The sequence below is a fragment of the Massilia sp. LXY-5 genome (genome assembly GCF_059801075.1).
The window spans coordinates 1,075,157-1,129,854 of the sequence record NZ_JBNNEH010000003.1 but is presented as its reverse complement, the minus strand read 5'-3'; the positions used below and the strand labels follow the sequence as shown (position 1 = coordinate 1,129,854).

General features: G+C 66.2%; 55 protein-coding genes and 2 tRNA genes (2 of these 57 running past the window's edge). 24 read left to right on the top strand and 33 right to left on the bottom strand.

Annotated features, from left to right (window positions below):
* The 3 genes in view from ACI48I_RS14075 to tsaB are tightly spaced (each overlapping or abutting the next) and all read right to left on the bottom strand, a layout consistent with a single transcriptional unit that may run on beyond the window.
* Window positions 1-50 carry the start of a uracil-DNA glycosylase gene (locus tag ACI48I_RS14075; protein WP_498574520.1) on the bottom strand. Its footprint begins 889 nt before the window's first position, so only the first 50 of its 939 coding nucleotides appear in the window; its start codon is at window positions 48-50; its stop codon lies off the left edge, out of view.
* On the bottom strand, window positions 47-517 hold the full coding sequence (gene rimI, locus ACI48I_RS14070; protein ID WP_498574519.1) for a ribosomal protein S18-alanine N-acetyltransferase: 471 nt from the start codon (window positions 515-517) through the stop codon (window positions 47-49). The genes ACI48I_RS14075 and rimI overlap by 4 nt, the downstream gene beginning before the upstream one ends.
* Window positions 514-1,254, bottom strand: coding sequence for a tRNA (adenosine(37)-N6)-threonylcarbamoyltransferase complex dimerization subunit type 1 TsaB (gene tsaB, locus ACI48I_RS14065; RefSeq protein ID WP_498574518.1), 741 nt, complete (start codon window positions 1,252-1,254; stop codon window positions 514-516). Before tsaB ends, rimI begins: the two co-directional genes overlap by 4 nt.
* A 79-nt stretch (window positions 1,255-1,333) precedes the next feature.
* Between tsaB and ACI48I_RS14060 the strand changes: the two genes are divergently transcribed.
* Window positions 1,334-1,765: a thioredoxin family protein gene (locus ACI48I_RS14060; RefSeq protein WP_193686332.1), complete on the top strand. Its 432-nt coding sequence runs from the start codon at window positions 1,334-1,336 to the stop codon at window positions 1,763-1,765.
* A gap of 44 nt (window positions 1,766-1,809) precedes the next feature.
* On the opposite strand, the gene ACI48I_RS14055 is transcribed toward ACI48I_RS14060, so the two are convergent.
* From ACI48I_RS14055 to ACI48I_RS14040, 4 genes are all read right to left on the bottom strand, one after another.
* Window positions 1,810-4,137: a xanthine dehydrogenase family protein molybdopterin-binding subunit gene (locus tag ACI48I_RS14055; RefSeq protein ID WP_498574517.1), complete on the bottom strand. Its 2,328-nt coding sequence runs from the start codon at window positions 4,135-4,137 to the stop codon at window positions 1,810-1,812.
* Entirely contained in the window at window positions 4,097-7,270 is a 3,174-nt protein-coding gene (locus tag ACI48I_RS14050) for an EAL domain-containing protein (protein ID WP_498574516.1), read from the bottom strand. The genes ACI48I_RS14055 and ACI48I_RS14050 overlap by 41 nt, the downstream gene beginning before the upstream one ends.
* A 124-nt stretch (window positions 7,271-7,394) precedes the next feature.
* A complete protein-coding gene (locus ACI48I_RS14045) occupies window positions 7,395-7,604 on the bottom strand; it encodes a DUF1289 domain-containing protein (protein WP_193686335.1) in 210 nt (69 codons plus the stop codon).
* The gene (locus tag ACI48I_RS14040; RefSeq protein ID WP_193686336.1) at window positions 7,585-8,154 is read right to left on the bottom strand and encodes a DUF1415 domain-containing protein; all 570 of its coding nucleotides are present in this window, start codon (window positions 8,152-8,154) and stop codon (window positions 7,585-7,587) included. The genes ACI48I_RS14045 and ACI48I_RS14040 overlap by 20 nt, the downstream gene beginning before the upstream one ends.
* 442 nt (window positions 8,155-8,596) lie before the next feature.
* Between ACI48I_RS14040 and ACI48I_RS14035 the strand changes: the two genes are divergently transcribed.
* The 5 genes from ACI48I_RS14035 to ACI48I_RS14015 all read left to right on the top strand — a co-directional run bounded on the left by ACI48I_RS14035 (window position 8,597) and on the right by ACI48I_RS14015 (window position 15,357).
* Window positions 8,597-9,913, top strand: a complete 1,317-nt coding sequence (locus ACI48I_RS14035) for a transglycosylase SLT domain-containing protein (protein ID WP_407943869.1) — start codon at window positions 8,597-8,599, stop codon at window positions 9,911-9,913.
* 436 nt (window positions 9,914-10,349) lie between these two features.
* Window positions 10,350-11,810, top strand: coding sequence for a DEAD/DEAH box helicase (locus ACI48I_RS14030; RefSeq protein WP_498574515.1), 1,461 nt, complete (start codon window positions 10,350-10,352; stop codon window positions 11,808-11,810).
* 164 nt (window positions 11,811-11,974) lie between these two features.
* Window positions 11,975-12,970, top strand: a complete 996-nt coding sequence (gene senB, locus ACI48I_RS14025; RefSeq protein ID WP_498574514.1) for a selenoneine biosynthesis selenosugar synthase SenB — start codon at window positions 11,975-11,977, stop codon at window positions 12,968-12,970.
* Window positions 12,971-12,985: 15 nt separating this feature from the next.
* On the top strand, window positions 12,986-14,041 hold the full coding sequence (gene selD, locus ACI48I_RS14020) for a selenide, water dikinase SelD (RefSeq protein ID WP_193686340.1): 1,056 nt from the start codon (window positions 12,986-12,988) through the stop codon (window positions 14,039-14,041).
* Between the two features lie 164 nt (window positions 14,042-14,205).
* On the top strand, window positions 14,206-15,357 hold the full coding sequence (locus ACI48I_RS14015; RefSeq protein ID WP_498574513.1) for a GGDEF domain-containing protein: 1,152 nt from the start codon (window positions 14,206-14,208) through the stop codon (window positions 15,355-15,357).
* 7 nt (window positions 15,358-15,364) lie between these two features.
* Here the strand turns inward: ACI48I_RS14015 and ACI48I_RS14010 are convergent, their stop codons facing one another.
* The 4 genes from ACI48I_RS14010 to egtD form a co-directional block, all read right to left on the bottom strand.
* Window positions 15,365-15,538 (bottom strand): hypothetical protein, encoded by a 174-nt coding sequence (locus ACI48I_RS14010; RefSeq protein ID WP_498574512.1) that lies wholly within the window; start codon window positions 15,536-15,538, stop codon window positions 15,365-15,367.
* Window positions 15,539-15,651: 113 nt separating this feature from the next.
* Window positions 15,652-16,605: a YihY/virulence factor BrkB family protein gene (locus ACI48I_RS14005; protein WP_193686343.1), complete on the bottom strand. Its 954-nt coding sequence runs from the start codon at window positions 16,603-16,605 to the stop codon at window positions 15,652-15,654.
* Window positions 16,602-17,807: an ergothioneine biosynthesis protein EgtB gene (gene egtB / locus ACI48I_RS14000; RefSeq protein ID WP_498574511.1), complete on the bottom strand. Its 1,206-nt coding sequence runs from the start codon at window positions 17,805-17,807 to the stop codon at window positions 16,602-16,604. The genes ACI48I_RS14005 and egtB overlap by 4 nt, the downstream gene beginning before the upstream one ends.
* An 8-nt stretch (window positions 17,808-17,815) precedes the next feature.
* A complete protein-coding gene (egtD, locus tag ACI48I_RS13995; protein WP_498574510.1) occupies window positions 17,816-18,784 on the bottom strand; it encodes an L-histidine N(alpha)-methyltransferase in 969 nt (322 codons plus the stop codon).
* Between the two features lie 159 nt (window positions 18,785-18,943).
* Between egtD and ACI48I_RS13990 the strand changes: the two genes are divergently transcribed.
* The 6 genes from ACI48I_RS13990 to ACI48I_RS13965 all read left to right on the top strand — a co-directional run bounded on the left by ACI48I_RS13990 (window position 18,944) and on the right by ACI48I_RS13965 (window position 23,435).
* Entirely contained in the window at window positions 18,944-19,816 is an 873-nt protein-coding gene (locus ACI48I_RS13990) for a putative selenate ABC transporter substrate-binding protein (protein ID WP_498574509.1), read from the top strand.
* A gap of 46 nt (window positions 19,817-19,862) precedes the next feature.
* Window positions 19,863-20,675, top strand: coding sequence for a phosphonate ABC transporter ATP-binding protein (locus ACI48I_RS13985; RefSeq protein ID WP_498574534.1), 813 nt, complete (start codon window positions 19,863-19,865; stop codon window positions 20,673-20,675).
* A 3-nt stretch (window positions 20,676-20,678) separates the two neighbouring features.
* Window positions 20,679-21,506 carry a PhnE/PtxC family ABC transporter permease gene (locus tag ACI48I_RS13980; RefSeq protein WP_498574508.1) on the top strand — a complete coding sequence of 276 codons (828 nt, stop codon included), beginning with the start codon at window positions 20,679-20,681 and terminating at the stop codon, window positions 21,504-21,506.
* Window positions 21,503-22,288 (top strand): phosphonate ABC transporter, permease protein PhnE, encoded by a 786-nt coding sequence (gene phnE / locus ACI48I_RS13975; protein ID WP_498574507.1) that lies wholly within the window; start codon window positions 21,503-21,505, stop codon window positions 22,286-22,288. The genes ACI48I_RS13980 and phnE overlap by 4 nt, the downstream gene beginning before the upstream one ends.
* 4 nt (window positions 22,289-22,292) lie before the next feature.
* Window positions 22,293-22,949: an ABC transporter ATP-binding protein gene (locus tag ACI48I_RS13970; RefSeq protein ID WP_193686349.1), complete on the top strand. Its 657-nt coding sequence runs from the start codon at window positions 22,293-22,295 to the stop codon at window positions 22,947-22,949.
* A 198-nt stretch (window positions 22,950-23,147) separates the two neighbouring features.
* Window positions 23,148-23,435, top strand: a complete 288-nt coding sequence (locus ACI48I_RS13965) for a hypothetical protein (protein ID WP_056339789.1) — start codon at window positions 23,148-23,150, stop codon at window positions 23,433-23,435.
* Between the two features lie 54 nt (window positions 23,436-23,489).
* Here the strand turns inward: ACI48I_RS13965 and ACI48I_RS13960 are convergent, their stop codons facing one another.
* From ACI48I_RS13960 to ACI48I_RS13945, 4 genes are all read right to left on the bottom strand, one after another.
* Window positions 23,490-24,164 (bottom strand): hypothetical protein, encoded by a 675-nt coding sequence (locus tag ACI48I_RS13960; protein WP_498574506.1) that lies wholly within the window; start codon window positions 24,162-24,164, stop codon window positions 23,490-23,492.
* Window positions 24,165-24,204: 40 nt separating this feature from the next.
* The gene (locus tag ACI48I_RS13955) at window positions 24,205-25,194 is read right to left on the bottom strand and encodes a Ppx/GppA phosphatase family protein (RefSeq protein ID WP_498574505.1); all 990 of its coding nucleotides are present in this window, start codon (window positions 25,192-25,194) and stop codon (window positions 24,205-24,207) included.
* Between the two features lie 76 nt (window positions 25,195-25,270).
* Window positions 25,271-26,461, bottom strand: a complete 1,191-nt coding sequence (locus ACI48I_RS13950) for a GGDEF domain-containing protein (RefSeq protein ID WP_498574504.1) — start codon at window positions 26,459-26,461, stop codon at window positions 25,271-25,273.
* A complete protein-coding gene (locus ACI48I_RS13945; protein WP_193686351.1) occupies window positions 26,455-26,730 on the bottom strand; it encodes a hypothetical protein in 276 nt (91 codons plus the stop codon). Before ACI48I_RS13945 ends, ACI48I_RS13950 begins: the two co-directional genes overlap by 7 nt.
* Before the next feature lie 170 nt (window positions 26,731-26,900).
* On the opposite strand from ACI48I_RS13945, the gene ACI48I_RS13940 reads away from it, so the two are divergent.
* The 3 genes from ACI48I_RS13940 (at window position 26,901) to ACI48I_RS13930 (ending at window position 30,888) form a co-directional block, all read left to right on the top strand.
* The gene (locus tag ACI48I_RS13940) at window positions 26,901-27,626 is read left to right on the top strand and encodes a fused MFS/spermidine synthase (protein WP_498574503.1); all 726 of its coding nucleotides are present in this window, start codon (window positions 26,901-26,903) and stop codon (window positions 27,624-27,626) included.
* A gap of 119 nt (window positions 27,627-27,745) precedes the next feature.
* Window positions 27,746-30,595 (top strand): bifunctional diguanylate cyclase/phosphodiesterase, encoded by a 2,850-nt coding sequence (locus tag ACI48I_RS13935; RefSeq protein ID WP_498574502.1) that lies wholly within the window; start codon window positions 27,746-27,748, stop codon window positions 30,593-30,595.
* 80 nt (window positions 30,596-30,675) lie between these two features.
* Window positions 30,676-30,888 (top strand): hypothetical protein, encoded by a 213-nt coding sequence (locus ACI48I_RS13930; RefSeq protein ID WP_193686354.1) that lies wholly within the window; start codon window positions 30,676-30,678, stop codon window positions 30,886-30,888.
* A gap of 115 nt (window positions 30,889-31,003) precedes the next feature.
* Here the strand turns inward: ACI48I_RS13930 and ACI48I_RS13925 are convergent, their stop codons facing one another.
* On the bottom strand, window positions 31,004-31,375 hold the full coding sequence (locus ACI48I_RS13925) for a hypothetical protein (protein ID WP_193686355.1): 372 nt from the start codon (window positions 31,373-31,375) through the stop codon (window positions 31,004-31,006).
* Window positions 31,376-31,448: 73 nt separating this feature from the next.
* On the bottom strand, window positions 31,449-31,586 hold the full coding sequence (locus tag ACI48I_RS13920; RefSeq protein ID WP_193686356.1) for a hypothetical protein: 138 nt from the start codon (window positions 31,584-31,586) through the stop codon (window positions 31,449-31,451).
* Between the two features lie 193 nt (window positions 31,587-31,779).
* Between ACI48I_RS13920 and ACI48I_RS13915 the strand changes: the two genes are divergently transcribed.
* A complete protein-coding gene (locus ACI48I_RS13915; RefSeq protein ID WP_193686357.1) occupies window positions 31,780-31,947 on the top strand; it encodes a hypothetical protein in 168 nt (55 codons plus the stop codon).
* A gap of 66 nt (window positions 31,948-32,013) precedes the next feature.
* Here ACI48I_RS13915 and ACI48I_RS13910 read toward each other — a convergent pair whose 3' ends face one another.
* Both ACI48I_RS13910 and ACI48I_RS13905 read right to left on the bottom strand, forming a co-directional pair.
* On the bottom strand, window positions 32,014-32,184 hold the full coding sequence (locus tag ACI48I_RS13910; RefSeq protein ID WP_193689167.1) for a hypothetical protein: 171 nt from the start codon (window positions 32,182-32,184) through the stop codon (window positions 32,014-32,016).
* 102 nt (window positions 32,185-32,286) lie between these two features.
* The gene (locus ACI48I_RS13905) at window positions 32,287-32,466 is read right to left on the bottom strand and encodes a hypothetical protein (protein ID WP_193686358.1); all 180 of its coding nucleotides are present in this window, start codon (window positions 32,464-32,466) and stop codon (window positions 32,287-32,289) included.
* Between the two features lie 189 nt (window positions 32,467-32,655).
* On the opposite strand from ACI48I_RS13905, the gene ACI48I_RS13900 reads away from it, so the two are divergent.
* On the top strand, window positions 32,656-33,525 hold the full coding sequence (locus ACI48I_RS13900; protein ID WP_498574501.1) for an alpha/beta hydrolase family protein: 870 nt from the start codon (window positions 32,656-32,658) through the stop codon (window positions 33,523-33,525).
* Here the strand turns inward: ACI48I_RS13900 and ACI48I_RS13895 are convergent.
* Window positions 33,494-33,793, bottom strand: coding sequence for a 2Fe-2S iron-sulfur cluster-binding protein (locus ACI48I_RS13895; protein WP_193686360.1), 300 nt, complete (start codon window positions 33,791-33,793; stop codon window positions 33,494-33,496). The two genes, ACI48I_RS13900 and ACI48I_RS13895, sit on opposite strands and share 32 nt — an antisense overlap.
* Window positions 33,794-33,917: 124 nt before the next feature.
* Here ACI48I_RS13895 and ACI48I_RS13890 point away from each other — a divergent pair, with 124 nt between their 5' ends.
* Window positions 33,918-34,916, top strand: coding sequence for a L,D-transpeptidase family protein (locus ACI48I_RS13890; RefSeq protein WP_193686361.1), 999 nt, complete (start codon window positions 33,918-33,920; stop codon window positions 34,914-34,916).
* Between the two features lie 130 nt (window positions 34,917-35,046).
* Window positions 35,047-35,775 carry a M23 family metallopeptidase gene (locus ACI48I_RS13885; protein WP_498574500.1) on the top strand — a complete coding sequence of 243 codons (729 nt, stop codon included), beginning with the start codon at window positions 35,047-35,049 and terminating at the stop codon, window positions 35,773-35,775.
* Window positions 35,776-35,920: 145 nt separating this feature from the next.
* On the opposite strand, the gene ACI48I_RS13880 is transcribed toward ACI48I_RS13885, so the two are convergent.
* The 5 genes from ACI48I_RS13880 to ACI48I_RS13860 form a co-directional block, all read right to left on the bottom strand.
* The gene (locus ACI48I_RS13880; RefSeq protein WP_498574499.1) at window positions 35,921-37,729 is read right to left on the bottom strand and encodes a M4 family metallopeptidase; all 1,809 of its coding nucleotides are present in this window, start codon (window positions 37,727-37,729) and stop codon (window positions 35,921-35,923) included.
* 154 nt (window positions 37,730-37,883) lie between these two features.
* The gene (locus tag ACI48I_RS13875; RefSeq protein ID WP_227496516.1) at window positions 37,884-38,483 is read right to left on the bottom strand and encodes a hypothetical protein; all 600 of its coding nucleotides are present in this window, start codon (window positions 38,481-38,483) and stop codon (window positions 37,884-37,886) included.
* 10 nt (window positions 38,484-38,493) lie between these two features.
* Window positions 38,494-39,678, bottom strand: a complete 1,185-nt coding sequence (locus ACI48I_RS13870) for a zinc-dependent alcohol dehydrogenase (RefSeq protein WP_193686364.1) — start codon at window positions 39,676-39,678, stop codon at window positions 38,494-38,496.
* A 198-nt stretch (window positions 39,679-39,876) separates the two neighbouring features.
* The gene (ypfJ, locus tag ACI48I_RS13865) at window positions 39,877-40,761 is read right to left on the bottom strand and encodes a KPN_02809 family neutral zinc metallopeptidase (RefSeq protein WP_498574498.1); all 885 of its coding nucleotides are present in this window, start codon (window positions 40,759-40,761) and stop codon (window positions 39,877-39,879) included.
* Window positions 40,758-40,934: a hypothetical protein gene (locus ACI48I_RS13860; protein ID WP_193686366.1), complete on the bottom strand. Its 177-nt coding sequence runs from the start codon at window positions 40,932-40,934 to the stop codon at window positions 40,758-40,760. The genes ypfJ and ACI48I_RS13860 overlap by 4 nt, the downstream gene beginning before the upstream one ends.
* A 188-nt stretch (window positions 40,935-41,122) precedes the next feature.
* On the opposite strand from ACI48I_RS13860, the gene ACI48I_RS13855 reads away from it, so the two are divergent.
* Window positions 41,123-42,064 carry a methyltransferase gene (locus ACI48I_RS13855; protein ID WP_498574497.1) on the top strand — a complete coding sequence of 314 codons (942 nt, stop codon included), beginning with the start codon at window positions 41,123-41,125 and terminating at the stop codon, window positions 42,062-42,064.
* A gap of 199 nt (window positions 42,065-42,263) precedes the next feature.
* Here ACI48I_RS13855 and ACI48I_RS13850 read toward each other — a convergent pair.
* The 7 genes from ACI48I_RS13850 to ACI48I_RS13820 all read right to left on the bottom strand — a co-directional run bounded on the left by ACI48I_RS13850 (window position 42,264) and on the right by ACI48I_RS13820 (window position 49,537).
* Window positions 42,264-42,353, bottom strand: a tRNA-Ser gene (locus tag ACI48I_RS13850).
* Between the two features lie 180 nt (window positions 42,354-42,533).
* Window positions 42,534-42,623, bottom strand: a tRNA-Ser gene (locus ACI48I_RS13845).
* A gap of 83 nt (window positions 42,624-42,706) precedes the next feature.
* Entirely contained in the window at window positions 42,707-44,002 is a 1,296-nt protein-coding gene (gene serS, locus ACI48I_RS13840) for a serine--tRNA ligase (RefSeq protein WP_498574496.1), read from the bottom strand.
* A 98-nt stretch (window positions 44,003-44,100) separates the two neighbouring features.
* A complete protein-coding gene (locus tag ACI48I_RS13835) occupies window positions 44,101-45,405 on the bottom strand; it encodes a replication-associated recombination protein A (protein ID WP_193686369.1) in 1,305 nt (434 codons plus the stop codon).
* Between the two features lie 226 nt (window positions 45,406-45,631).
* Window positions 45,632-46,279, bottom strand: a complete 648-nt coding sequence (locus ACI48I_RS13830) for an energy transducer TonB (protein ID WP_498574495.1) — start codon at window positions 46,277-46,279, stop codon at window positions 45,632-45,634.
* A gap of 13 nt (window positions 46,280-46,292) precedes the next feature.
* Window positions 46,293-46,925, bottom strand: a complete 633-nt coding sequence (gene lolA, locus ACI48I_RS13825; protein WP_498574494.1) for an outer membrane lipoprotein chaperone LolA — start codon at window positions 46,923-46,925, stop codon at window positions 46,293-46,295.
* A gap of 107 nt (window positions 46,926-47,032) precedes the next feature.
* Window positions 47,033-49,537 carry a DNA translocase FtsK gene (locus ACI48I_RS13820; RefSeq protein WP_498574493.1) on the bottom strand — a complete coding sequence of 835 codons (2,505 nt, stop codon included), beginning with the start codon at window positions 49,535-49,537 and terminating at the stop codon, window positions 47,033-47,035.
* Window positions 49,538-49,720: 183 nt separating this feature from the next.
* Between ACI48I_RS13820 and trxB the strand changes: the two genes are divergently transcribed.
* The 4 genes from trxB to ACI48I_RS13800 all read left to right on the top strand — a co-directional run bounded on the left by trxB (window position 49,721) and on the right by ACI48I_RS13800 (window position 54,357).
* Complete coding sequence (trxB, locus tag ACI48I_RS13815) at window positions 49,721-50,683, top strand: thioredoxin-disulfide reductase (protein WP_193686372.1); 963 nt, start codon at window positions 49,721-49,723, stop codon at window positions 50,681-50,683.
* A gap of 11 nt (window positions 50,684-50,694) precedes the next feature.
* Window positions 50,695-51,363, top strand: a complete 669-nt coding sequence (locus ACI48I_RS13810) for a Smr/MutS family protein (RefSeq protein ID WP_498574492.1) — start codon at window positions 50,695-50,697, stop codon at window positions 51,361-51,363.
* A gap of 144 nt (window positions 51,364-51,507) precedes the next feature.
* Window positions 51,508-53,700: an ATP-binding protein gene (locus tag ACI48I_RS13805; RefSeq protein WP_498574491.1), complete on the top strand. Its 2,193-nt coding sequence runs from the start codon at window positions 51,508-51,510 to the stop codon at window positions 53,698-53,700.
* Window positions 53,701-53,748: 48 nt separating this feature from the next.
* Window positions 53,749-54,357 carry a trimeric intracellular cation channel family protein gene (locus tag ACI48I_RS13800; RefSeq protein ID WP_193686375.1) on the top strand — a complete coding sequence of 203 codons (609 nt, stop codon included), beginning with the start codon at window positions 53,749-53,751 and terminating at the stop codon, window positions 54,355-54,357.
* Between the two features lie 20 nt (window positions 54,358-54,377).
* On the opposite strand, the gene ACI48I_RS13795 is transcribed toward ACI48I_RS13800, so the two are convergent.
* Window positions 54,378-54,698: the 3' portion of a P-II family nitrogen regulator gene (locus tag ACI48I_RS13795; protein ID WP_498574490.1), read on the bottom strand. It continues 18 nt past the right edge of the window; 321 of the gene's 339 nt are visible here — the last part of the coding sequence; its start codon lies beyond the right edge, outside the window; the stop codon is at window positions 54,378-54,380.

The window sequence follows — 54,698 nt, the reverse complement described above, 5'->3', positions numbered from 1 at the left end:
GTGATGCCCATTTCGGCCAAAAATACTTCGTCGCGTTCGCTCGGGTTCATAGTGCATGCCTCATCACGATGGCGTCCTCGCGCTTGCCCTCATGGGCCGGATAATATCCCTTGCGCCGGCCGATCTCGGCAAAGCCGTAGCGCTTGTACACGGCCAGCGCGCGCTCGTTCGACGGGCGCACTTCGAGCAGCACGGATTCGGCGCCCATCTCTTTCGCCCGCGCGCACAGGGTATCGAGCAGGTGCCGTCCCAGTCCGGTGCCGTGGCGCTCGCCGGCCACCGCCACGTCGAGCAAATGGGCTTCGTCCAGCGCATACATCAGCAGAAAATAGCCGGCCAGCTCGCCCGCGGCATCGCGCAGCAGCCAGGCGTCGTAGCCTGCCTGAATGGAATCGCTGAAGTTGGCGCGGCTCCAGGGATGGGGGAACACGCTGCATTCGAGCGCGTGCACCTCGTCGACGTCGTCCATCGTCATCCGCACCAGGCTCAGGCGGTTCGCTACGCTCGCGTCCATCATGCCTTCGAGCCCTCGGCCTTGGCGGCATTGATCACCTGGCGCTCGGCGCTGGTGTAGGCGACCTTGTTGCGCAGGTAGAGCGGCTGGGCCTGCGCCGCCGGCACGCCCTGCCCGGCCGCCAGCGCGGCTGCGCCGATGGCCGCCAGGTCGCGCGCATGTGGATTGACGCCGGCATCGGCCGCGGCCGCGAAGCCTTTACCGGCAAACGCGTCCGGATAGGCGGAGAAGCCGTTGCCGCAGGCGGCAAGGCCCGCGGCGGGCTGTGGCGCCACCGCCTCGGGGGCGGACAGGGTCGGCGCAACGACGACTTGCCAGGCCCCGTCGAAACGGTATTGCGCCCAATAGACTTCGTTCATGCGCGCGTCCAGCACGGCCAGCACCTCGAGCGCGCCGCTCTTCGCGCGGCACGCCTCCGCCATCGCCTCGAGCGTCACCAGGGGCAGCACCGGCAGCTCGGCCCCGAAGGCCAGGCCCTGGGCCACGCCGCAGGCAGTGCGCACGCCGGTGAACGAGCCGGGCCCGGCGCCGAAGGCGATGGCATCGACGTCGCTCAGGCGAATCTGCGCCTCGGCCAGCAGTTCCTGCACCATCGGCAGCACGGATTGCGAATGGGTACGCACGCCGCCGGACTCACGCGACAGGACAGTGCGGCCGGCGGTGTTGCCGGGCGTGTCGCCGATGAGCAGCGCGCAGGAGGCGAGTTCGGATGAAGTTTCGATGGCAAGGATGATAGGCATGCGCTATTTTAACCCGTCACGCACGGCCCCGGCCATGGCCGGCGTGGCCCCGATTGCTGTCCCGAGGTAGAATCCGCTCATGCATTCCCTGACACTTGATACGAGCAACCGCGACCAGCTCGCCGCCTCCTTCGGCGGAGGCCGCTGGATCGTCGCCTGCCTGTGCGCCGCCTGGTGCGGCACCTGCGGCGGCTACCGCAGCGCCTTCGAAGCCCTCGCCGCCCGCCATCCGGACAAGACCTTCGTCTGGATCGACATCGAAGACCAGGCCGACGTGGTCGGCGACCTCGACGTCGACAATTTCCCGACCCTGCTGCTGCAAAAGGACGACACGGTCGCCTTCTTCGGCACCATGCTGCCCGACGCCGCCCTCGCCGAACGCCTGGTCCAGGCCCAGGCTGAACTCGCGCCGGAGGAACTGGCGCGCCTGGCCGCCTCCAGCCAGCAACGGCGCGACTGGCAGCGCGACTGCAATTTGCGAACGCTGCTGGGCCAGGCAGGTCAGCAGTGATCCGAGCGACCCGCAGGGTGGATTGAGCGTCGGGCCGGCCGGCCTTACCCCAGGCGCAGCGGCAGGCTGCGCAGGCGCCTGCCCGTCAGCTTGAACACGGCCGCCGCCACGGCCGGCGCCACCGGCGGCACGCCCGGCTCGCCCACGCCCTCTGGCGGCTCGGCGCTCGGCACGATCACGGTTTCCACGATGGGCGCGCGGTCCATGCGCAGTACCGGGTAGTCGCCGAAGTTCGACTGCTGCACCCGCCCATCCTTGATCGTGATCTCGCCGCCCAGCGCGGCGGACAGGCCGAACACGACCGCCGACTCCATCTGCTGGGCCACGATGTTCGGGTTCACCACGATGCCGCAATCGATCGCGCAGACGACGCGGTGCACGCGGATGTCGCTCCCCTCGACCGAGACCTCGGCCACCTGGGCCACGATGCTGCCGAAAGACTGGTGCACGGCCACGCCGTGGGCGCGGCCCGCCACCGGGGCGCCGGCCTTGCTCACGGCGGCATCGAGCACGGCCAGGTGGCGCGGGTGCTCCTTCAGCAGCGTGCGCCGGTACTGGACCGGGTCCTGGCCGGCCGCATGCGCGACCTCGTCGAGAAAAGCCTCCTTGAAGAAGGCATTGTGCGAGTGGCCGACCGAGCGCCAGTAGCCGAGCGGCACCGCGCTGTCGACGATCACGTGGGCGATGCGCTGGTTGCGGATCTCGTACTGCATGTCGTACTCGCCCTCGGCCGTCGTCTTGTCCGGGCCCATTCCGGGCAGGCCAAGGTTGCGCGGGAAGTACTGGTGGCCGATCGCGCCGCTGGCGGACTTGTTGTCCCAGGCCAGCAGGCGGCCTTGCGCGTCTAGCGATGCCTTGAAGCGCGCCAGCGCGGCCGGGCGGTAGACGTCGTGGGTGGTGTCGTCTTCGCGGGTCCAGATCAGCTGCACCGGTTTGCCCTTCGCCGCCAGCGCCACGGCCACCGCCTGCGCCACCATGTCGCCCTCCAGGCGCCGCCCGAAGCCGCCGCCGAGCAGCATCACCTCGATCGTCACGTCTTCCCGCGCGACGCCGGCCACCTTGGCCGCGACGTCGACCGCGATGCTCGGCACCTGGGTCGAGGCCCACAGGTGGACCTTGCCGTTCGCGACCTGGGCGGTGCAGTTCACCGGCTCCATGGTCGCGTGGGCGAGGAAGGGCGCGCGGTATTCGGCCGTGATCGTTTTGGCCACGCCGGCCACGTCCTGGGTGCCGCTTTCGTAATAGGTGAATCCGGATTCCTTGTCGAGGGCGGCGGCAAAGCCGGCGAAGATCGATTCCGACGACAGGCCCGCGCCTGCGCCCTCGTTCCACTGCACCGGCAGCGCGGCGGCGGCGGTCTTCGCCTGCCACCAGCTGTGGGCGATCACGGCGACGCCGGCGCCGGCGCCGGCATACGGCCCGAGCGAAGCCGAGACATCGGCGATGCCGACCACGCCCGGCATGGCCTTGACCGCAGCCGCGTCGAAGGAAACGACGGTGGCGCCGACGACGGGCGCCATCTTGACGGCTGCATACAGCATGCCAGGCGGACGGGCGTCGATGCCGAAGCGCGCGCTGCCGTCGACCTTGCCCGGGGTGTCGCGGCGCGGCACCGGTTTGCCGATCAGGCGGAACTCGCGCGGCTCCTTCAGGCGCACGTCGCCGGCGTCGATGCCGGCACCGACTTCAGCGGCGCGCGCGGCCAGGCTGGCGTAGGAAGCGCGCCGGCCGTCCTTGTGGATCACGACGCCGTTCTCGGTGCGGCAGTCGGCGGCGTTGGACTTCCAGCCCTCGCATGCCGCTTTCACGAGCATGGCGCGTGCGACCGCGCCGGCTTCGCGCATCGGCTGCCAGGCGTCCTTTACGCTGGTCGAGCCGCCGGTGAACATGATGCCGAGCTCGCGCCCGACCTTGGCCAGCATCCACTGGGCGCCATCCTTCACGTTGCCGCGATCGTCGGGGTGGAAGGGCAGGTTCTCGCGCAGGACGGCCAGGTTGCCGAAGATCTTGTCGATCGGGGCCGCGGCAATGCGCACGGAATCGAGCGCGGCGTCGAGCTCCTCGGCCACCAGCATCGGCAGGGCAGTGTGCACGCCCTGCCCCATCTCGCTGCGCGGCACCACCACCGAGACCGTGCCGTCGGGGTTGACCGCGATCCAGCCGTTGAGGGCGACGGCGCCGTTCGCGACGGGGAGCGGTGCGCTCGTGTGCAGGCGCTGGCGCGGCGGGCGCGTGCCCCAGCCCACCAGCAGCGCGCCGCCGGCCACCAGCCCGCCGAGCAGGAAGCGGCGCCGCGAGCGGCGTTTGCCGCGCGTTTGCCCGGGTACCGCGTCAGGTGCCGGTTTCGCGTCCGGCGTGTTCGTGTCTCTCATTCTTCTCGTTTCCCCATTCTTCGAGCAGCACGCCTGGCGCCACCGGCCGGCCGTACAGGTAACCCTGTGCCCGGGTGCAGCCGTGGCGCAGCAGGAATGCCGCCTGTTCTTCGTTTTCCACTCCCTCGGCGATCACCGAGAGGTGCATGCTTTTACCGAGCTGGATGATCGCGATCGCGATCGCCTCGTCGTCCGAATCGACGGCGATGTCCTTGATGAAGCTGCGGTCGATCTTCAGGACGTCCACCGGCAGCTGCTTCAGATAGGCCAGCGACGAGTAGCCGGTGCCGAAATCGTCGATCGCCAGCCCCACGCCGATCGCATGCAGCTCGTGCACGAAAGCCAGCGCGTCGCCGGTATTCATGATCACCGACTCCGTCACTTCCAGCTGCAGCCGGCGCGGCGCCAGGTTCGTCGCCGCCAGCGCGCGCGAAACCAGCGGCGCCATCGCCCCGCGCTCGACCTGGCGCACCGACAGGTTCACCGCCATCTTCGGAACCACCAGTCCCGCCTCGTCCCAGCGCACCATCTGGCGGCAGGCCTCGAACAGCACCCATTCGCCGATCTGGTTGATGAAGCCGGTGTCCTCGGCCATCGGGATGAAACGCACCGGGCTGACCTGGCCGAGTTCGGGATTATGCCAGCGCACCAGCGCTTCGACGCCGATCAGGCGCCCACTGTCTATTTCCACCTGCGGCTGATAATGGAGAAAGATCTCCTGGCGCTCGATCGCGCGCCGCAGCAGCGCTTCCATGCGCAGGCGTTCGACGCCCTCGCCGTCCATGTCCCTGGAGTAGAACTGGTAGCCGTTCCTGCCGCGCGACTTGGCCTGGTACATGGCCACGTCCGCATTCCTGACCAGCAGGTTCGCATCCTCGCCGTCCTGCGGGAACAGGCTGATGCCGATCGAGCCGGTGACGAACAGCTCGTGGCCGGCGACGTTGAACGGCTGTTCGAACAGCGCCATCATCTTGGCCGCCACCTGGCCGGCGCCGTAGCTGCCGTCCACGTTCTCGAGCAGGACGATGAATTCGTCGCCGCCCAGCCGCGCCAGGGTGTCGCCGTCGCGCAGGCGCGCGCCGAGCGCGGTCGCCACCTGCTTCAGGAGTTCGTCGCCGACGTGGTGGCCGAGCGTGTCGTTGACGTTCTTGAAGCGGTCGAGGTCGATGAACATCACTGCCAGCTGCTGGCCTTCGCGCGCCGCGCGCCCGATCGCATGCAGCAGGCGGTCCTGGAACAGCAGGCGGTTGGGCAGGCCCGTCAAGGGGTCGTGGTGCGCCAGGTAGTCGAGCTGTTCCTGCGACTCCTTCAGGCGCGTGATGTCGCTGAAGACCCCGACGTAATGGGTAACCCTGCCCTCGTCGTTGCGCACGGTCGATACCGTCAGCCACTCGAGGAAGGTCTCGCCGTCCTTGCGCGCGCTCCACAATTCGCCGCGCCAGAAGCCCGTATCGTTCAGCTGGCGCCACATGGTCCAGAACAGGTCCTGGTCGTCGCGTCCGGTATGGGTCACGCTCCACGGCCGGCCGACCACTTCCGGGGCGTCGAAACCGGTGATGTGGGTAAAGGCGGGATTCACGGTGACGATGGTGCCGTGGACGTCGACCACCATCACGCCGTCGGCGATGTGCTCGATGACGGTGGCGGACAGGCGCAACTTTTCCTCGTTCTGCTTGCGCTCGGATATGTCGGCGAAGACCCAGACATTGCCCGCTTCCGGGCGACCGGCATCGATCGCGCTGCCGCTCACCAGGCACCACAGCAGGCTGCCGTCGCGGCGCCGGAACTGGCGTTCGTGGCTGGCGTCCTCGCCGCGCGCGAGCACCGGGAAGAATGCGTTCTCGGCCCTGGCATGCTCGCCGTTCGAGACGAACAGGCTTGATGCCGGCAGTCCGACCATGCTGCCCTCGGGATAGCCGAACAGCTGCTCGGTGCGCTGGTTGACCGACACGATGTGCCGCTCACGCGTAAACAGTACGCCGAACATGACGTTGTCGAGGATCGCGCCCTGCTCGGCCAGCAGCGCCCCGATCCGCATCTCGTTGTGCTTGCGCTCGCCGATGTCGGAGATGATGCCGTCGACCCAGACGCCCTCCTCGCCGGGCAGCCGTTGCGGCTGGCCGCTTTCGAGCACCCAGCGCTCCTTGCCGTGGGCGTCGACGATCCGGTATTCGACTTCATAGCTTCTCCCGGAGGCGATCGCGTCGCGCATGACCTTGCGCTGCCGCGCGCGGTCCGCCTCGCAAATCAGGTGGTACCAGGCCTCGGTGGCGCCGCGCATGATCTGGCTCGCCGGGTAGCCGCAAATACCTTCGATCGCCTCGCTGACGAAATCGATGGCGCCGCCCGGGCGGGCGCGGAAGACGGCGCCCGGCACTTGCGTGACGATCGTGCGGAACTGCTCCTCGCGCCGTGCCACGTCGACGAACAGGTCGCGGATCGCCACCCGCATGCGCTCCATCTGGGTGCCCAGGCGTCCCAGTTCGCCGTCCACGTCGAGGTCGAGGGGGGTGTCGAAATCGCCGCGCGAGAGGCGGTCGGAAAAGCCGGCAAGGGTACGCAGCGGCGCGTGCAGGCGCCGCCGCAGGAAGGCAAGGATCAGCAGCAGCGACACCGTGACCTGGACCGCCAGCACCAGCGCATAGTTGCGCTGCTTGCGGTGCAGGTCCTCTTCGCTGCGCAGGTCGTCCATCTCGATCGTCAGCTCGCCGATGCGCTCACCCTGTACCACGATCTCGCGCCGGGCGCGCAGCACGTGGCCGCGCGCGCGCTCTGGGGCACGGGCGTCGATGAAACCGGTGCCCGGCTGGCCGCGCACCTGGATCCGCACCACCGACGGGTCGCGCATCACCGAGTCCACCAGCGAGCGCGCGGCCTCGGCATTCATGTTCCAGAGCGGCTCCTGCATGCCCAGCGCGAGGATCTCGGCATTGCGCTGCAGGGTTTCGTTGAGTTCGGCGACCGTGTTCTGGCGCTCCTGCACCACCAGCAGGAAATAGCTGGCTACCAGCGCCGGGATCATCAGGCCGCCGACGACGACCATCAGCATCGCCCCGTACACCGACTTCGTGTACAGCCGCCTGATGCGCGACGCGAATCCGCGCAGGGGTTCGCTTAACTGGGTCCGTGACATCGTCGTGGCCGCAATGGTTGGAGCCGGGCTTGCCGGCCTGGATCGGGGGAATGCTGACGCTTGGGATTATGCATGCAAATGTTGCACAGCCGCGCCCGCCGTGACGGCGGGCTTCCAGGCGGGTTCAGGTATTGCGGCGTGGGTAGCCTTCGGCCAGGATGCGCTGCCAGACGCGCTCCTTCTGTTCGGCCGGCATCGATACCCAGTGGGCCACTTCCGCCACGGTGCGCCCGCAGCCGCGGCAGACGTCGTCGAAGGTGGTCGAGCAGACGGCGACGCAGGGTGTGTCGGGACGTGGTGGAAGCACCGGCGGGTCAGCGGGCTGGTCCGACATCGAGCTTGTCCCAGCCGTCGTGGCCCAGTTTTTCCATGGTCTCGATATTCTTCTCGAAGATCTCGGCCGCGTCCGGGAAGGCCTCGACGGCGCGCTCGATGCTCTCCTCGCGCAGGATCTGCAGGATCGGGTAAGGAGCGCGGTTGGTGAAGTTCTCGATATCGTTCTTGTCGGTGTCGGCGAACTGGTAGTCCGGGTGGAAGCTCGCCACCTGCAGCTCGCCGTCGAGGTGCATGTCCTCGACCGCGGCGTCGGCGACATCGAGGAACTCGTTATAGTCGAGGAAATCGTCGAGCACGAAGGGGTGGATCAGCAGCGTCGTGTCGACCTGCTCGGCCGGGGTGTCGGACAGGTGTTGCAGCTCGTCCATCAGCTGCTCGAGCAGCGCCTCGGGCGTGCGCGCCGCGGAGACGACGTAGCGCACCTGCTCTTTTACATAGACGGATTTGGCGAATGGACACAGGTTCAGGCCGATGACGGCCTTTTCCAGCCAGCGGCGGGTGGCGGCGACGATGGCGTCATCGTCGGCGTTCAGGTTGGCGGTACTCATATATATAGGTCGGTGTTCTCGGTGAGGAAGCGCGGTACAAGTCGGATTGTACGCACAGTTTGCGTGCGCTCATAGGTCAGGCATTCCAGGCGCGTAAGTTGAAGGCGTGTCGGGCAGGAGCGGAAAAGCGGCCGTTCATTGATAACTCGACAATATTCGGAATGGCTGAGTTGTTTCTGTGCGGAATGTATTGCCGATAGGCCAATTCGATATACACCGGGGCAGTATGCGCTTTTCAGAGAAACCGCCTCCTATGAAAATGGTCGCGGTGATCAGGATACCCCTGGCGTTTGTTATCAAATTAGTTTCATGTTGACAAAAAGGATAGACAAGAAATTTTGTAACCGCCCGGGATTAGCGCTTGACTGGCTCGTCGGCTGCTCCTTACACTGCCCCCTTAACGTCAGTCCTGCCGTTCCTGGACGCAACATACTGGAAAGCTATGTACGACATGACCCGCCAACCTTCTATCGCTGCCGCGCTGGTGCTTTTGCTCTCGGCCCCATTCGCCCACGCCATCGACAATGCGCCCGTCAACGCGCTGCAAAGCGCCGTCGCGGCACGTCCGGCCGCCGTCAACGCCCCGGCCGCTTTTGCCAACACTGCATCGCTGAAAGTCGACGACTACAAGGAAACCGATGTCTGGGGCCGGATCCGCAGCGGCTACGCGATTCCCGACATCAGCAACAACCTGGTCGAGCGCCATGTGCGCTCCTACAGCGCCAAGCCCGACTACATGGCCCGCATCTCCGGCCGCGCGTCGCTCTACCTGTTCCACGTGGTGCAGGAGCTGGAAAAGCGCGGCATGCCGACCGAGCTGGCCCTGCTGCCGGTGATCGAATCTGCCTTCAATCCGCAAGCCCTGTCGACCGCCAGCGCGGCCGGCCTCTGGCAGTTCGTGCCGGGCACCGGCAAGGACTACGACCTCAAGCAGAACATGTTCAAGGACGAGCGCCGCGGCGTGCTGGCCTCGACCGATGCCGCCCTGACCTACCTGCAGCGCCTGTACACGATGTTCGGCGACTGGCAGCTGGCTCTGGCCGCCTATAACTGGGGCGAAGGCAATGTTCAGAAGGCGATCAAGAAAAACCAGGCGCTCGGCAAACCAACCGATTTCGAAAGCCTGGCCGACCTGATGCCGGCCGAGACGCGCAACTACGTGCCGAAGCTGCAGGCCGTGAAGAACATCGTCGCCAACCCGAGCCAGTACAACGTCACCCTGCCGGTGATCGACAACCAGCCTTACTTCACGACGGTCGACAAGACCAGCGACATCGACCTCGCGATCGCCGCCCAGCTGGCGGAAATGTCGGTCGACGAATTCAAGGCCCTGAACCCGCAGTTCAAGCGTCCGGTCATCACCGGCGACGACCGCACCAAGATCCTGCTGCCGCAAAAGAACGCCGAGAAATTCCACCTGAACCTGGCGCAATGGGGCCAGGCGCTGTCGACCTGGACCACGCACAAGATCACGGGCGCCAAGGAAAGCATCACCTCGCTGGCCTCGAAATTCGGCACCACGCCGGAAGTCATCCGCCAGGCAAACAACATTCCGATGCAGACCCGCCTGAAGGCCGGTTCGACCATCCTGGTGCCGAAGACCTCGGCGTCGGTGGGCAACGACATCGCCGAGAACATCGTCGACAGCGCCGTCATGGCACTCGAGGCGGACCGTGGCGAGCCGCGCAAGTCGAAGGCGACCGCCGCGTCGAACTCGCGCATTTCGCGTAATACCAACAGCCGCCGCAAGCATCGTTGATCGGCGCCGGTCCCGGGCCTGTGCGCCCGGGACCGTGTTTCCTCCCTACTCCCTCCCGCTGCCACCGCGCACTGCAAGCCACACTTTGTGCCAGATCAAATTGGCTGGTCTGTGCAAGCATTCCCAAACTACTGTATAGTGTCGTTTGTGCGCTGCAATAAAGCGACAAACTGTCGACAGACAGCGCATCCAGAAGTATCCAAGCTAGTAACAACAAGCAGCATCGCAGCAAGGCCTGCCAAGCATGGCAGCCTTCCATAAAGCCCTCCCGCCCTGTGTGTCGACCTTTGACACCGTCCCGGCGCAAAGCTTTTGTGCCGAAATTTCTTTCATTTCTGAGTCATTTCGTTCTGTTGGTTCGCGTTGCTATTTCGCATTCCTATTTCTGCGCTCGTAAAACTATTGAGCGCTGATCACTACCGAAAGTTAGAAAACAATGAGTTTTGAAGCACTAGGCCTCCACGCCACGATCGTCAAAGCAGTCAACGAAGCCGGTTACACCGTCCCGACCCCGGTCCAGGCACAAGCTGTTCCTGCCGCCATCGAAGGGCGCGACCTGCTGGTCTCGTCGCAAACCGGTTCCGGCAAGACCGCAGCCTTCATGCTGCCGGCCCTGCACAAGCTGGTCAGCGCCGAAGTCGCGCCGGCCCCGGCCCGCACCCCTGCGCAAGAAGCGCAGTCGGCCCGTTCGCGCGGCGAGCGCGTCCGTTTCACCGCAGCCAAGCCGAAGATGCTGGTGCTGACCCCGACCCGCGAACTGGCCCTGCAGGTCACCACCGCGACCGAAAAATACGGCAGCTACATGCGCCGCATCCGCGCCGTCTCGATCCTGGGCGGCATGCCTTACCCGAAGCAGATGCAACTGCTGTCGAAGAATCCTGAAATCCTGGTCGCCACCCCGGGCCGCCTGATCGACCACATGGAGTCGGGCAAGATCGACTTCTCGGAACTGCAGATCCTGGTGCTGGACGAAGCCGACCGCATGCTCGACATGGGCTTCATCGACGACATCGAAAAGATCGTCGCCGCTACCCCGGCATCGCGCCAGACCATGCTGTTCTCGGCCACGCTGGATGGCGTCGTCGGCAACATGGCACGCCGCATCACCAGGGACCCGATGGTGATCCAGATCGCCAGCGCCTCGAACCGCCACGAGAACATCTCGCAGCGCGTGCACTTCGTCGACGACCTGTCGCACAAGAACCGCCTGCTGGACCACCTGCTGCGCGACGAGTCGATGGACCAGGCCGTCGTCTTCACCGCGACCAAGCGTGACGCCGACACCATCGCCGATCGCCTGAACATCGCCGGCTTCGCAGCCGCCGCGCTGCACGGCGACATGCACCAGGGCGCCCGCAACCGCACCCTGGACAGCCTGCGCCGCGGCCAGGTGCGCGTGCTGGTGGCAACCGACGTCGCCGCGCGCGGCATCGACGTGCCGACCATCACCCACGTGGTGAACTACGACCTGCCGAAGTTCCCGGAAGACTATGTGCACCGTATCGGCCGTACCGGCCGCGCCGGCCGCAATGGCCTGGCGATCTCGCTGGTGAACCACGCCGAAAACATGAACATCAAGCGCATCGAGCGTTTCACCAAGCAGCTGATCCCGGCGACCGTGGTGGAAGGTTTCGAGCCGAAGCGTTCGGCGCCACCTGCCCGTACCGGCGCCCGTCCAGGCGGCTGGAAACCAGGCGACGGCCGTAGCGCCGCCAAGCCGGGCCAGCGCAGCTTCAGCAAGCCATCGGCAGCACCGCGCGAAGGCGGTTACAACCGCGACGCTGCACCACGCGGCCCGAGCAGCGGCGCCCCACGCCGCGAAGGCAGCGGCGGTGGCTACCGCGGCACGAACCCGCGTTCGGCCGACGGCGCCCGTCGCAGCTTCGGCGACCAGTAACCGGTCCTTGTAGGCGAATGAATGAGAACGGCTGCTTCGGCAGCCGTTTTTTTTCGCCTGGCGCTCGCGTGTCTGCTGTGGCGATGCCGCGCTTCTGCACAATCAACCGTTCCCATATGCCCGACGTATAATTCCCCTCCCCGTCCAGCTCCCCTTATCTCCCGATGGTCCGCAAGCGCATCCTCATCGTCAGCCCCGCCGCCGCCCGCGATAACAACGGCAACTGGCAAACCGCCAGCCGCTGGGCGCGTTTCTTGCGCGGCCGCCACGCGGTCGAGGTGGCGGGCGGCTGGAGCGCGGATGAACCCGCGCCCGACCTGCTGATCGCCCTGCACGCGCGCCGCTCGGCGCAGGCACTGGCCGCCTTCAAAACGGCGCACCCGGAGCGCCCCGCCCTGCTGGCCCTGACCGGCACCGACCTGTATCGCGACATCGACAGCGCGCCCGAAGCGCGCGCCTCGCTCGAGACGGCCGACGCCCTGGTCGTGCTGCAGGAAGCCGGCCTGGTGCGCCTGGCGCCGCACCTGCAGGCAAAGGCGCGGGTCATCTACCAGTCCGCGCCCGCGCTGCGTCCGGCACCGGCCGCCGGCCGCCACGTCGACATCTGCATGATCGGCCACCTGCGACCGGAAAAGGATCCACTGACCTTCATGCGCGCCGCGCAGCTGGTCACGGCGCCGCGCGTACGCCTGCTGCACATCGGCGGCGCCCTCGATCCGGCGCTGCTGGAAGCGGCGCGCGCCACCGAAGCGGCCTGCCCGCGCTACCGCTGGCTGGGGCCGATGCCGCATGCGCAAACCCGCCAGCGTTTGAAACGCTGCCGGGCGATGGTGATCGCCTCGGCCATGGAAGGCGGCGCCAACGTCATCATCGAGGCCGCCACCAGCGGCGTACCGGTGCTGGCATCCGATATCGACGGCAACCTCGGCATGCTGGGGCGGGACTACGCCGGCTACTTCCCGCTGGGGGACGCCGCCGCGCTGGCGCGCCTGGTGGACCGCTGCGTGGCGGAGCCGGCCTTCGACGCACTGCTGCGCCGCCAGTGCGCCGTGCGCGCCGCGCTGTTCGCGCCGCATGCCGAGCAAGCAGCACTCGCCGACTTGGTGGATAATCTGCTGCGCCCGGGATTCCCCTTATCCCCGCAGCCCGAACACTCATAAAGAATGGACCCGAACATGACCGCGCCTGACCACACCATCAAACTGACTTCCTTCTCGCACGGCGGCGGCTGCGGCTGCAAGATCGCGCCCGGCGTGCTCGCCGAAATCCTGAAGAAGTCGAGCGGCTTCCCGGTGCCGCCCCAGCTGATGGTCGGCATCGAGACGGCCGACGACGCCGCCGTCTACAAGCTCAACGACGAGCAGGCCCTGATCGCCACCACCGATTTCTTCATGCCGATCGTCGACGACCCGTTCGACTTCGGGCGCATTGCCGCCACCAACGCCATTTCCGACGTCTATGCGATGGGCGGCACGCCGATCATGGCCCTGGCCCTGGTGGGCATGCCGATCAACAAACTGCCGCTGGAGACGATCGGCGAGATCATCCGCGGCGGCGAATCGATCTGTGCCGAAGCCGGCATCCCGATCGCCGGCGGCCACACCATCGACTCGGTCGAGCCGATCTACGGCCTGGTGGTCATGGGCCTGGTGCACCCGGACCGCGTCAAACGCAATGCCGACGCCCGTGCCGGCGACGTGCTTATCCTCGGCAAGCCGCTGGGCGTGGGCGTGCTGTCGGCCGCATTGAAAAAGGACCAGCTGGGTGCGGACGGCTATGCCGCGATGATCGCCAACACGACCAAGCTGAACAAGCCGGGCCAGGCGCTGGCCGCGATGGACGGCGTGCATGCGCTGACCGACGTCACCGGCTTCGGCCTGCTGGGCCACCTGCTCGAACTGGCGCGCGGCGCCAAACTCTCGGCCGAACTCGACATGGCCGACATCCCGCTGCTCCCCGGCGTGCTGCAACTGGCGCAGGACGGCTTCTTCACCGGCGCTTCCGGACGTAACTGGGATGCCTACGGCAAGGACGTCGCGCTGTCGGAAAACATCACGCCGGCGCAGCAGGCCCTGCTGACCGACCCGCAGACCTCGGGCGGCCTGCTGGTCTCCTGCGACCCGGCGGCGGCCGAGTCCGTGCTGGCGCTGTTCGCGCGCGAGGGCTTCGGCGACGCAAAAGTCGTCGGCCGCATGGCCGCCGGCACGCCGGGCGTGGTCGTCAAGGCCTGATCCAGCCGCCGTTCCGGGAGTACGCGGCAGCGCAACGCGTTGCTGCGTAAACATTTATTTTGTCTCTATAAAACAATCCATTGCTTTTTTAAGAATTGTCGGTTGTATAATGCGGTTTGCCGGCGCAGACCGGTCTTGCAAGCCAACAACGAATTCCAGAGACAATGCCCACGCAACAGGCCGCTACGGCGGCGCTCGACTCGCCGCAACTCCCCGGACTGACCACCCGCCTGGCCGACGCCCTCCTCGGCGACGACAGCCGCCAGCGCCTGACACTGGCGCTGCTGGGCCTGGCCGCCCTGGTGACCGCCACCGTCGTCCTGCTGCTCCTGTATGCGGCCAGGATCGGTGCGGCGGACGTCCAGCAGGTCGGCGTGCTGACGGTCCTTTACTTCGTTTTCATCGGTGGCTTCTACGGCCTCATTCGCAGCGGCCTGAACCGCCACTGCGCCGACCCGACGCTGGCCATGCCGCAAACCCTCATCGCGCAGTCGCTGATCGGCGCCTCGTACGCGGTCACGGGACCGGTGCACGGGGCAACCCTGATCATGCTGTCGCTGGTCATGGTGTTCGGCATGTTCAGCCTGCGCCCGGCCTCGGTACGCATTGCCTGCGTCTACACGGTCACGCTGATGGGGCTGGTGATGGTCTGGTGCGTGCAGCACCAGCCGCTCCATTATCCGGCGCGCCAGGAAGTCTTCAATTTCGCGCTGACGGCGATCGTGATGCTGGCCATTTCCCAGCTCTCGGGCCAGTTGTCGGACATGCGTACCCGCCTGAAAACGCAGAAGATCGCGCTCGAGCAGGCGCTGGCGCACATCAAGGAGATGGCCGCGCGCGACGAGCTGACCGGGCTGCCGAACCGGCGCCGCATGATGACCCTGCTGCAGGAACACGCGACGCGCCACGCGCGCGGCGGGCCGCGTTTTTTCGTCTGCATCATCGATCTCGACCACTTCAAGAGCATCAACGATACCTACGGCCACGCTGCCGGCGACGCCGTGCTGCGCGCCTTTGCGACCCAGGCGCAGGTCGTGCTACGCACCACCGACATGATCGGGCGCTGGGGCGGCGAGGAATTCCTGCTGCTGCTGACGGAAACCCCGCCGGGCGACCCGACGCTGGGTGTGGCGCGCCTGCGCGAGCGCCTGGGCGAGCTTCCGGCCAGCCCGGCGCTGTACGACCTGCGCGTGCGTTTCTCGGCGGGCTTTGCGCGCTACGAGGATGGCGAACCGATCGACCAGGCCATCGAGCGGGCCGACCGCGCCCTGTATGCGGCCAAGTCAGCCGGTCGCAACCGCAGCGTCGTGCTCTAGAACCGGCCTAGTCCGGCCTGGATGGTCCCTTGTGCGGAACCGGAGGATGGACGCCACGCCGCACGACGGCGGGCTGGCGCAGTTTGTGCAGCTGGCGCGCCAGCAGGATCAATCCGGCCAGCAGCGCGACGAATGCCAGCATCGCCGGCAGTTGCAAACCCAGGACTTCGCCAGTTTCCATCACAGCTCCCGTTCTCACGTTTATTGCCCAGCGTTATGCTGGCGCAAGAGCCTACTGTGCCACTGGCTTTCCTATACGAAATTGAGATAGAACAAGAGAAGCGACCGTCTTTTTCAGGCGGTCGTCAGCGGCGCATGACCCTCGAGCTTGCCGCGGCCGACGCGCTCGTATTCGGCAATCACCTGGGCGCCGAACAAGAGCAGCGTGGCGCCGATCTCGAGGCTGAACATGACGACGATGGCCGTCGTCATCGAACCGTACACGACGTTCACCTGGGACAGGGTCGAGAAATACCAGACCAGCACGTGGCGCGCGATTTCCCACAACAGCGCCGCCGTCACCCCTCCCACCAGCGCATGCGATAGCGACAGGCGCCCGACCGGCATCACGAGATAGATCGAGGTCAGCACCAGGATTTCGCCGAGCAGGCCCAGCAGATACAGCAGCGCGCCCGAGACGCCGTTCAGCGACCAGGTGGCGCCGAACAATTCCACGCTCTCCCTCCCCATCACCTGCAGGGTGCCGGCCACCACCGTCACCAGCAGCACGCCCACGCCCAGCGCCAGCATGTAGCAATAAGGCAGCACGGCCGAGACGAGGAAATGACGGCGCCGCACCGCCACCCGGTGGATGAAGATGACGCTCATCGCGTTCTCCAGCACCGTGAACGCAAACGAGCTGAAGAACAACATGGTCACGCCCAGCACCCAGGTGATCAGGTCGCGGTTGTCGAGGAAGTTGGCCACCTCGCCCACGATCGAGGCCGACTGGCCGGGCACCAGCAATTCCAGGTAGCGGCGCATCGTCACCAGCAGTTCGGCCTGGTCGATGAAATGCGAGAGCGCGACGACGACCAGCATCAGGAAGGGCACGATCGAGAGCAGCGCGTAATAGGCGACTGCGCCGGCCAGCAGCAGGCCCTGGTTGGCCCGGAAGCCCTTGATGACGCTGAGGCTGAAGGCGAGCGGATGCAACAGGATATAGGCGTTGGCGCGGCGGTTCAGGATCCGCACACGCAGGCTGCGCAAGCGCAGGCGCCGCAGGCGCAAACGGCTCAGGCCGCTCATCGCGCGAGCCTGATGCCGGTAAATTGCCAGCGCGCGCCTGCCGGGAAGAAATTGCGGTAGCTGGCACGGGCGTGGCCGGACGGCGTCGCGCAGGACGAGCCGCGCAGCACGTACTGGTTGACCATGAACTTGCCGTTGTATTCGCCGATCGCGCCTGCCGCCGGGGCATAACCGGGATAGGGTGCATAGCTGCTGCTGGTCCATTGCCAGCAGGCGCCGAACATTTGCGTCAAGCCATCGCCGGCGGAAGCGCCCGGGTGCAGGCGGCCCCCCTCGATGCTGGCCAGGCGCGCCGCGAATTCCCATTCGACCTCGAGCGGCAGGCGCGCGCCGCACCAGCGCGCATAGGCGTCGGCTTCGTACAGCGACAGGTGGGTGACCGGGCGCGCCGGGTCGAGCGCGTGCTCGCCGTGCAGGGTGAATTCGTTCCAGCCGCCCTCCGGCCGGCGCCGCCAATACAGGGGCGCGGCCAGTTCGCCAGAGGCCACCTTGTCCCAGCCTTCGGCCAGCCACAGGGCCGGATCGCGGTAGCCGCCGGCCTCGATGAAGGCGGCGTATTCGCCGTTCGTCACCAGGCGCGAGGCCAGCGTGAACGGGGCGACATAGCTGCGGTGGCGCGGCAGTTCGTTATCGAAAGCGAAGCCGCGCCCGTCGTGGCCGATCTCGACCAGGCCGCCGTCGAATTCCAGGAAATCCATGGGCAGCGGCGGCGCCTCAGGCGCGATTGGTTCGCCGTCGTAGGCGGGCGCGATCGGATTCTGGGCCAGCAGGTGTTTTACGTCCGTGAGCATCAGTTCCTGGTGCTGCTGCTCGTGCTGCAGGCCGAGCGTGACCAGAGCGGAAAGCGCCCCGTCATTTTCGCTCTCGAGCAGCCTCAGCATGCGTGCATCGACATCCGCGCGGTAGGCCTTGACCTCGTCCAGCGAAGGCCGCGTCAGCAGGCCGCGCTGGGCCCGCGGATGCTTGGCCCCGACCCCGTTGTAATACGAATTGAACAGCACCCGGAAGGCGGGATGAAAGGGAGAAAAGCCGGCCTCGCGCGCTTCCAGGATAAAGGTCTCGAAAAACCAGGTCGAGTGCGCCAGGTGCCATTTGACCGGGCTGGCGTCCGCCATCGACTGGGCGCAGCAGTCCTCGCTCGAGAGCGGTGCAGCCAGCTGCAGGGAACGCTGGCGTACCGCCTGGAAATCATCGCGCAACATGGCGGAATTCAGGCGATCGCCTGCGCATGAATGACCGCGAACGGGCAGCGTGGATCGGTCCACACCCGGGTGGCCTCGAAGCCCGACTGTTCGAGCAGGCCGATGGCGTCGGCCTGGCGGTATTTATAGCTGTTTTCCGTATGGATGCGTTCGCCCGCGGCGAAATCGCGCCCGCCGCCCGGCCAGCGCACCGATTGGAAACGCTTTGCCTCGAGGTGCATCTCGACCCTGCCCGCCGCCTCGTTGTAGAAGCCGACGTGGCGCCAGTTGCGAATGTCGAAGTCGCTGCCCAGCAGGCGGTTCACATGGCGCAGGACGTTCAGGTTGAAGGCGGCCGTGACGCCGAGCGCGTCGTCGTAGGCGGCGTCGAGGATGGCCTTGTCCTTCGCCAGGTCGATACCGATCAACAAGGCGCCATCCGGACCGCAGCCCCTGCGCAGGCGCGTCAGGAAGACGCGTGCCTCGGGCGGCGTGAAATTACCCAGCGACGAGCCCGGATAGAAGAACAGGCGGCGCTCGGCGCGCACGCTCTCCGGCAGTACCAGTCCGCTGGAAAAATCGAGCCCGAGGGCCTGCATGTCGATGTGCGGGAAGCGCAGCCGCAGCCTGGCGAGCGCTTCGCTGACGAATTCGGTGGAGATGTCGACCGCCACGTACTGCGCCGGGCGCAGCAGCGGAAACAAGGCCGCCGCCTTGGCGCAGTTGCCGGCGCCCAGGTCGATCAGCGTGCTGCCAATGCCGCAGGCGTGGGCGATCTCGCGGCCGTGGCGCTCGAAGATGCCGGCCTCGGTGCGGGTCGGGTAATACTCGGGCAGCTCGCAGATCGCCTCGAACAGTTTCGAGCCGAGCGCGTCGTACAGGAACTTGGGAGAAATCGCCGCCTGGCGCGCGCCAAGGCCGTCGAACAGCTCGGACGGCACGTGGGCGCTGCCTGTGCATGGCACATCGAGCTTCTCGGTTGTGCAGGTCGTCAGCATAAGGTTTATCATTCGTGCCGCCGGAGCACCCGATGCGCCCTGGCTAGGGAGGAAGTTGCTGTTTTTGCTATCATAGCGGAAGTTGCGAATCCTCCGCGCCGGGCAGCCGCCAAGCGTGCTCGCCTTCGCCCCCGTGCTATTTACAACAAGAAAGCCCTTATGTCTCCCATGTCCGCCCTGAAGTCGCTGTTCGCCGCATCCAGCGTCGCCCTGCTGCTGGCCGCCCCTGCCTCCGCCCAGAACACCCCGGGCGTGCTGCGCGTCTCGGCCATTCCGGACGAAGCGCCGACCGAACTGCAGCGCAAGTTCAAGCCGCTGGGCGACTACCTGGCCAAGGCGACCGGCCTGAAGGTCGAGTTCACGCCGGTGACCGACTACGCGGCCTCGGTCGAGGGCCTGATCAACCACAAGCTCGACATGGTCTGGTTCGGCGGCTTCACCTTCGTGCAGGCGAACGTGCGCAGCAAGGGCCAGGTCGTGCCCCTGGTGCAGCGGGCCGAGGACGAGAAATTCCGTTCCGTGTTCATCACCACGCAACCCGGCATCAACAAGCTGGAAGACCTGCGCGGCAAGACCCTCTCCTTCGGTTCCGAATCGTCGACTTCGGGCCACCTGATGCCGCGTTCGTTCCTGCTGGGTGCGAAGATCAACCCGGACACCGACCTCAAGCGCGTTGCCTTCTCGGGCGCGCATGACGCCACCGTCGCCGCGGTCGCGGGCGGCAAGGTCGATGCCGGCGCCCTGAACATCTCGGTCTGGGAAAAGCTGGTCGAAGCCGGCAAGGCCGATCCGAAGACCACCCGCGTGTTCTACACCACCCCGGGTTACTACGACTACAACTGGTCGGTGCACGCGAGCATGGCCCCGGCCCTGCAGAAGAAGATCCGCGACGCCTTCCTGGCGCTCGATGCCTCGACCCCGCAGGGCAAGGAAATCCTGGACCTGCAGCGCGCGACGAAATTCGTGCCGACCCGGGCCGAGAACTACAAGGCGATCGAAGCGGCGGCGAAGAACGCCGGCCTGCTGAAGTAATCGCGCTGGTGGATCGACAAGGCTCCAACCGATGACGTCAAAGCCGATGAGTTTCAAGCTCGACAAACTGACCGTGCGCCACCTCACCGGCACCCGCACGGCCGCGCTGCACGAACTCGACCTGGATATCCAACCGGGCGAGCAGCTTGCGCTCATCGGTCCCTCGGGCGCCGGCAAGACCACCTTGCTGTCGACCCTGGCCTGCGCCCACCAGCCGGCCGCAGGTGCGCTGGCCGTGTTCGGCGTCGATCCCTGGGCGCTGCCGCAGAAGGCGCGCCACGGCTTGCGCGCGCGCCTGTTCCTGGCGCCGCAGACGCCGCCGCTGCCGCCGCGCCAGCGCGTCGTCACCGCCGTGCTGGCGGCGCGCCTGCCGCACTGGAGCCTGGCCAGGGCACTGCGTTCCCTGTTTACGCCGGTCGACCCGGATGCCGCCTTCGAGGCCCTGCGCCGCTTCGGTCTCGGCGACAAACTGTATGCGCGCGTCGACCGCCTGTCGGGCGGCGAACGCCAGCGCTGCAGCCTGGCGCGCCTGCTCCTGTCCGGTGCCGACGCCTTCCTCGTCGACGAGCCGATCTCCGCGCTCGACCCGGCCCTGGCCCGCATCACGCTGGCCACGCTGCAGGAAGAAGCCGCCAACCGCAAGGCCACCCTGGTATGCAGCCTGCACCAGGTCGAGATGGCGCGCGCGCATTTCGGCCGCATCGTCGGCCTGCGGAACGGCCGTATCGTGTTCGACCTGCCGCGCGAGCAGGTGACCGATGCGATGATCGCCGCGCTCTACGAAAACGAACAGATCGAACCGCACCCGCACGCCGTGCACGAGCCGCCCGAGCGCCTCGCCGTCGGCGCCTGCTTCTGACCGATGGCGGCAACCCTCCTGCACCCCGATCCGGCCTGGCGTGGCCGCCTGCTGGCCTGCGCCGCCGCGCTGCTGCTGCTCTGGCCCGCGCTCGTCTACAGCGAATTCAAGCCCTGGATCCTGTTCGACCTGCAAAGCCTGGCGGCGGCCGGCACCTTCCTGGGCGACTTCCTGCACCCCGCCCATTCACTCGAATTCCTCGTCATGGTGCTGCGCGAAACCTGGATCACGGTCGCGATTGCGACCTGCGGCCTGGTGCTGGCCCTGCTGGGCGCGATACCCGCGACGCTGCTGGTGAGCGAGCGGCTGTCGATCTCGCGCCTCGGCACCGGCCGCGTGCGCTGGCCCGCGGCGCTCGTACGCCAGGGCGTGCGCTGGGTGCTGGTGCTGCTGCGCAGCGTGCCGGAACTGGTCTGGGCGCTGCTGTTCGTGCGCGTGGTCGGCCTCGGCCCCACGGCCGGCGTGCTGGCGATTGCCCTCACCTATTGCGGCATGCTGGCCAAGGTATATGCCGAAATCCTCGAATCGAGCGACGCCCATGCCACCGATGCGCTGCTGGCGAACGGCGCCGCGCGCCTGCCGGCCCTGCTCTACGGCGCCTTGCCCGAGGCCGCAGCCGAACTGGTCTCGTACACGATCTACCGCTGGGAGTGCGCGATCCGCGGCTCGGCCATCATGGGTTTCGTCGGCGCCGGCGGACTGGGGCAGCGGATGGACGAATCGACCAGGATGATGGCCGGCGGCGAAGTGGCGACCATGCTGTTCGTCTTCGTGCTGCTGGTCGCCGCGGCCGACCTGGTCTCGACCCTGCTGCGCCGGAGGCTCGGATGAACCGCCCCCTGCCGCCGCCCCGTTCGTGGAGCACGCCGCTGCTGCTGGTGCTGCTGCTGATACTGGTGATCGCCAGCTTCGCCACGCTGCGCCTGGACCTGGCCGCCTTCTTCACACCGGAAGCGGTCGGCACCACGATGGAATTCCTGGGCGGCTTTGCCCCGCCCGAGACGGCCACGCCGTTCCTGATGAAGACGCTGAACGCGGCGTTAGAGACGCTGTCGATGTCGGCGCTCGGCACCCTGCTGGCGGTGTTTGCCGGCCTGGTCATGGCGCTGCCCGCGGCCGGGCGCTGGGGAGGATCGGCACGCGCCGCCGTGCGCGCCGTGCTGAACGTCCTGCGCTCGATTCCGGAACTGGTCTGGGCCGCGTTGCTGCTGGTGGCCGCGGGCCTCGGTCCCTTCGCCGGTACCCTGGCGCTGGCGGCGCACACCTCGGGCGTGCTGGGGCGCCTGTTCGCCGACGCGCTGGAAAACGCCGAGCCGCAGCCGGAAGCGGCCCTGCGTACCAACGGCGCGCCCGCGCTGGCGGCCTTTTTCTACGCCACCCTGCCGCAAACGCTGCCGCAGATGCTCTCGTATACGCTGTACCGCTGGGAGAACAATATCCGCGCCGCCGCCGTGCTGGGCGTGGTCGGCGCCGGCGGCCTGGGGCAGATGCTCAAGTACCACCTGTCGCTGTTCCAGATGCAGAGCGCCGCGACCGTGGTGCTGGCGATGCTGCTGCTGGTGGCCCTGGTCGATGCGGTCAGCTTTGCGCTGCGGCGCGTCCTTACCCGTTAAGCCGATGCTGGAACTATCGAAGCTCACCAAGACCTATGGCGGACGCACCGTCCTGTCGGACCTGTCGCATGTCTTCGAGGCCGGCCGTTTCGTCGCCATCATGGGCGAGTCGGGCGTCGGCAAGTCGACCCTGCTGAACCTGATCGCAGGCCTCGATGCCCCCGACAGCGGCGCAGTCATCGTCGACGGTACGGCCATGGCCGCACTCGACGACGATGCCGCCACCCGCCTGCGGCGCACGCGCATGGGTTTTATTTTCCAGGCCTTCCACGTGCTGCCGCATTTGACGCTGCAGCAGAATGTGGCGCTGCCTTTATTACTGAATCAGGAAAATGCGCGTGAAGGCGCGGCGCACGCCGAGACCATGCTGGCGGCGGTCGGGCTGGCCGGGCGTGGCCAGGACTTCCCGCGCCAGCTCTCGGGCGGAGAATTGCAGCGCGTGGCGATCGCGCGCGCCCTCGTGCACAAGCCGGCCCTGCTGCTGGCGGACGAGCCGACCGGGAACCTGGATCCGGAAACGGCGGGCGGCATCCTGCGCCTGCTGCGCGCCGAGATCAAGGCCAACGGCGCCGGGGCCATCATGGTCACCCACTCGCATGCGGCGGCGGAAATGGCCGACGAAATCCTCATCCTGAGCCGCGACGGCCTCAAGCGGGCGTGAGATTTAACGTAAATTCCGCGCGGAAATAAGCACGTTAGACACCGTTCGCGACGAATAGTGCGGCGCCAGCCGCACGGGCGTAGTAATATCACAACGACCCGAACGCGACAGCGTTTAAGCGCGACAGCAATCAGAACAATCGGGCGTCTTCCAAAACGGTCCTGTCCCCTCAACCAAAAAAGCAAGTTGGAGGAGTACATGAACGTACGCCAAAAAAAACAGGAAATGCTGGCGGCGATGCACCGCGCCCGCGCCCTCGAACCGTCGAGTTTCGTGCCGAACAAGCTGCTCGACACGCTGATCGAAAAAATGCACCTCAAGAATGATGCGGAACTGTGCCGCGTGCTCGAAGTGCAGCCGCCGATCATCAGCAAGATCCGCCACCGCAAGCTGAACGTGGGCGCGACGATCCTGCTGCGCATGCACGAGAAATCGAATATTCCGATCCGCGAACTGAAGGAGCTGACCTCGGCGGCGCTGCACTGAGCCACGGTGACGCGAGCGTCCGCATGGGCACATCTCCGACCGCGGCCGGCCACCCTACCCTGGCGGACGCCCGGTTTTCAGCTGCGGCAGGCTGCCCTGCACCTGGCGCAGCGTCGCCGTATCCAGGCGACCCACCAGCGCCACGCCGATGCGCAGCAATTCGCTTTTCTTGATCTCGAAGCCGGCCTTCAGGCAGGCCTGCTTCACACTCGCCAGCACCGCGTACTCGCCATCGGGCATGGTGAAGCTGTCGCGTACCAGCACCGGGCGTCCGGACTGCGGCGCCGGAGCGGCCTGGACAGCGCGGCTGCGGCCGGCCGCAGGCGTTTCCTTCGCTGCCTTGACGAGCGCCTTCGCCGCATTCTTCAGGGCGACTGCCGGACTCTTCGCGGCGACGGCCTTCGCAGCCGGCCTGGCCGCAGCCTTCGCCGCTGTCTTTGCCGGTGCTTTCGCCGCAGCCTTGACCGCGGTTTTCGCAGCAGGCCTGGCTGCAGGCTTCGGTGCCGCCTTGAGCGCGACAGGCTTCGCGGCCGCGCGCGCGACGGTCTTCGCAGCGGCCTTCACGGCAGCCGCCTTCACCGGCACGGACCTGGAGGTTTTATTGGCGCTGCCTGGCATGGCGGCGGTTTTCGTGCTTCTGGAAGCTGCCTTGGCGGGTGCCGAGGCAACTTTTGCCCGCGTCGATGCGGCTGCGGCCGCGCCCGTTGCGGGAACCGGTTTTCTGGTCATTGGGTATTCCACTGCTTAACAAGGTAAACAATATAGTCGATCAGGCGGATTCCGGGAAGGGTGCATCCTGCCGTGCGCGCCGGTGCAGCTCGCGGATCACGCCGGCGCGCAGGCCCGCCCCGACCGGCACCAGCTCCTCGATATGCAGTTCCTCGACCAGGGCCAGCAGCAGCGCGAGCCCGCCCGCCATCTGCGCCGCGCGCAGCGGCTGGTTCGACAAGGCGGCGATGCGCATGAAGCCGCCCTCTTCGACCAGCGCATGGCGCAGCGCCAGCAGGCCGGACGCATCGGCCGCATTGGCCGCATTGGCCGCATTGGCCGCATTGGCACTAAGCGCCCCGGCCGCGTCGCCGCCGGCCAGTTCGAACAGGGCGCGCACCGTACCCGAGGCGCCGTAGGCACGGTTCCAGCCGGCCCCGCCGGCGAGCATGCCGGCGTCGGCGAAGCGGCTGCGCGAAGACGCCAGCGCGGCGTCGAAGGCGTCCGGCGAAATGCCGTCGCCGAAGAAGGCCAGGCCCTGGCGCAAGGCGCCGACACCGTAGGACTGCACCAGCTCGACGGTGTCGCCGCGGCCGACCGCAATCTCGGTCGAGCCGCTGCCGACGTCGAGCACGAGGCGGCGCTCCCCTCCATCCGGCAGCGCGCCGGCCACGCCCAGGTACACCAGGCGGCCCTCTTCCTCGCCGCCGAGGACCTCGACCGGATGCCCGATCGCGGCCTCGGCCGCAGGCAGGAAGGCGGGCGCATTGCAGGCCACGCGCAGCGCGGCGGTGGCGACCACGCGCACGGCGCGCACTTCCCACCGGGCCAGCGCCTGCCTGAACTGGCGCAGGCAGTCGAGCGCGCGGCGCACGGTCTGGCCGTCGAGGCAGCCGTCAGGCCCGATGCCCGCGCCCAGGCGGATCGGTTCGTTCAGGGTATGGGCCAGCACCATGGCGCCGTCCTCCCAGCTCGCCACGTGCAGGCGGAAGCTGTCGGACCCGAGTTCGACGGCGGCATACAGGGGAGCGGAGTGTGCGCAAGCTGGCATGGTGTGCCCTGGTTGGAAGACCCGCGCAGTATGGCCATGCTTTGTGACGCCCCGATGACGGCACCGTGCCGCCGGTTCAGGCCTCGGGCACGGTCTCGCGCGGCGCCAGGCGGATCGCGTTGCGCCCTGCTTCCTTGGCAGCGCGCATGGCGGCGCCGGCGCGGCCGAACAGCGTCACGTTGCTGTCGTCGGGGCGGATCGTGGTGACCCCGAAGCTGGCCGTCATCGAGATCAGCGCGCGCTCGGTCTTGACGGGCGTGGCCTCGATCGCGGCGCGCATGCGCTCGGCCACCAGCATCGCTTCCTCGGCGCCGGTGCGCGGCAGCAGCAGGGCGAATTCGCCGCCCACCAGGCGCCCCAGCAGGTCGCTGTCGCGCAGCTGGCGCTTGCACAGGTCCGCCACGTGGCGCAGCACCACGTCGCCGGCCGGATGGCCGTAGCCCTCGTTCACGCGCTTGAAGCTGTCGAGGTCGAGCACGACCAGGGCGGTCGGCGAGCCGGGCCGCCGTGCCAGCGCCATCCAGGGCGCCAGCGCATTGAAGAAGCCGCGCCGGTTCGGCGCTTCGGTCACCAGGTCCAGCGTTTCCAGGCGCGCCAGGTCGGCCTGCAGGCGTTCGCGCGCCAGCAGCAGCCAGCCGAAGCCGTTCACCAGCATGAGCAAATAAAAAGCAATGGTCGAGAGCTGGCGCAGCAGGTCGTGCGAGAGCCAGCGCCAGCCGTCGGGCATGACCAGCACCAGGATGCCGCGCGCGGCCACCAGCAGCGCCAGCAGGGCCGTGACGACCGCCAGCGCGCGCTGCAGCATGCTCGCCCGGTGCCAGCCGCGCGCCAGCGCCGCCGTGCCCAGCAAATAAAAGGCGCCGAGGATCAGGGCTGCGGCCAGCGTGCGCAGGCCGAGCGGATCGATCCAGTAGGAGACGAGGAAGATGAAGACCGCGCCCAGGGCCAGCGGCACCATGGCGCGCTGCAGGCGCCGCCGGTGCGCGGTTTCCCACAGGGCCGCCGATTCGAGCGCGACGCCGCCGATCAGCAGGGCCCAGCCGCCGGGCAGCGCCAGCGGTTCGGGCACGACGCGCGCGCCGCCCAGCGCGAGCAGGATCCAGGCCGCCGCCTGCACCTGTTTCGACAGGCCCCAGCTGGCCAGCGCCGGCGCACGCGGTGCGCCATAGTCGAAGAAGAACAGCATGCTGCACAGCGCCAGGTTGCCCAGCGCCAGCACCAGCACCATCGTGGTCGAGTCCATGGTCAGCATCGCGCCGCTCAGCATTCGTGCTCCACGTTCTCGGTGCCGTCGCCGACCTTGCTGGCCCAGGCGCGGGCGAAATAACGACGCTCCGCCTCGTCCGGCACCTCGTTCCAGAACACGATCAGCGTTCCCTTGTGATCGTGCAGCTGGGTCAGCTTGTCGACGAAATGGACCTTGCCGGCGCTGTCGGCCAGCGCCATCGCATAGCCATAAACGCGTTCGAGCCGCTCGATGCGGTCGGGCTCGACGTCGCTGTTGGTGGCGGTGATGGCGGGATGATCGAGAAACATGAAGAGCTCCGTGTGGCGGCATGGACCAGCTTATCAGAGTTTCATGCCTGCGAACAAGACGCAACAGGAGCGCAAAACGGCGGAGAGCGGCGGGCGAAGACGAGCGCTTTCTCTTCTATACTGGCGCCATGCCGCCGCGCTCCGAACCGACCGATCCGCCACCTTCCTCCGTGCCCCGCGTCCGCACGCACGGCAACCGGCGCACGCTCGAATTCCAGCCGGGCGACATCCAGAGCGAAATGCTGCTCTCGCACCCCGACCACCTGGTGCTCGAGTATGCGCGCGCCATGATGTGCTTCGCCCTGTTCGCGCCCCATCCGCGCCATATCCTGATGGTCGGCCTGGGCGGCGGTTCGCTGGCCAAGTTCTGCTACCGCCACTTTCCGCAGACCCGCATCACGGTGCTCGAGATCAGCGCCGAGGTGATCGCCCTGCGCGAAGCGTTCAAGGTGCCGCCGGACGACGCCCGCCTGCGCATCATCCATGGCGACGCCGCCGATTACATCCGCGCTGCGCCCGCCAGTTGCGACGTGATCCTGGTCGATGGCTTCGACGCCGCCGGCATGCCGGCCGCCCTCGGCAGCGCCGCCTTTTATCGCCATTGCCGCCAGGCCCTGCGCGAGGGCGGCGTGCTGGCGGCAAACATCCTCAGCTACGACCCCAGCCACGACGCGCTGGTCGGGCGGATTGCGCGTGCCTTTCGCGGGCGCGTCTGCGACTTTGCCGGCATCGCCGGCAACAACCACCTGCTGTTCGCCGTCCGGGCCGACGATGGCGGCAGCCGTGCGGCGCGCCTGCAGGAATATGTCGCGCGTCGCCGCGGCCTGGGCTTTTCCTTCCTCAACCGGCTACTGGCGCGGGCGCTCGTTGCCTGGCTGGCATGGCGCCTTGTCTGATCGCGGCGACACGGCCTTGATCCAGGGTTCGCACGCAAGGATTTGTTTGCGCAAACGGGCCGAAAATGACACACTTGGCTGCTTTGGTGCTTTCGGGCAAATAAATTTTGGGAACAGACATGTTGCGTCGCCTGCCGTTTTCACTCACCCGCGCGGCGGCCCTCACGCTGGGGGCCGGCCTGGCCGCCTCGAGCGCCCTGTTCGTGGGCGTGAGCCACCTCGAATACGACAACCTGGCCTTGTCCTTCAACCAGCGCGCCGACCAGCGCGTGGCGACGGTACGCCAGGGCCTGCATGATGCGGTCGAGGTTGTGACGGTCACCAACCAGCTGTTCGCCCTCGGCGCGCCGGTCACGCGCGCCCAGTTCCAGGATTTCACCACCCCGCTGCTGCTGCGCCACCCCTTCATCAAGGCATTCAATTTCCACCGCATCGTGAAGGACAGTGAGCGCGCCGCGATCGAGGCGGAGCTGGGGCGCGTCATTCCCGGCACCGTCATCAGCGAGGAACGGGGCGGCCGCCGCGTACCCGCCGAGCGGCGCGCCAGCTACAGCATCGTCGACTACCTGGTGCCCCTGAAAGGCAACGAAGCCGCCCTCGGTTTCGACGCCGGGACCCGGGCGCCGATCAACGCGGCGCTGGCGCGTGCCCATGCCGAACGGCGGGTCGCCGCCACCCCGCTGTTCCCGCTGGTGCAGGACCCGAGCCCGCAGCCGAGCTTCCAGGTGATCCTGCCGGTCTACGACGCCAAGGGCCGGCTCGCCGGCGACACCGCCGTCGTGGTGCGCGCCGAGGAACTGGTGAGCATGGCGCTGGCCGGCGCCGGCCTGCTCGACGACAGCCAGATCGTGATGTCGGTGTATGCCGGCGCGCGTGCCGAGGCATCCGACCTGGTGTTCACCACCAGCGCCGGCGGCGTCCACCCCCGCCATGAACTGCTGGGCAGCTGGATCGCGCCCGAACACGCAAGTTATGTCGCGCGCACCCTGGACGTCGCCGGGCGCCCCTGGCTGGTCGAAGTCGCGGCCAAGCCGCGCCCGTTCGCGGCCGACCACCTGGCCTCGCTGGCGATGCTGGCCGGCGGCATCCTGCTCAGCCTGATGACGGCGGCCTGGGTCCAGGCTTCCGGCGCGCGCGCCCGGCGCGTGCAGCAGCTGGTGAGGAAACGCACCGCCGACCTGAAGCGCACCAACCGGCGCCTGGTCGACGACATGGTCGCGCGCGAACGCACCGAAAAGGCCTTGCAGCAGAGCGAGCAGCGCTTCCGCCAGCTGGTGTCCATGTCCTCGGACTGGTACTGGGAACAGGACAGCCATTTCCGCTTCACGATGGTGACCGGCGGCTTCAGCGAAAAGGCCGGGATCCTGGTCGAGCACCTGCTCGGCAAGACGCGCTGGGAATTCATCCCGACCCTGGGCGACACCGAGCGCGGCCGCACCCACATCGCCCAGGTGCGCGACTTCCAGCCCTTCAACGATTTCGAGTACCAGCTGCTCGACGACACCGGCCAGACGCGCTGGTTCCTGGTCAACGGCCAACCCGTGTTCGACGAGCTCGGCCAGTTCTCCGGCTACCGCGGCACCGGCAGCGACATCACCGAACGCAAGCTCACCGAACAGCGCGTGCACCACGTGGCCCAGCACGATGCGCTGACCGGCCTGCCGAACCGCTCGCTGCTGCAGGACCGCCTCGGCCAGGCCGTGGCCCATGCGACGCGCAGCGGCAGCCCGGCCTGGGTCATGCTGATCGACCTCGACCGTTTCAAGTTCGTCAACGACAGCATGGGCCACAAGGCCGGCGACGTGCTCCTGATGACGGTCGCGGCGCGCCTACGCTCCTCGCTGCGCGACGCCGATACCGTGGCGCGCCTGTCGGGCGACGAATTCGTCGTCATCGTCTCCGAGAGCGGCGACCAGCAGCTCACCCCGGACATTGTGCAGCGCGTGATGAATGCGGTGGCCCAGCCGGTCATGCTCGGCACCAAGGAATTTTTCGTGACTTGCAGTATCGGCGTTTCCGTCTACCCGAGCGAAAGCACGGATGCCGATACCCTGATCGAGCATGCCGACATCGCCATGTACCGCGCCAAAAAACTGGGCCGCAACAACTTCCAGTTCTATACGCCGGCAATGAACGAGGAGTCGCTGGAACGGGTGCGCATCGAGAGCGCGCTGAGGAATGCCGTCGAGCGGGACGAGTTCGTGCTCTACTACCAGCCCCAGCTCGACATCAAGACCGGCAAGATCGTCGGCATGGAAGCCCTGATCCGCTGGCAACACCCGGAGCTGGGGACGGTCCCCCCAGGCCGCTTCATCGGCATCGCCGAGGAAACCGGGATGATCGTGCAGATCGGCGCCTGGGTGCTGCGCAGTGCCTGCGCCCAGAACAAGGCCTGGCAGGACGCGGGCTACGGCAAGCTGCGCGTGGCCGTGAACCTGTCGGCGCGCCAGTTCGGCGCCGCCGACCTGATCGAGAACCTGGCCAGCGTGCTGGAAGATACCGGGCTGGAGCCGGAATACCTCGAGATCGAGCTCACCGAGAGCCTGTTCATGAGCGACATCACGCCGGCCGTCGACCTGCTGCACCGCATGAAGGCGCTGGGGGTGAATTTGTCGATCGACGACTTCGGCACCGGCTATTCGAGCCTGTCCTACCTGTCGCGCTTCCCGATCGACGTGTTGAAGATCGACCGCTCATTCGTGGCCGATATCACGCGCGACGCCAACGACGAGGCGATCGTCACCTCGATCATCGCCCTGGCGCACAACCTGAAGCTGGCGGTGATCGCCGAAGGCGTGGAAACGAGCGAGCAGCTCGACTACCTGCGCCGCCACGGCTGCGACGAAATGCAGGGCTATTACTTCAGCCGGCCGCTGCCGGCGCGTGAGTTCGAGCAGCTGCTGATCGAGGGCCGCGGCCTGGCCCCCGAAGAGATGATTGCGCCCGAGCCGGCCCCTGCCCTTGCCTGAAGGATTATTCCTACAAGAATGTGGCATTTCGCACATCCTTGCTCTACAATAGTCGTGTCTCTATTGCAACGCCCAGGAACATGATGAACACGGAAGAAGTACAAACCCGCCCAGCGGCAAACTCGCGCGTGCTGAGGACCGATATGCGCACGCGCGATCTGGTGAACCAGGCGGTGGCTTCGATCCCGACGCTCGGCCTGCAGCGCGCAGCCGAGTTTCTTGCGGCAATGAACGTACCGGCCGAGATTGCCGTGCGCACGCTCGTCTACCCCAGCCGCCGCCGCCGCAACTGAAAAAATGTGCATGGCGGCGTTGCAGCGTCTCGCCGTACTATCGTACTGTCTTCGACGCTGCGCCTTGCCCTGCGCATTTTTTCGGCCGCGCTGACAGAGCGCGGCCCAAGTTCTCTTACTTCTTCGGTTCCTGCGCCTGGATGTCGGCCAGCGACTCCAGGCCACGCGCAGTCACCTCGAAGCCGCCTTCCTCGCGCGGCGCGATGTGCGACTTGCGGACCAGGAACTGAGCGACATCGCCCGCTACCGGCGCCGCAGGATCCTGCGCAAGGCTCGTCAAGGCTTCGACACAGGCGCGCAGGAACAGCACCTGCTGGCCCTTCTCCGTCATCTCGACCTTGCCGTCACGCCCATAGGCGATCATCTTCAGGCCGGCCAGGCGCTTGGCGTTACGCCCGACGCAGGCATTGACCCGGTCGGTGCGGGCGCCGCGGCGGATGAACTCGAGGGCGTTGTATTCGTCGGTCGTCAGTTTTTCGTTCTTCATTACGGCTCGTATGGTGTCTGGGCCGTCATGGTAACCGCCGGGACAGACGGCGGCAACAAATGAAGTGCAAACCTTAGCGCATCGTGCGCAATGCTATCCACAGCAGGCCGGCGCCAACGATGGCGCCGACGGCCAGCACGCCCTGGAAACGGCGCGATGCGAAACCGGTGCTCCGGCCCAGGTAAATCTTGTTATGCAGCGAATTGCCCATCTGAGTCTCCGTCGATACGATCCAAAACCATGAGCTGATATTATAAAAAAACTCACACATTGGGAACGTTCGGCAGCGAACATAATTGTAACTTTGTGTGTAATTCAGCAAGATCGCCACACTGTCGTACTGCGCGCCGAAGGCAGGGCGCGACTGTTAGGATTGTCCCAATATTCGACCAGGAGGAAGCACCATGACACCATCGCGACAACCGCAAGATCCGGCAGAAAAAGGCGGGGCCATCCTGCATGAGGACGACATCGGCAGCGGCGAAAAAACACCGGCGCAGAAGGAAACCGAAGAGATGATCAAGGAAATCCCGCCGCTCAGGAGCAGCACCGAGCCGCCGCAAAAGGGCTGAGGGGAGTGGTCCATCCCAACTGAAAAGCGCCACCCGAGGGTGGCGCTTTTGCTTGGGGAACCTCCATCAGCCGGCGCGGATCGGCGGCTCGGGGATGACGGGTTCCTCGACGGGAGCGTGCGCCGGATCGGGCACGTCGTCGGGTACCGGAATGGTGGGTGGCGGCTGCTCGGGATCGGGCGTCGAATGCGCCTGGAGCGCGCCCCGGCCGCCGTCCTGCGGATCGGTCATGTCCATCAGCGTCCTCGCTTCAGATGGTCGTGAATAACAAGGGCGCGGCCGGGAGGACCGCGCCGTCGGGAAAGTCAGGGCGAGACAGACTGCCTGCCCTGCGACCTGTCAGTGGTTCTGCTTCTGCTTGGCGCCGCCGCCGGCGCCTTCATTGGTGCTGGCCTTCTCGCGCGACATATGGTCGTGGCTGCTCTTGTGCTCCTTGCCGGCGCGCTGTTTCGCCAGATCTTCTTCCGACATATGGTCCGACTGCTTGCTACCGGTATCGTTCGCTTTCGATTCGTTCATGGAGATTCTCCCGTGGTGGTTGAAAACATTGACGTTTTGCGCAGACTAGCATGGAAGAACGGAGCAGGTTTTCAATCGTGCGCAGCGCCAAAAGATGCGTATAGTTCATGTTTTCCGTATCGGTTCCCTATGAAAATCCGACTTTTCCTGCTCGCCACTCTCATTCCGGCCCTCGCGTCGGCTGCCCCCATGAAACTTGCCGACTACATGGCCCTGAACGGCCCCGCCCCCACCGAGCACGTCGCCTACGGTCCCGCTCCCTCGCAATACGCGGAGCTGTTCCTGCCGCCGGGCGCCGGGCCCTTCCCGGTCGCGGTGCTGGTACACGGCGGCTGCTGGACGGCGGGATTCGGCGGCATCAGCCAGCTGCGCAACATGGCCGGCGCGCTCGTCAAGCGCGGCATCGCGGTCTGGAACGTCGAATACCGCCGCGTCGACGAGGCCGGCGGCGGCTATCCGGGCATGTACCAGGACATGCACGCGGCGCTCGACACGCTCGCCGCGCAGGGCAAGGTCCAGCCGCTCGACCTGGAGCGGGTCGTGGCGGTCGGCCATTCGGCCGGCGGCCAGCTGGTGCAGTGGATTGCGGGTCGCGCGCGCATCCCCGCCGCCAGTCCCCTGCACCGCACGGCCATGCTGCCGGTGCGCGCCGTGGTGAGCCTCGGCGGCCTGGCCGACCTGCGCCGCGAACGCGAACTGATCAAGACCAGCTGCGGGCGCGATACGCCTGAGCTGGCCGGCCTGCCGAGCGCCACGCGGCCGGACGTCTATGCCGACACGAATGCAGCCGAGCTGATGCCCAACGGCAGCCACACGATCCTCGTGACGGGCGAACTGGACACGATCTCGCCGCCGCGCGTGGCGCACGACTATGCGGCGCGCGCACGCGCGGCGGGCGACAATGCGGAAGTCGTGATCTTGCCGGGCGCCAGCCACTACGACGAAGTCGCAGCCAGCTCGCCTTCCTGGCCGCTCGTGGTCGCCGCCATCGAGCGCGCGCTGGCGAGCACTGCCGGCAAGGCAGAGCTCAAACCCGCCGCTTCGCCAGCGGCGCGTTGACGACCAGGTCGCTCGTCGGCACGGCGACGCAGGGCAGCAGGTAGTCGTCGCGCTTTTCTTCGATCGACAGGCCGGGCCAGTCGACGAGATAGCGCACGCTGCCGGATTCGAAGCGGCACAGGCAGGTGCGGCAGGTGCCGTTGCGGCAGGAGTTGGGCAGGTCGATCCCGGCCGCCTCGAGGGCCTGGAGTACCGTGCCGGCGCCGGCGGCAACGCTGGCGCCGAGGGGCAGGAGGGTGATGGTGAAGACGTCGGCGTCGGTGGTCATGGACGCGATTGTAGCGCTGCGCGCAGCAGCACGATGCGGCTGAGCCTGAGTTCGTTTGCGCACAGACCGCCGGGTGGTGCAGCTCTACGCTGGGGTCTCCCTTAGCAAGTATTGCAGGTGCCACATGAAAAAAATCGTCGCTCCCCTCCTTCTGGCCGCCCTCTCCGGCGCCCTTCCCTTCACCGCCCACGCCGGCCAGCCTGCGCCGCAGGCGGCACCGCAAACCGCAACCCAGCAGCCGGGACAGGCCGTCAACGCGCCGGCCTCCGGTGAGCGCGCCGAATTCGAGCGCCTGCTGCGCGCCCAGGTGCTGCTCGACCGCCTGCACTTTTCGCCGGGCGAGATCGACGGCGCCTTCGGTTCGAACATGCGCCAGGCCTTGAGCTCCTTCCAGAAGTCGCGCAACCTGCCGGAAAGCGGCAAGCTCGACGAAGCGACCTGGAACGCGCTGAACGGGGACACGACGCCGACCCTGACGAATTACGTCCTGACCAACGAAGACGTGGCCGGCCCCTTCCAGCCGATTCCCGAAGACATGATGGAAAAAGCCAAGCTGCCCAAGCTCGGCTATGCGAGCCCGGCCGAAGGCCTGGGCGAGAAATTCCACGCCAGTCCAGAGCTGATCACGCGCCTGAATCCCGGCAAGAACCTGGCCAAGGCCGGCGAAACGATCGTCGTGCCGAGCGTGCACGGCGGCCCTGCCCTGCCGGCGGCGTCGAAAGTGGTCGTCAGCGACAGCCGCAAGGTGCTGATGCTGTTCGACGCATCGGAACGCCTGATCGCGCAATATCCGGCCTCGACCGGCAGCGAACACGATCCACTGCCGATCGGGAACTGGAAGATCGACGGCGTGCACCCGAACCCGACCTATCACTACAACCCGAAACTGTTCTGGGATGCCGAGCCGGGCGACAAGAAGGCGACGATTGCCGCCGGCCCGAACAATCCGGTGGGCGTGGCCTGGATCGACCTGTCGAAGCCGCATTACGGCATCCACGGCACGCCGGTACCGAAGTTCATCGGCAAGACGGAATCGCACGGCTGCATCCGCCTGACCAACTGGAGCGCCGCGGAAGTGGCGGCCGTGGTCGCGGCGGGCACGCAGGTCGTATTGCAGGAGTAATTATCCACGAGCGCCTGACAGAACCTTCAGGGCAAGGCGTGGCGCCGAAGACAGTACGAAGGTACGGCGAGGCGCCGCAACGCGGCCATGGCGATTCTGTCTGGCGCTCTAACCAAGGGGAGTGTTGCACATGAGATGGTTGATCGCTTTTCTGCTGGGCGTCGTGGTCGGTGCCGGTGGCTTGTTCGTCTATTTGCGCGAGATCGCCGACGCGCCCAATCCGATCATCACCGACGGCGGCGCGCTGCCGGCGCCGCCGAACGATGTGCCGGCAGGGGCCGCGCAGGCCGCGTCCGCGCCAGCCGGCGGCACGCCGGTCGACCGGCTCGTGCAAACCGACCTGTCCGACGCCGACCTGCCGATCCGTCCGGCTTCGCAATCGACGACGGCTACCCCGGCCAGCCCGGAATTGACGGCCGGCGGCAGCATGCCGGCCAAGTTGCTGGTGCCGGTCGAAGGCATTCCGTACGCAAAACTGACCGACACCTTCGACCAGCCGCGCGGCCAGGAGCGCCATCACGAAGCGCTCGACATCATGGCGCCGAAAGGCACTCCGGTGCGCGCGGCCGGCGACGGCAAGGTCGCGAAACTGTTCGATAGCAAGCCCGGCGGCATCACCCTCTACCAGTTCGATCCGAGCGAGCAGCACGCCTATTACTACGCCCACCTCGACCGCTACGCCGAGGGCATCAAGGAAGGCATGCAGCTCAAGCGCGGCGACCTGCTCGGCTATGTCGGCGCGACCGGCAATGCCGATCCGGATGCGCCGCACCTGCATTTCGCGGTCGTCGCGCTGACGCCCGAGAAGCAGTGGTGGAAGGGGACGCCGGTCAATCCGTATCCGATGTTGGGGGATTAGGTGCTGCGGGGGGCAAACGAAGTGCGGGCTTCGCAGTCCTGTGCTCGGGAGCGCAGGCTACGGTGCTGCGTTGGCAAACGGGTTGCGGGCTTCGCAGTCCTGCGCTCGGGAGCGCAGGCTACGATGCTCTTTGGGTTAACGCATTTCAGGGCGCAGGTTCGTCAACATCCGCGCCCACATTGATCGCGGCATAGGCCCGCTGCACGGCGATCGCTTCGCGGCTGCCGGCACCATATAACTCTTGCGCCGCCTCGACCATCTTCGCGCGTGCGTCGGCGTAGTTGGTGCTCGAGGTGAACTTGGTTGTGTTGGCCTTGAACCAGATCCGGAACGCTTTATCCGTGCCGATACCGGTCATGGCGGCCGGCGCCTTGACCAGGTATTTGCTGTAGTAATCGCCCGCCTTGTCCGCCTTCGAACCCATGGCCAGGAAATAGAACATCCTGTTGTTGGGGCCGCTGCTGTAGTGCACATCGAGGCGCTTGAGCGAGCTGCTCCAGGCGTCCGGGCTGTTGCCGTCCTTGCTCGGGCGATACATCCAGCGCAGCGGCTGTCCGTCGCGGGCGATCTCGGTGCCGAGCATCCAGTCGTTGCCGTTCAGGGGAATACTCTCGCCCTTGCCGCCGGCGCGCGCATAGGCTTCCACTACTTCCCCGCCGATATCCGAACTCGATTCGTTGAGTCCGCCCGATTCGCCCGAATACACGAGGCTTGATGTGGCCGCCGTCACCCCGTGGCCCATCTCGTGGCCGATGACGTCGACCGAACCCAGGCTGTTGAAGCTCGACCCGTCGCCGATGAACATGCAGCGGCAGGTATCGCTGTAATAGGCGTTGTCGTAGGCCGTATTGACGTGCACGGCGATATAGGTCGCCGTATTCTTGCCGTCCAGCGAATGCCAGCCGAGCGCGTTCTTGAGCGCGTCGTACGTGTTCATCAGGCCCCACATGGCGTTCACCGCCGCGGTCTGGCCGTTGGCATCAAGCGTACTGCCGCCGCGGATGTACTGCCTGCCGTCGCCCCAGGTATTCTCGGTGTGCGTGTACATCTTGCCGGCGTTGCTGGTCCCGTTCGCATTCGTGATCGCCATCGCGCCATAGGTGCCGCCGGTGCCCCGTTCCGGATCGAGCATGCGGTAGCTGCCGTCGGCAAAGGTCGTGCTGATCGGCACTTCGCCGTTGTACTGGCTCTTGCCCACACCGATCACCGTCTGCAGCGCGCTCCAGCGGTCGAGGATGCGGCCGTCGTTGGCGCTGACGATGGTGTCGTGGTAGTAAGGATGGTCGCCGCGCACCATGCGGGTACGCACCAGGTAGGCCAGCTCGTAGTGGTCGACGACGTCCTGCACATCGAGCGCGTTCAACTCCTCTTCCGGCTTGGCGGCGGCGCCGGCGACGCGCTCGGATTTCATGACCGGATAGATCAGCAGTTCGGCGCTGGGCGGGGTGACGTGGGTAGCGTCCGGCCCGGCCGCGGCCAGCGTGGCGCCGACGGCGGCGTCGATCGCGGTCTTTGGCGGCATCGACGGTTTCACCCTGAAGTCGGCGGTGGCCGCGCCGAGCCGGTTGGCGGCGCCACGCCCGAGGTGCAGGCGGCGCTCGGAAGCGGATTCGGAGATGATGCCCCCTTGCGCATCGACCACCACCACCGACTCCGAGCCGAACACGCGCAAGCCTTTATAGGTATGGGCGGCGCGCACCACCTGCGTGCCCTGCACGCCCGGATGCTGCTGTGCCACCGTGAAACCGTGGTTGTTGTCGAGGCCGCGCGCCGCACGTCCCTGGGTCAGCTTCGATACCAGGGCGGCGGTGGCCGACACGGATTGCGCGGCGGGTGCGCCCATCATGGGTGTGCCGACGGCGGGCGTCGGCGCGCCAGGGATTGCGGCAGCGGCGCAGGAACTTGCGATCAGGACGCCGAGGGGCGTGGCCAGCAAGCGGGTAGGCAGCTTCATCGTCTCTCCATTCGAAGGTTCCCGGCTGCAAGAATGGGCCGGAGATCATCGAAGTGTGGACGAGCCTCAAAAAAGGAACTTGCTCAAACGCAAGAAGCCCCGCACCGTGCGCGAGTACGCAACGGGCGGGGCTGTCAGAATCGAGCTGTGCGGATCAATACCGCTCGTCGCGGTCCTTCAGCAGGAAGTAGGCCGCGGCGCCGATGGCGCCGGCAATGGCGACCTTCGTCGCCAGCCCCTTCTTGTTGTGCTCCCATTCGGCTTTGATCCCCATTTCGCCGAGGATGTTCGGCACGTGGCCGTGGGCCAGGTCATCGACGATGCCTTCGACCACATTGATGCGGTCGGCGCCGAGCAGGATCAGCCAGTGGCGGATATCGTTCTCGGTGAACTTGAAGGCGGCGCGCCGCAACATGCCCGACAGCCCGGATGGCGGCTGCCTGCTGCCGTGGAGCTGGGTGATGCCGGGGCGCTCGTTCGACACCAGGACTTCGACCTTCTGCACCTGGGCCTGGGGCGTGGGCATGTCGGCCGGCGTATAGCGCGGCGGCGTGCGTTCCATCGGCACGCCGGGACGGTTCTTGTGGTCGAGGTCGGCACCCCAGCCCTTGATGTGCGTCAGCTCCTCGCGCGACTTGCGTTGCTGTCGCAACTCGGGCTGCACCTGGTGGTGGGTGTGATCGTGGGTGTTCTCGAAGTCGTGGTCGTGGTCGGGATTGTTGTCGTGCTTGACCAGGGCGGTTCCATTATCCATGCGGTCCTCCTTATTTGGCGACGCTGGCCGCCACCGCGCGCACTTCGTGGGCGCGTGGCGGGATCAGGATCGGCTTGATGCAGTTGTCGAGCTTGCTCGAGAAGATGTGATAAGCGTCTCCCACGTCTTCCAGCGGGATGCGGTGGGTAATGATCTGTTTCGGATCGATGTGCCCGGCGCGGATGTGCTCGATCAGGCGCGGCACGTGGCGCTTGACGCTGGCCTGGTTCATGCGCATCGTGATGCCCTTGTTGAGCGCATTGCCGATCGGGACCGCATTGAAGGTTGGGCCATACACGCCGACGATCGAGACATTGCCGCCCTTGCGTACCGAGTTGATACACCAATGCAGCACGGTCGACGCGCCGGCCTGCATCTTCATCAGGCGCCCGGTGACGGTCTGCGCCATGCTGCCGGCCGCATCGCCGCCGACGGCATCGATGCAGACGTCGGCGCCCAGCCAGTCGGTCATTTTCTTGATGTGCAGCGCCATGTCGCCGACGTCCTTGAAGTTCACCACTTCGCACTGGGCGAAGCGCTTCACGAATTCGAGGCGGTATTCGACTTCGTCGACCACGATCACGCGGCCGGCGCCGAACAGCCAGGCCGATTTGGCGGCGAAGATGCCGACCGGACCGGCACCGAACACGACGACGGTATCGCCCTCCTTGATGTCGCCCATTTCGGCGGCCTGGTAGCCGGTCGGCAGTGCATCGGTGAGCAGCACGGCGTCATCGTCGACGATGTCGTCCGGGATCTTGATTGGAGCCACGTCGGCCATCGGAACACGCACGTATTCGGCCTGGCCACCGTCGTAGCCGCCCGCGGTATGGGAGTAGCCGTAGATGGCGCCGACCGCCGTCGACATCGCGTTCACGTTGTGGCAGTTACCGTAGAGTTCTTTCTGGCAGAAATAGCAGGAGCCGCAGAAGATGTTGAAGGGTACCAGCACGCGGTCGCCCACCTTCAGGGTTTGCACCTGGGAGCCGACTTCCTCGATGATGCCGATGAACTCGTGGCCGAAGGTGTGACCGACCCGGGTATCCGGCACCATGCCGTGGTACAGGTGCAAGTCGGAACCGCAAATGCAGGAGCGCGTCACGCGCACGATAGCGTCGCCCGGATGTTCGATCACGGGGTCTGACTTGTGTGTCGCACGGACGCGGTAGGGCCCCCGATAGTTCATTGCCAGCATAATTCCTCCTCGAAAGTTTGCGGTGCTTACCAATGGTGGTAAGTGCGAAAAAACTAAATTTATGTCAAAACGCTATCGAATGCGATACGCGCACGGAAATGAATTCGTGTTTTTTAGCGCAATTTAAGAGCAGGATGGCATTACGTTCGCAGCAGGAAACGTGATGTTCCTGCTGGAACGCGAATAATTGCCTGGTGATTACAACTGGCGCGCTTCGAAAGTATTGCACTGCTGCGGGTCGCCGCTCTCCATCCCTTGCTTGAACCAGCGCACGCGCTGCGCGGAACTGCCGTGGGTGAACGAATCGGGCACCACCGTGCCGCGCGACTGGCGCTGCAAGGTATCGTCGCCGATTGCCGTGGCCGTGGCCAGCGCACTCTCGACGTCGCCCTGCTCGAGGAAGGCTTCCTTCTGCTGGGTGTGGTTGGCCCAGACGCCGGCAAAGCAGTCGGCCTGCAGTTCCAGCCGCACCGACAGCGCGTTGCCTTCGGTCTCCGATGCGCGCGACTGGGCGTTATGGACCTGGTCCGATACGCCGATCAGCTTCTGCACGTGATGCCCGACTTCGTGCGCGATCACATAGGCCTGGGCGAATTCGCCGCCGACGTGGAAGCGCTCCTGCATCAGGCGGAAGAAGCTCAGGTCGATGTACACCTTCTGGTCGCCCGGGCAATAGAAGGGACCGGTGGCCGCGTTGCCGGCACCGCAAGCGGTCTGGGTCCGGCCTTCGAACAGCACCAGTTTCGGCGGTTGATAGGTACTGCCCTGGGCCTTGAAGATCGGGCCCCAGGCATCCTCGGTATAGCCGAGCACGGTGCGCACGAAGCGCGTTTCGCGGTCGTTGGCCTGGGGTGCGCTCGGGTCGCGCTGCTGCTGCACCTGGGGCGCCGGTCCGCCGCCGCCGCCGAGCATGCCGATCACCGTGCCCGGATCGACGCCGAAGAAGATCGATGCCACCAGGGCGATGGCCACGGTGCCGAGGCCGATGCCGCGGCCGCCGATATTGAAGCCGCCGCCTCCCCCGCCACCGCCGCCGCGCTGGTCTTCGACATTACTGCTCTCGCGGTCGCCTTCCCATTTCATCGCGCCCTCCGCAGGCTGGACGAATTCATGCTCTCGCGTGCATCCTTCATGCGGAATTCGTCGTCGAGTGCGAGGCCGGCACGGGCGTCGTCGTTGAGGGTGCGTTCATGCCGCTCGCGTTCGACTTCGCGGTCGACGCGGGCGTGTTCCTGGTCCTGGAAAGTTGGCTTCATGGCTGTCCTGATTATCTGCTGAGTCTGGGTTTGTTCCTGCATCGGCACCGTTGCCAACTTGAACATGGCTGCAGTATGGACGTATCGCACGAGCCAGTATGTTCGGGTATTCACATAAGGGGCGCGCCGCTTCGTATTCTGTACGTCAGCGTACAGAGGAGGCGCAGGCCATCGGCGATGCTCACGGCATGACCGCCATCCTCCACGATCCCGATGCCCTGCTCGCGCTGGGCCAGGCCCTGCAGCAGGCAGGCTACCAGTTCACCACGGTCACACCGGCCACCCACCGCCGCGTCAACGGCCGGCCCGAGAATGCCATGGCGCAGGACCTGCGCGGAGTATTCGGCTGGAGCCGGCCGTTTCGCGAAGCGACGGTGCCGGCGGCGATGCTGGCGCTGATGCGCCGCGCCGGCGTGCTGAACGAGCGCGGGGACAGGCTGTGCGCCACGGTGCGCGCCTCGACCATCGGCACGCGCCTGTACTTCCACTCGGCCTTTCCGACCCATGACGAGGATGCGGTCTTCTTCGGGCCGGATACCTACCGCTATGTCGCCGCGCTCAAGCGCGCGATGGCGAATCTGGCGCCGCCGCGCCGCGCGGTCGATATCGGCGCCGGCGGCGGGCCCGGCGCGATCGAGGTCGCGGCGTATTTCCCCGCTTGCGAGACGGTGGCGGCCGACATCAACGACCGCGCCCTGGCGCTCGCCGGCGTCAACGCGCGCCTGGCCGGAACAACGAACGTCCAGGTGCGCCACAGCGACTTGCTCAACGACCTGGACGGCGAATTCGACCTGGTGCTGTCGAACCCGCCCTATATCCTCGACCCCGATAAACTGCGCTACCGCCATGGCGGCGAGATGCGTGGCGCCGGGCTATCGCTGCAGATCGTCGACGCTGCCCTCGAGCGCCTGGCCGCGGGCGGGACACTGCTGCTGTACACGGGCATCGCCATCGTCGACGGGCGCGACGAATTCCTGGAGACGATCCGCCCGCGGCTGGAGGCGGCCTGCGTATCGTGGTCCTATGAGGAACTCGATCCGGACATCTTCGGCGGGCAGCTCGACTGCGAGGGATACGAAGAGGTGGAGCGGATCGCGGCGGTGTGGCTGCGGGCGACGAAGCGCGGCTAAAGAATGGTAGAAATAAAAAAGGCTCCCGAGGGAGCCTTTTTCATTTACTGGCGGAGAGGGTGGGATTCGCCCACATCCCGCGGGCCGCCCCCGCGCTTGCAAGCGCGGGTCTTCGAATCCGACACGGGAAGCGCGCAGGCGCTTCCCTCCTCTCCACCAGTAAATAAAAAAGGCTCCCGAGGGAGCCTTTTTTATTTACTGGCGGAGAGGGTGGGATTCGAACCCACGGTACGATTTAACGTACGCCTGATTTCGAGTCAGGTACATTCGACCACTCTGCCACCTCTCCTGAATCGGTGTTGCGGTCGCTGCAAGGCTGGCATTATAGCGAGCGATCCTGTGTTGTGCAAGGGAACGATGCCAGAGGCATACAAAGACTTTAGGCAACAATGATCGGCGTTTCGCTGGGCACAGGTGCCCAGCCTTCCGTAAATGAAAAAAGCTCCCAGAGGGAGCTTTTTTCATTTACTGGCGGAGAGGGTGGGATTCGAACCCACGGTACGATTTAACGTACGCCTGATTTCGAGTCAGGTACATTCGACCACTCTGCCACCTCTCCTAAATCGGTGTTGCGGTCGCTGCAAGAGACCAACATTATAGCCACCCGCTGCCAAAAACGGAAGAGCTATTTATCCTCAGAACTCAGGCAGCCGGCGCCAGACGCTCCAGCCCGCCCATGTACGGACGCAGCACTTCCGGAATCACCACGCTGCCATCGGCCTGCTGGTAGTTCTCCAGCACCGCGACCAGCGTGCGCCCCACTGCCAGGCCCGAGCCGTTCAGCGTGTGCAGCAGTTCCGGCTTGTTCTGGGCGTTGCGGAAACGGGCGCCCATGCGGCGGGCCTGGAAGGCTTCCATGTTCGACAGCGAGGAAATCTCGCGATAGGTGTTCTGCGCCGGCAGCCACACTTCCAGGTCATAGGTCTTGGCCGCGCCGAAGCCCATGTCGCCGGTGCACAGCAGCATCACGCGATACGGCAGGCCCAGGCTCTGCAGGATGAATTCGGCATGGCCGACCATCTCGTCCAGCGCGGCATGCGACTGTTCCGGATGGGCGATCTGCACCATCTCGACCTTGTCGAACTGGTGCTGGCGGATCATGCCACGGGTGTCGCGGCCGTAGCTGCCGGCCTCCGAACGGAAGCATGGGGTGTGCGCCGTCATCTTCATGGGCAGCGCGTCGAGCGGGACGATCTCATCGCGCACGACGTTGGTCAGCGTCACTTCCGAGGTCGGGATCAGGTAGAAGGTCTCGCCCTCGCCTTCCGCGCCGCCCTTCTTTACCGAGAACAGGTCTTCTTCGAACTTCGGCAGCTGGCCGGTGCCGCGCAGCGAGTCGGCATTGACCATGTACGGGGTATAGCATTCAAGGTAGCCATGCTTGTCGGTATGGGTGTCGAGCATGTACTGGGCCAGCGCGCGATGCAGGCGCGCGATGCCGCCCTTCATCACCGAGAAGCGCGAACCGGTCAGCTTGGTCGCGGTGTCGAAGTCCAGGCCCAGCTTTTCGCCGATGTCGACGTGGTCCTTCACTTCGAAGTCGAACGACGGCGGCGTGCCGATCTTGCGCACTTCGACGTTGCCGGTTTCGTCAGTGCCGGCCGGCACCGATTCGTGCGGCAGGTTCGGGATCGCCTCCATGAACTCGGCCATCTTGCGCTGGACGTCGGCCAGCAGTCCTTCATTTGCTTTGAGTTCATCCCCCAGGCCGGCCACTTCCGCCATCACGCCCGCCGTGTCCTCGCCCTTGCCCTTCAGGATGCCGATCTGCTTGGACAGCGAATTGCGCTTGCCCTGCAGTTCTTCGGTACGGGTCTGGATCGCCTTGCGCTCGGCCTCGATGGCGTTGAAGCCGGCCACATCGAGCTGGAACTTGCGCGCAGCCAGGCGCGCGGCGACGGTGTCGATGTCTTTGCGGAGAAGTTGGATGTCTATCATTGTCAGGCTATCGTAGGTGAGGTCGAACGAGCAGTATGTCGCGCAGTTTATCTAATCTGCAATTGTACCAAGCGGGCCGCGAATGTCGATGGCGAGATTTACGTCTCGCCGGCGTCCTCATCCAGCTGGCGCAGGAAAGCCAGTTTCTCCGCAATCTTCGCCTCCACCCCGCGCGGCACCGGCTGGTACCAGCGCGGCTCCGGCATGTTCTCCGGGAGGTAGGTTTCGCCGGCCGCATAGGCATTCGGCTCGTCGTGGGCGTAGCGGTATTCGTGGCCGTAGCCGAGCTCTTTCATGAGCCTGGTCGGGGCATTGCGCAGATGTACCGGCACTTCGCGCGACTTGTCCTTGCGGACAAACGCCATCGCCGCATTGAAGGCGTTGTAGCCGGCATTGCTCTTGGCCGCGATCGCGAGGTAGACGACCGCCTGCCCCAGCGCCAGTTCGCCCTCGGGAGAGCCGAGGCGCTCGTAGGTGGTCGCGGCATCGTTGGCGATCTGCAGCGCGCGCGGGTCGGCCAGGCCGATGTCTTCCCAGGCCATGCGCACGATGCGGCGCGACAGGTATTTGGCGTCGGCCCCGCCATCGAGCATGCGGCACAGCCAGTACAGGGCCGCGTCCGGATGCGAGCCGCGCACGGATTTGTGCAGGGCCGAGATCTGGTCGTAGAAATTGTCGCCGCCCTTGTCGAAGCGGCGCGAGTTCAGGGTCAGCGCGTTGTCGACGAACTCGCCGGTGATCGTGGTGATGCCCGAGGTTTCGGCCGAGGTCTTGGTCTGCTCGAGCAGGTTCAGGAAGCGGCGGGCGTCGCCGTCGGCGTAGCCGATCAGGGTCGAAATCGCGATCTCGTCGAATTTCAAATGGGCCAGCACGCGCTGCTGGGCACGGGCCAGCAACTGGCGCATCTCGTCGTCGTTCAGCGCCTTCAGCACGTAGACCTGCGAGCGCGACAGCAGCGCCGAGTTCACCTCGAACGAGGGATTCTCGGTGGTGGCGCCGATCAGCGTCACCAGGCCCGACTCGACGAAGGGTAGCAAGGCGTCCTGCTGCGACTTGTTAAAACGGTGGATCTCGTCGATGAAGAGGATCGTGTGCTTGCCGCGCGCCAGGTACTGCTCGGCCTGTTCGACCGAGGCGCGGATGTCCTTCACGCCCGACAGCACGGCGGACAAGGCGATGAATTCGCAGTCGAAGGCGTAGGCCGTCAGGCGCGCCAGCGTGGTCTTGCCGACGCCGGGCGGCCCCCACAGGATCATCGAATGCGGTTTGCCGGATTTGAAAACCAGGTTCAGCGGCTTGCCGGGACCGAGCAGGTGGCTCTGGCCGATGACTTCGTCGATGGTGCGCGGGCGCAGGGCTTCGGCCAGCGGCGCGGCCGGTTCGTTCTTGAAAAGGTCATCCACGGCGGACTCCAGCGGCGCGGGGAGAGAAAATAATGGCGGACAAATTTTGCATGCGGCTAGTGTAGCCGATGCGTCCCTGTGCCGTGAACGCAGGACCCGCGCCTGGCTTGGAGCGCCGAACAAAATCGTCAGGGCAAGGCGCAGCGCCGCATCGGCGGACCGCGAAGACAGTACGAAGGTACGGCGAGGCGCTGCAACGCCGCCATGGCGATTTTGTCAGGCGCTCTTAGCCGACCTTCGGGATCAGGCGTCCGACCAGGTTGCCGTGCGCCGGCCCGCTCTGGCCCTGCGCGGGCGTGAACCGGCAGGATTGCAGATAGGCCGCGCCGGCCTGCCGGATGTCCTGGGGGATCTCGTCCTCGAACTTGATGCCGAAGGCCTGGCCGGCAGGATCGACCAGCAGGCGCACGCGCACCCCTTCCTGATTCGGAGACTGTCCCGACAGCGGCAGGAAGGAGTCGAAGCGCTCCGATGCCTGGCAGCTGCCGGCGAGGAGCGCCGCCGGACTGCCTTTTGGGGTGGACGGTCCGAGCTTCCACTGATAGCTCGTCTTGATGTTGCTGCGCCGGACCTGCGGGTCCGACTTCGGGTCGAAACGGCAGCTGCGCAGCTGGCGTACCGCCGCCTCGTCGAGCAGCTTCCAGCCGCTGCCGCGTTGCACCCGCACCTGGGCGGCCCGGCCCTCATCGTCGAGATCGAAAGCGAGCCAGGTTGTCCCTTCGAGTTCGTAGCGAACCGCTTCAAGCGGATACACAGGCGCGCCGCAGCTCGTCGCCAGCGGGTCGCGCAGCGCGCCGCCCGCCTGCGCCCACCCCGGGGCAGCCGGCGCCGACAAGGCCAGCGCCACCACCACTCCCAACAATTGTTTATTCAAGGCCAACCCTGGTTTATTGGTTGTTGACCTCGGCGCCTTTCGGAATCTCGAATTTGAACTGCTGGGCGCCGAGCGATGGATTACGCTGGAAACTTGTAAATTTTAATACAGAAGTTTGCCCAAAGGTATCTTTCAATTCCATCGCTTCCGGCGTGCCGTTTTTCAGGCCGATGCTGATCTGTTCGAAGGTCGTGTCCTTCGCTTTCGGCACGGCATTGAGCCATTCGAGGCCGTCGCGGGTGCCCGCTTCGGACAGGGTGAAGTTCTTTTCGAGGTCGTTGCTGCCGAACAGGATGGCGGCCGGCGAGGAGCCGAGCGCGTTCCCGAGTTTCTTCACGGTGACCTGGTTCAGGTCCTTGTCGTAGATGTAGAGCTGGTCGCCGTCGGCCTGCAGCAGCTGGTCGTAGGGCTTGGTGTAGTTCCAGATGAACTTGCCGGGGCGGGCGAAGACGAAGCTGCCGCTCGAGACGGGCGAGATCTTGCCGGTCTGGGATTTGCGCTGTTGTTGCTGGGTGAACTCGCCTTTGGCGGCCTTGGTGGTGGCCACAAAAGACTTGAACTGGTCGAGGGCGGATGCGTGGGCGGCGCCGGAGAGCGCAAACGCGACAGTGGCGATCAGGGTGGCGATGTTCTTTTTAGCGATCATTGGGGTCCTTTTTCAGTGTGCGGTGTGCATAGGCACGAACGCGTGGGCTCGAGAGCCCACCCTACGTTACTCCGCTGTATCGGTCGGTGCGGAAGCGAACGGGTCGCTTACTCTGCCTGGGTGGCGGGCACGAGGATGTCGCGGTTGCCGTTGCTTTGCATCGGCGAGACGACGCCGCTTTGCTCCATCTGCTCGAGCAGGCGGGCGGCGCGGTTGTAGCCGATGCGCAGGTGGCGCTGGACCAGCGAGATCGAGGCGCGGCGGTTCTTCAGCACCACGGCCACGGCCTGGTCGTACATCGCGTCGGACTCGCCGCCGCCTTCGCCGGCCGGCATGCCGTCGCCGCCGGTGGCGCCCTCTTCCAGCGTGCCGCCTTCCAGGATGCCTTCAATGTAATTCGGCTCGCCCAGCGACTGAAGATGTTTTACAACTCGATGCACTTCGTCGTCCGACACGAAGGCGCCGTGCACGCGCACCGGCAGGCCGGTACCGGGCGGCATGTAGAGCATGTCGCCCATGCCGAGCAGGGCTTCGGCGCCCATCTGGTCGAGAATGGTGCGCGAGTCGATCTTCGAACTCACCTGGAACGCGATGCGGGTCGGGATGTTCGCCTTGATCAGGCCGGTGATGACGTCGACCGACGGACGCTGGGTCGCCAGGATCAGGTGGATGCCGGCGGCGCGCGCCTTCTGCGCGATACGGGCGATCAGCTCCTCGACCTTTTTACCCACGACCATCATCAGGTCGGCCAATTCGTCGATGATGATGACGATCGTCGGCAGCTTTTCCAGCGGCTCCGGATTGTCCGGCATGATCGAGAACGGATTCGGGATGTGCTCTTCGCGCTTGGCCGCATCCGCGATCTTGGTGTTGTAGCCGGCCAGGTTACGCACGCCCAGCTTCGACATCAATTTGTAGCGGCGCTCCATCTCGTTCACGGCCCAGTTCAGCGCGTGGCCGGCCTGGCGCATGTCGGTCACGACCGGCGCCAGCAGGTGCGGGATGCCTTCGTAGACCGACATTTCCAGCATCTTCGGGTCGATCAGGATCAGGCGCACGTCGGCCGGATCGGATTTGTACAGCAGCGACAGGATCGTCGCGTTGATGCCGACCGATTTACCGGAACCGGTGGTACCGGCCACCAGCAGGTGCGGCATCTTGGCCAGGTCCGCCACCACCGGTTTGCCGGCGATGTCCTTGCCCAGCGCGACCGTCAGGTTCGAGGCGCTGTCGTTATAGACCTTGGAGCCGACGATTTCCGTCAGGCGCACGATCTGGCGCTTCGGGTTCGGCAGCTCGAGCGCCATGTAGTTCTTGCCGGGGATGGTTTCCACGACGCGGATCGAGGTCAGCGACAGCGAACGCGCGAGGTCGCGCGCCAGGTTGACGATCTGGCTGCCCTTCACGCCGGTGGCAGGCTCGATTTCGTAGCGCGTGACGACCGGGCCCGGGAAGGCGGCCACGACCTTGGCTTCGACGCCGAAGTCGGACAGCTTCTTCTCGATCAGGCGGCTGGTGAATTCGAGCACGTCGACGGAGACCGTTTCCTGCGCCGGCGGCGGTTCGTCCAGCAGCGACAAAGGCGGCAGCGGCGAGTCGCCCGGCAGGTCGCGGAAGAGCGGCGTCTGCTGCTCCTTGACGGCGCGCTCGCCTTTTGGCACCGACATCATCTGCGGTTCGATCTTGATCGGCGCAGTCATCGACGCAGACATCGACGCAGATTCGGCCGCCATCGTCTGGGCGGCAACGGCCGGTGCGCCGGCGGCAGGCGCGCCCAGCGAAGGCGCGGCACGGGCCGGGGCCGGCACATGCAGCGGTTCGTCGTCGTCGAGCTGCGGCTCGGCGCGCCGCGCCGGCGCAGGCTTCTCGATTTTCGCCCGTTCGGTCACCACGGCTTCGTCGCGCTGTACGGCCGCCGCTTCGCCCTGGCGCCGGTCTTCGCGGTCTTCGACCCGCATGCGGAACCAGTCCATCGTGCTTTCCGCGGCCTCGCCGATGCGCTCGGCCACGGCCAGCCAGGAGACGTGGAAGAACAGCGAGAAACCGAGGCCGAACAGCAGCAGCAGGAGCAGGGTCGCGCCCGTGAAACCGAAGGCGACCTGGGCGGCGTGGCCGAGCAGCTGGCCCAGCACCCCGCCCGGGGCGCGCGGCAATTCGACGTCCCAGGACCACATGCGCAGGTATTCGAGGCCGACGCTGCCGGCGAACATCAGGCCGAAACCGATCCAGCGGACGATGAATTCGTCCTGGTGCTCCGGTTCGGCCGGCGTGGGCAGCTTGTCGGTCAGTTTGCGGTAACCGCGCCAGACCGCGCGCATGAACAGGGCGCCCCACCACCAGGCGGAAAAACCGAAAATGAACAGCAACAGGTCGGCCAGCCAGGCGCCGGCCTTGCCGCCCAGGTTGGAAATGCTGGCGACGGTATTCGCGTGCGACCAGCCCGGATCGGCCTTGTTGTAGCTTAGCAAAATCATCACGAAATACAGGAAGCCGACGGCCATGGCGATCCAGCGCGCCTCCAGCAGGAGACGGGCGAGACGGCGCGGCATCGGCGATCGCGGGGACGGATGACGGGGTGGTGTCGTGGGCTGTGCGGGACTCTTCTTGCTCATGCTGCTGGCTGCTGATGTGTTCGCCGTGGCGGAATCCGACCATTCTAAAGCATGTCGCGTTGCGATACCCCATGATTCATGCTCGGACGCATCATCGTCTATAATCGCTGCTGTTTTCGGCGACTTGATATATGTCCGTCCTGCCCCCAGTTTCCCCTTTCTTCTCTTACTACCTCGCACCCCATGACCACTAAGAAACACGCCAAAGTCCTGATCCTCGGTTCCGGTCCTGCCGGCTACAGTGCCGCCGTCTACGCCGCGCGCGCGAATTTGAGCCCGATGCTGGTGACCGGCGTCGAACAGGGCGGCCAGCTGATGACGACGACCGATGTCGAGAACTGGCCGGGCGACCCGCTGGGCGTGCAAGGTCCGGAGCTGATGGCGCGCCTGCTGCAGCACGCCGAGCGTTTCAATACCGAGATCGTGTTCGACCACATCCACACGACCTACCTGAACGAAAAGCCGATCCGCCTGGTCGGCGACTCGCACGAATTCACCTGCGACGCCCTGATCATCGCCACCGGCGCCTCGGCCCAGTACCTCGGCCTGGAATCGGAACAGGCCTTCATGGGCCGCGGCGTCTCGGCCTGCGCCACCTGCGACGGCTTCTTCTACCGCAACCAGGAAGTGGCGGTCATCGGCGGCGGCAATACCGCGGTCGAGGAAGCCCTGTACCTGGCCGGTATCGCTTCGAAAGTCACCTTGATCCACCGCCGCGACAAGTTCCGCGCCGAGCCGATCCTGGTCGACCGCCTGATGCACAAGGTCAAGGAAGGCAAGATCGTGCTGGAACTGAACCACACGCTGGACGAAGTGGTCGGCGACAACAGCGGCGTCACCGGCCTCAAGATCCGTTCGACCGGCGACGGTTCGGCCAAGGACCTGACCGTGCACGGCCTGTTCGTGGCGATCGGCCACAAGCCGAACACGATGATCTTCGAAGGCCAGCTCGACATGCACAACGGCTACATCAAGACCCGCAGCGGCAACGAGGGCATGGCCACGGCCACCAGCGTGCCGGGCGTGTTCGCGGCCGGCGACGTGCAGGACCACATCTACCGCCAGGCGATCACCAGCTCGGGCACCGGCTGCATGGCCGCGCTCGACGCCCAGCGCTACCTGGAAGCGCTGGAAGACGGCCAGTAACAAGGAGCACGATGGCAGGCATGAAAGACTTTGCCGAACTCAAATCCCTGCGCGACCGGCTGCAGGAAGAGGAACGCCTGCGCGCCATCGAGCAGGCCGAACGCGAAAAGCGCGAACGCATCGCCCGCGAACGCGCGGTCGAGTTCCGCAGCGCCATGGACGGCGTCAAGAAGATGCCGGAGTCGAATCGCTACGTCTATCGGCCGGTGCAGGAAGCGCTGCTGCGCGAGCAGCCCGCACGGCGCGTCCTGTCGCAGGAAGAAGACGACGCCCTGGTGCTGCAGCAGTCGCTGTCGGACATTTTCGACGTGGACGGCCTGCTCGACGACGACCCGACGCTCTCCTATTCAAAAGACGGCGTCGGTCCCGACGTCGTGAAAAAGCTGCGCAAGCGCCACTGGCCGCTACAGGACGAACTCGACCTGCACGGCATGACGCGCGACACCGCACGCGGCCAGGTCGGCGACTTCGTGCGCCGCTCGGTCCGCCGCGGCGTGCGCTGCGTGCGCATCATCCACGGCGTCGGCTACGGCTCCCCGAACGGCGAGCCGGTGCTGCGCTCGGTCGTGCACAGCTGGCTGGTCCAGCTCGACGAAGTCGTCGCCTTCTGCGTGGCAAACCGGGCCGACGGCGGCAATGGCGCGCTGATCGTGCTGCTCAAGCCGGCACTCGACCGTTAATGCGGGGCGGATACAACACTCACCGCGTTGCAATACTGTCGAGGCGACATCCCTTTGTCGGCACGTTGTAGAATTGCGCCGACCCGCCGTCCATGCAGCGCCTACCATAAGGGAAGTCCATTGAAGTCCAGTCCGATCGTTCCCATGTCCGCGGCGCCCCTGGTAGACCTGCAATCCTGCGCGGACGAGCCGATTCACATTCCCGGATTCATCCAGCCCCACGGCTTCCTGCTGTTCTTCGGGCTGGACGGCAGCGTGGAAGGCTGGAGCGCGAACATCCCGGCCGAACTGGCGAACCTGCAAGCCGGCCAGCATTTCGACCACCTGCCCCTGCCGGCGCTGGCCGCCGAGCTGATCGAAGAATGCGTGGCCGGCCAGGTCGACGGCGAATGCGCGCCGGCCTTTATCGCCGTCGAGCTGGGCAAGGTCCAGTACGACTGCATCGTGCACGCCACGCATGGCCGCGTCATCGCCGAATTCGAATCGCGCCACGTGCCCGCCGACACGGTCGCCCTGTTCGCCGTCAAGGCGCACAGCTCGATCGAACGCGTGCGGCGCCAGAAGAGCATCGACACCCTGCTGGAAACCGCCGTGCGCCAGGTGCGCGAATTCACCGGCTTCGACCGCGTCATGGCCTACCGCTTCCGCGAAGACGACAGCGGCGACGTCGTGGCCGAAGCGCGCCGCGAGGACCTGACGCCGTACGTCGGCCAGCGCTACCCGGCAGGCGACATCCCGGCCCAGGCGCGCCGCATGTACATCCTGACGACCCTGCGCATGATCGCCGATGTCGGCTACCGGCCGGTGCCGATGCTGGGCGCGCCCGGCGCGCTGCCGCTCGACATGAGCTACGGCGTGCTGCGCAGCGTCTCCCCGGTCCACATCGAATACCTGCAGAACATGGGCGTGTGCGCTTCGATGAGCGTCTCGATCGTGATCAACGGCCGCCTGTGGGGCCTGCTGGCCTGCCACCACATGGCGCCGAAACAGGTGCCCTACTCGATCCGCATGGCGGCCGACGTGCTGGCCCAGGTGATGGCCTCGACCATCCAGAGCATCGAGGCGCGCCGGGATGCCGAGCAGGTCGAGCAGGCCGCGCGCGTACGCACCAGCCTGGTCGAGTCGCTGCTGATCGACGAGGAACCGCTCGACGCCCTCGCCCGGCATGCGGAGGCCTTGCAGGAAGCGACCGGCTCGCATGCCTTGGTCTGCGTCCACAACGGCAAAGTCATCAGCTTCGGCGCGATCGAACGCGCCACGGCCGAGGCCATCGTGCGCTCGCTCCCGGTGGATGCCAGCGACCTGGTCGTACGCGATGCGCTGGACGAATGGCCGGTGGACGTGCAGCCGGTCATCGGCAAATGGGTCGGGATGCTGGCCCTGCCCTTCGACCCGCCCGGCGGCGGCTGGTGCCTGCTGCTGCGCACCGAACAGATCGAACAGGTGGCCTGGGCCGGACGCCCGGAAAAGACAAGCAGCCACGGTCCGCTGGGCGCGCGCCTGACCCCGCGCGGGTCCTTCGACGCCTGGCACGAAACCGTGCGCGGACGCGCCCAGCCCTGGGAAGCGCCGGTGCAATCGAATGCGCGGCTGATGCTGTCCGAACTGCTGCGCGCCTCGAACGCACGCCGCGCCCAGACCGAATCGACCCGCGCCCAGCTGCTGGCCATGCTGGGCCACGACCTGCGCGATCCGCTCCATTCGATCAACATGGCCGGCACCCTGCTCGAGCGCGGCAATGGCAATGGCAATGCGCAGCCGTCGCTGGGCAAGCGGATCCAGTCGTCGAGCAATCGCATGCAGCGCCTGATCGGCCAGGTGCTCGACATGAGCCGCATCGACGGCGGCCTGGGCCTGGGCATGACGCTCGATCCGATCGACCTGGCCTCGCTCACCGAAGACCTGGTCGACGAGATGCGCCTGGCCTATCCGACGATCAGCTACGAATATGCGAGCCCCGGCCCGACCATGGTGCGCGCCGACGCCGGGCGCATGGCGCAGGTGCTGTCGAACTTGCTGAGCAATGCGCGCCACCACGGGCAGGTCGGGCATCCGATCCGGGTGGCCCTGCACGCCGCCGCCGGCTGGGCGACGCTCGAGGTCGCGAACAAGGGTTCGCCGATTGCCGACGACCTGGCGGCCACCCTGTTCAACCCATTCAAGCGCAGCTCGCTGCACAATCCCCTGAACCGCACCGGCATGGGGCTGGGCCTGTACATCGTCGCCACCATCGTGCGCGAGCACGAGGGGGAGATCAGCTACCGCCACGAAAACGGCCAGGTGATCTTCAGCGTGAAGCTGCCGCTGGCCGAAACCGAGCGCGCCGGCCCGACGTAGGGTGGGTCCCGTGTTAGGCTAGCAACATGCCAACAGAATAGTCGCTGCATGACCCTTATCAAGTTCATCGAAATCATGGCCATCCTGGTCGGGGCGTTTTCCGGCTTCATCGAGGCGCGCCGCAAGCGCATGGACCTGGTCGGCGTCTTCACGGTCGCCTTTATCGCCGCTTTCGGCGGCGGCACCCTGCGCGACATCCTGCTCGACCGCCGTCCGCTGTTCTGGGTCACGCACCAGGAGTATGCGATCCTGATCTTCGTGCTGGCCCTGATCGCCTCCCCCCTCATCCGCACCCTGCGCCACATGGTCTCCGAGCGCCTGATCGTGATCGCCGACGCCGTCGGCCTCGGCCTGTTCTCGATCGCCGGGGTGTCCTCGGCCCTGGACGCCAACATGCCGCTCTTCATCGCGTCGATGATGGGCGTGATTACGGGGATTTTCGGGGGCGTGCTGCGCGACATCGTCTGCAACGAGGTGCCGATGGTGTTCCGGGACGGCAAACCGTATGCGATCTGCGCCTTCCTCGGGAACTGGATGTTCCTGCTGATGGGGCTGTACACGAGCGTGTCGCACGACTTCGCGCTGTGGACCAGCGCGCTCTTCATCAGCGTGCTGCGGCTGGTCACCTGGAAATTCGATATTCAAATGGGGCGTTGACCGCCCCATTCGAACTGGTATTACACCGCGTCCGCGCCCGTCTCACCGGTGCGGATACGAATTACCTGCTGCACGTCCTGCACGAAAATCTTGCCGTCGCCGATCTTGCCCGTGCGCGCGGCCTTGATGATGGCGTCGACCACCTGGTCGACCACGCCGTCGTCCACCACCACCTCGATTTTGACCTTCGGCAGGAAGTCGACCACGTATTCGGCGCCGCGATACAGCTCGGTATGGCCCTTCTGGCGGCCGAAGCCTTTCACCTCGGTGACGGTCAGGCCGGTGACGTTCACGTCGGCCAGGGCTTCACGCACTTCGTCGAGTTTGAAGGGTTTGATTAC

Excerpts from the sequence above, each read along its gene's own strand:
- rimI (WP_498574519.1), bottom strand. The coding sequence starts at position 517 with ATGATGGACGCGAGCGTAGCGAACCGCCTGAGCCTGGTGCGGATGACG.
- tsaB (WP_498574518.1), bottom strand. The coding sequence starts at position 1,254 with ATGCCTATCATCCTTGCCATCGAAACTTCATCCGAACTCGCCTCCTGC.
- ACI48I_RS14060 (WP_193686332.1), top strand. The coding sequence starts at position 1,334 with ATGCATTCCCTGACACTTGATACGAGCAACCGCGACCAGCTCGCCGCC.
- ACI48I_RS14055 (WP_498574517.1), bottom strand. The coding sequence starts at position 4,137 with ATGAGAGACACGAACACGCCGGACGCGAAACCGGCACCTGACGCGGTA.
- ACI48I_RS14050 (WP_498574516.1), bottom strand. The coding sequence starts at position 7,270 with ATGTCACGGACCCAGTTAAGCGAACCCCTGCGCGGATTCGCGTCGCGC.
- ACI48I_RS14045 (WP_193686335.1), bottom strand. The coding sequence starts at position 7,604 with ATGTCGGACCAGCCCGCTGACCCGCCGGTGCTTCCACCACGTCCCGAC.
- ACI48I_RS14040 (WP_193686336.1), bottom strand. The coding sequence starts at position 8,154 with ATGAGTACCGCCAACCTGAACGCCGACGATGACGCCATCGTCGCCGCC.
- ACI48I_RS14035 (WP_407943869.1), top strand. The coding sequence starts at position 8,597 with ATGTACGACATGACCCGCCAACCTTCTATCGCTGCCGCGCTGGTGCTT.
- ACI48I_RS14030 (WP_498574515.1), top strand. The coding sequence starts at position 10,350 with ATGAGTTTTGAAGCACTAGGCCTCCACGCCACGATCGTCAAAGCAGTC.
- senB (WP_498574514.1), top strand. The coding sequence starts at position 11,975 with ATGGTCCGCAAGCGCATCCTCATCGTCAGCCCCGCCGCCGCCCGCGAT.
- selD (WP_193686340.1), top strand. The coding sequence starts at position 12,986 with ATGACCGCGCCTGACCACACCATCAAACTGACTTCCTTCTCGCACGGC.
- ACI48I_RS14015 (WP_498574513.1), top strand. The coding sequence starts at position 14,206 with ATGCCCACGCAACAGGCCGCTACGGCGGCGCTCGACTCGCCGCAACTC.
- ACI48I_RS14010 (WP_498574512.1), bottom strand. The coding sequence starts at position 15,538 with ATGGAAACTGGCGAAGTCCTGGGTTTGCAACTGCCGGCGATGCTGGCA.
- ACI48I_RS14005 (WP_193686343.1), bottom strand. The coding sequence starts at position 16,605 with ATGAGCGGCCTGAGCCGTTTGCGCCTGCGGCGCCTGCGCTTGCGCAGC.
- egtB (WP_498574511.1), bottom strand. The coding sequence starts at position 17,807 with ATGTTGCGCGATGATTTCCAGGCGGTACGCCAGCGTTCCCTGCAGCTG.
- egtD (WP_498574510.1), bottom strand. The coding sequence starts at position 18,784 with ATGCTGACGACCTGCACAACCGAGAAGCTCGATGTGCCATGCACAGGC.
- ACI48I_RS13990 (WP_498574509.1), top strand. The coding sequence starts at position 18,944 with ATGTCTCCCATGTCCGCCCTGAAGTCGCTGTTCGCCGCATCCAGCGTC.
- ACI48I_RS13985 (WP_498574534.1), top strand. The coding sequence starts at position 19,863 with ATGAGTTTCAAGCTCGACAAACTGACCGTGCGCCACCTCACCGGCACC.
- ACI48I_RS13980 (WP_498574508.1), top strand. The coding sequence starts at position 20,679 with ATGGCGGCAACCCTCCTGCACCCCGATCCGGCCTGGCGTGGCCGCCTG.
- phnE (WP_498574507.1), top strand. The coding sequence starts at position 21,503 with ATGAACCGCCCCCTGCCGCCGCCCCGTTCGTGGAGCACGCCGCTGCTG.
- ACI48I_RS13970 (WP_193686349.1), top strand. The coding sequence starts at position 22,293 with ATGCTGGAACTATCGAAGCTCACCAAGACCTATGGCGGACGCACCGTC.
- ACI48I_RS13965 (WP_056339789.1), top strand. The coding sequence starts at position 23,148 with ATGAACGTACGCCAAAAAAAACAGGAAATGCTGGCGGCGATGCACCGC.
- ACI48I_RS13960 (WP_498574506.1), bottom strand. The coding sequence starts at position 24,164 with ATGACCAGAAAACCGGTTCCCGCAACGGGCGCGGCCGCAGCCGCATCG.
- ACI48I_RS13955 (WP_498574505.1), bottom strand. The coding sequence starts at position 25,194 with ATGCCAGCTTGCGCACACTCCGCTCCCCTGTATGCCGCCGTCGAACTC.
- ACI48I_RS13950 (WP_498574504.1), bottom strand. The coding sequence starts at position 26,461 with ATGCTGAGCGGCGCGATGCTGACCATGGACTCGACCACGATGGTGCTG.
- ACI48I_RS13945 (WP_193686351.1), bottom strand. The coding sequence starts at position 26,730 with ATGTTTCTCGATCATCCCGCCATCACCGCCACCAACAGCGACGTCGAG.
- ACI48I_RS13935 (WP_498574502.1), top strand. The coding sequence starts at position 27,746 with ATGTTGCGTCGCCTGCCGTTTTCACTCACCCGCGCGGCGGCCCTCACG.
- ACI48I_RS13930 (WP_193686354.1), top strand. The coding sequence starts at position 30,676 with ATGATGAACACGGAAGAAGTACAAACCCGCCCAGCGGCAAACTCGCGC.
- ACI48I_RS13925 (WP_193686355.1), bottom strand. The coding sequence starts at position 31,375 with ATGAAGAACGAAAAACTGACGACCGACGAATACAACGCCCTCGAGTTC.
- ACI48I_RS13920 (WP_193686356.1), bottom strand. The coding sequence starts at position 31,586 with ATGGGCAATTCGCTGCATAACAAGATTTACCTGGGCCGGAGCACCGGT.
- ACI48I_RS13915 (WP_193686357.1), top strand. The coding sequence starts at position 31,780 with ATGACACCATCGCGACAACCGCAAGATCCGGCAGAAAAAGGCGGGGCC.
- ACI48I_RS13910 (WP_193689167.1), bottom strand. The coding sequence starts at position 32,184 with ATGGACATGACCGATCCGCAGGACGGCGGCCGGGGCGCGCTCCAGGCG.
- ACI48I_RS13905 (WP_193686358.1), bottom strand. The coding sequence starts at position 32,466 with ATGAACGAATCGAAAGCGAACGATACCGGTAGCAAGCAGTCGGACCAT.
- ACI48I_RS13900 (WP_498574501.1), top strand. The coding sequence starts at position 32,656 with ATGAAACTTGCCGACTACATGGCCCTGAACGGCCCCGCCCCCACCGAG.
- ACI48I_RS13895 (WP_193686360.1), bottom strand. The coding sequence starts at position 33,793 with ATGACCACCGACGCCGACGTCTTCACCATCACCCTCCTGCCCCTCGGC.
- ACI48I_RS13890 (WP_193686361.1), top strand. The coding sequence starts at position 33,918 with ATGAAAAAAATCGTCGCTCCCCTCCTTCTGGCCGCCCTCTCCGGCGCC.
- ACI48I_RS13885 (WP_498574500.1), top strand. The coding sequence starts at position 35,047 with ATGAGATGGTTGATCGCTTTTCTGCTGGGCGTCGTGGTCGGTGCCGGT.
- ACI48I_RS13880 (WP_498574499.1), bottom strand. The coding sequence starts at position 37,729 with ATGAAGCTGCCTACCCGCTTGCTGGCCACGCCCCTCGGCGTCCTGATC.
- ACI48I_RS13875 (WP_227496516.1), bottom strand. The coding sequence starts at position 38,483 with ATGGATAATGGAACCGCCCTGGTCAAGCACGACAACAATCCCGACCAC.
- ACI48I_RS13870 (WP_193686364.1), bottom strand. The coding sequence starts at position 39,678 with ATGCTGGCAATGAACTATCGGGGGCCCTACCGCGTCCGTGCGACACAC.
- ypfJ (WP_498574498.1), bottom strand. The coding sequence starts at position 40,761 with ATGAAATGGGAAGGCGACCGCGAGAGCAGTAATGTCGAAGACCAGCGC.
- ACI48I_RS13860 (WP_193686366.1), bottom strand. The coding sequence starts at position 40,934 with ATGAAGCCAACTTTCCAGGACCAGGAACACGCCCGCGTCGACCGCGAA.
- ACI48I_RS13855 (WP_498574497.1), top strand. The coding sequence starts at position 41,123 with ATGACCGCCATCCTCCACGATCCCGATGCCCTGCTCGCGCTGGGCCAG.
- serS (WP_498574496.1), bottom strand. The coding sequence starts at position 44,002 with ATGATAGACATCCAACTTCTCCGCAAAGACATCGACACCGTCGCCGCG.
- lolA (WP_498574494.1), bottom strand. The coding sequence starts at position 46,925 with ATGATCGCTAAAAAGAACATCGCCACCCTGATCGCCACTGTCGCGTTT.
- ACI48I_RS13820 (WP_498574493.1), bottom strand. The coding sequence starts at position 49,537 with ATGAGCAAGAAGAGTCCCGCACAGCCCACGACACCACCCCGTCATCCG.
- trxB (WP_193686372.1), top strand. The coding sequence starts at position 49,721 with ATGACCACTAAGAAACACGCCAAAGTCCTGATCCTCGGTTCCGGTCCT.
- ACI48I_RS13810 (WP_498574492.1), top strand. The coding sequence starts at position 50,695 with ATGGCAGGCATGAAAGACTTTGCCGAACTCAAATCCCTGCGCGACCGG.
- ACI48I_RS13805 (WP_498574491.1), top strand. The coding sequence starts at position 51,508 with ATGTCCGCGGCGCCCCTGGTAGACCTGCAATCCTGCGCGGACGAGCCG.
- ACI48I_RS13800 (WP_193686375.1), top strand. The coding sequence starts at position 53,749 with ATGACCCTTATCAAGTTCATCGAAATCATGGCCATCCTGGTCGGGGCG.